General features: G+C 70.2%; 46 protein-coding genes. 26 read left to right on the plus strand and 20 right to left on the minus strand.

What is annotated here, in order from left to right:
* A partial coding sequence (locus GXZ33_RS08770; RefSeq protein ID WP_291340576.1) for an FAD-binding and (Fe-S)-binding domain-containing protein occupies window positions 1-2,661 on the plus strand: 2,661 nt, incomplete at its 5' end.
* Window positions 2,662-2,672: 11 nt separating this feature from the next.
* Here the strand turns inward: GXZ33_RS08770 and GXZ33_RS08775 are convergent.
* Together GXZ33_RS08775 and GXZ33_RS08780 are read right to left on the minus strand one after the other, a co-directional pair.
* Complete coding sequence (locus GXZ33_RS08775) at window positions 2,673-3,389, minus strand: FCD domain-containing protein (protein WP_291340577.1); 717 nt, start codon at window positions 3,387-3,389, stop codon at window positions 2,673-2,675.
* Between the two features lie 10 nt (window positions 3,390-3,399).
* On the minus strand, window positions 3,400-5,067 hold the full coding sequence (locus GXZ33_RS08780) for an L-lactate permease (RefSeq protein WP_291340578.1): 1,668 nt from the start codon (window positions 5,065-5,067) through the stop codon (window positions 3,400-3,402).
* 191 nt (window positions 5,068-5,258) lie between these two features.
* Here GXZ33_RS08780 and GXZ33_RS08785 point away from each other — a divergent pair, with 191 nt between their 5' ends.
* The 3 genes from GXZ33_RS08785 to GXZ33_RS08795 are packed head-to-tail and all read left to right on the plus strand — an operon-like array spanning window position 5,259 to window position 8,013.
* Window positions 5,259-6,023, plus strand: a complete 765-nt coding sequence (locus tag GXZ33_RS08785; RefSeq protein WP_291340580.1) for a (Fe-S)-binding protein — start codon at window positions 5,259-5,261, stop codon at window positions 6,021-6,023.
* A complete protein-coding gene (locus GXZ33_RS08790; RefSeq protein WP_291340583.1) occupies window positions 6,002-7,429 on the plus strand; it encodes a LutB/LldF family L-lactate oxidation iron-sulfur protein in 1,428 nt (475 codons plus the stop codon). The genes GXZ33_RS08785 and GXZ33_RS08790 overlap by 22 nt, the downstream gene beginning before the upstream one ends.
* Entirely contained in the window at window positions 7,426-8,013 is a 588-nt protein-coding gene (locus GXZ33_RS08795) for an LUD domain-containing protein (protein ID WP_291340585.1), read from the plus strand. The genes GXZ33_RS08790 and GXZ33_RS08795 overlap by 4 nt, the downstream gene beginning before the upstream one ends.
* Window positions 8,014-8,019: 6 nt before the next feature.
* Here the strand turns inward: GXZ33_RS08795 and GXZ33_RS08800 are convergent, their stop codons facing one another.
* Entirely contained in the window at window positions 8,020-8,571 is a 552-nt protein-coding gene (locus GXZ33_RS08800) for a DUF4395 domain-containing protein (protein WP_291340587.1), read from the minus strand.
* 130 nt (window positions 8,572-8,701) lie between these two features.
* Here GXZ33_RS08800 and GXZ33_RS08805 point away from each other — a divergent pair, with 130 nt between their 5' ends.
* A complete protein-coding gene (locus GXZ33_RS08805; RefSeq protein ID WP_291340589.1) occupies window positions 8,702-9,259 on the plus strand; it encodes an NAD(P)H-dependent oxidoreductase in 558 nt (185 codons plus the stop codon).
* Here the strand turns inward: GXZ33_RS08805 and GXZ33_RS08810 are convergent.
* Together GXZ33_RS08810 and GXZ33_RS08815 are read right to left on the minus strand one after the other, a co-directional pair.
* Window positions 9,240-10,451 carry a Fic family protein gene (locus GXZ33_RS08810; RefSeq protein WP_291340591.1) on the minus strand — a complete coding sequence of 404 codons (1,212 nt, stop codon included), beginning with the start codon at window positions 10,449-10,451 and terminating at the stop codon, window positions 9,240-9,242. The two genes, GXZ33_RS08805 and GXZ33_RS08810, sit on opposite strands and share 20 nt — an antisense overlap.
* An 89-nt stretch (window positions 10,452-10,540) precedes the next feature.
* The gene (locus GXZ33_RS08815; RefSeq protein ID WP_291340592.1) at window positions 10,541-11,551 is read right to left on the minus strand and encodes a phosphatase domain-containing protein; all 1,011 of its coding nucleotides are present in this window, start codon (window positions 11,549-11,551) and stop codon (window positions 10,541-10,543) included.
* Between the two features lie 48 nt (window positions 11,552-11,599).
* Between GXZ33_RS08815 and GXZ33_RS08820 the strand changes: the two genes are divergently transcribed.
* Window positions 11,600-12,127, plus strand: a complete 528-nt coding sequence (locus GXZ33_RS08820) for a hypothetical protein (protein ID WP_291340593.1) — start codon at window positions 11,600-11,602, stop codon at window positions 12,125-12,127.
* Here the strand turns inward: GXZ33_RS08820 and GXZ33_RS08825 are convergent, their stop codons facing one another.
* Window positions 12,128-12,634, minus strand: a complete 507-nt coding sequence (locus tag GXZ33_RS08825; protein ID WP_291340594.1) for an N-acetyltransferase — start codon at window positions 12,632-12,634, stop codon at window positions 12,128-12,130. It abuts the gene before it with no gap.
* Window positions 12,635-12,652: 18 nt separating this feature from the next.
* The gene (locus GXZ33_RS08830; protein ID WP_291340595.1) at window positions 12,653-13,204 is read right to left on the minus strand and encodes a DNA-3-methyladenine glycosylase; all 552 of its coding nucleotides are present in this window, start codon (window positions 13,202-13,204) and stop codon (window positions 12,653-12,655) included.
* 32 nt (window positions 13,205-13,236) lie between these two features.
* Here GXZ33_RS08830 and GXZ33_RS08835 point away from each other — a divergent pair, with 32 nt between their 5' ends.
* Window positions 13,237-13,818 (plus strand): HAD family phosphatase, encoded by a 582-nt coding sequence (locus GXZ33_RS08835; RefSeq protein ID WP_291340596.1) that lies wholly within the window; start codon window positions 13,237-13,239, stop codon window positions 13,816-13,818.
* Complete coding sequence (locus GXZ33_RS08840) at window positions 13,815-14,336, plus strand: gamma carbonic anhydrase family protein (protein WP_291340597.1); 522 nt, start codon at window positions 13,815-13,817, stop codon at window positions 14,334-14,336. The genes GXZ33_RS08835 and GXZ33_RS08840 overlap by 4 nt, the downstream gene beginning before the upstream one ends.
* A gap of 89 nt (window positions 14,337-14,425) precedes the next feature.
* Here GXZ33_RS08840 and panC read toward each other — a convergent pair whose 3' ends face one another.
* The 4 genes from panC to GXZ33_RS08860 all read right to left on the minus strand — a co-directional run bounded on the left by panC (window position 14,426) and on the right by GXZ33_RS08860 (window position 18,581).
* Window positions 14,426-15,277 (minus strand): pantoate--beta-alanine ligase, encoded by an 852-nt coding sequence (gene panC / locus GXZ33_RS08845; RefSeq protein ID WP_291340598.1) that lies wholly within the window; start codon window positions 15,275-15,277, stop codon window positions 14,426-14,428.
* Complete coding sequence (gene panB / locus GXZ33_RS08850) at window positions 15,274-16,083, minus strand: 3-methyl-2-oxobutanoate hydroxymethyltransferase (protein ID WP_291340600.1); 810 nt, start codon at window positions 16,081-16,083, stop codon at window positions 15,274-15,276. Before panB ends, panC begins: the two co-directional genes overlap by 4 nt.
* Before the next feature lie 84 nt (window positions 16,084-16,167).
* Window positions 16,168-17,244, minus strand: coding sequence for an ROK family protein (locus GXZ33_RS08855; RefSeq protein ID WP_291340602.1), 1,077 nt, complete (start codon window positions 17,242-17,244; stop codon window positions 16,168-16,170).
* A 47-nt stretch (window positions 17,245-17,291) separates the two neighbouring features.
* Entirely contained in the window at window positions 17,292-18,581 is a 1,290-nt protein-coding gene (locus GXZ33_RS08860) for an MFS transporter (protein ID WP_291340604.1), read from the minus strand.
* A gap of 203 nt (window positions 18,582-18,784) precedes the next feature.
* Here GXZ33_RS08860 and GXZ33_RS08865 point away from each other — a divergent pair, with 203 nt between their 5' ends.
* The 3 genes from GXZ33_RS08865 to GXZ33_RS08875 are packed head-to-tail and all read left to right on the plus strand — an operon-like array spanning window position 18,785 to window position 22,512.
* Window positions 18,785-19,825, plus strand: a complete 1,041-nt coding sequence (locus tag GXZ33_RS08865) for an iron ABC transporter substrate-binding protein (RefSeq protein WP_291340607.1) — start codon at window positions 18,785-18,787, stop codon at window positions 19,823-19,825.
* Complete coding sequence (locus tag GXZ33_RS08870) at window positions 19,826-21,430, plus strand: iron ABC transporter permease (RefSeq protein ID WP_291340609.1); 1,605 nt, start codon at window positions 19,826-19,828, stop codon at window positions 21,428-21,430.
* A complete protein-coding gene (locus tag GXZ33_RS08875; protein ID WP_291340611.1) occupies window positions 21,427-22,512 on the plus strand; it encodes an ABC transporter ATP-binding protein in 1,086 nt (361 codons plus the stop codon). Before GXZ33_RS08870 ends, GXZ33_RS08875 begins: the two co-directional genes overlap by 4 nt.
* An 83-nt stretch (window positions 22,513-22,595) precedes the next feature.
* Here the strand turns inward: GXZ33_RS08875 and GXZ33_RS08880 are convergent, their stop codons facing one another.
* The gene (locus GXZ33_RS08880) at window positions 22,596-23,363 is read right to left on the minus strand and encodes an NAD-dependent deacylase (protein WP_291340613.1); all 768 of its coding nucleotides are present in this window, start codon (window positions 23,361-23,363) and stop codon (window positions 22,596-22,598) included.
* A gap of 34 nt (window positions 23,364-23,397) precedes the next feature.
* Between GXZ33_RS08880 and GXZ33_RS08885 the strand changes: the two genes are divergently transcribed.
* From GXZ33_RS08885 to GXZ33_RS08895, 3 genes are read left to right on the plus strand one after another with little or no spacing between them, the layout of a single operon-like run.
* Window positions 23,398-24,372 (plus strand): TIGR00730 family Rossman fold protein, encoded by a 975-nt coding sequence (locus GXZ33_RS08885; RefSeq protein WP_291340615.1) that lies wholly within the window; start codon window positions 23,398-23,400, stop codon window positions 24,370-24,372.
* A 29-nt stretch (window positions 24,373-24,401) separates the two neighbouring features.
* Window positions 24,402-26,057, plus strand: a complete 1,656-nt coding sequence (locus tag GXZ33_RS08890) for a DUF885 domain-containing protein (protein ID WP_291340617.1) — start codon at window positions 24,402-24,404, stop codon at window positions 26,055-26,057.
* 47 nt (window positions 26,058-26,104) lie between these two features.
* On the plus strand, window positions 26,105-26,809 hold the full coding sequence (locus GXZ33_RS08895) for a pirin family protein (RefSeq protein ID WP_291340619.1): 705 nt from the start codon (window positions 26,105-26,107) through the stop codon (window positions 26,807-26,809).
* On the opposite strand, the gene GXZ33_RS08900 is transcribed toward GXZ33_RS08895, so the two are convergent.
* The 3 genes from GXZ33_RS08900 to GXZ33_RS08910 are packed head-to-tail and all read right to left on the minus strand — an operon-like array spanning window position 26,796 to window position 29,933.
* Window positions 26,796-27,809 (minus strand): AbrB family transcriptional regulator, encoded by a 1,014-nt coding sequence (locus GXZ33_RS08900; RefSeq protein WP_291340621.1) that lies wholly within the window; start codon window positions 27,807-27,809, stop codon window positions 26,796-26,798. The genes GXZ33_RS08895 and GXZ33_RS08900 overlap by 14 nt on opposite strands.
* Window positions 27,806-28,846, minus strand: a complete 1,041-nt coding sequence (locus GXZ33_RS08905) for an AbrB family transcriptional regulator (RefSeq protein ID WP_291340624.1) — start codon at window positions 28,844-28,846, stop codon at window positions 27,806-27,808. The genes GXZ33_RS08900 and GXZ33_RS08905 overlap by 4 nt, the downstream gene beginning before the upstream one ends.
* 46 nt (window positions 28,847-28,892) lie before the next feature.
* On the minus strand, window positions 28,893-29,933 hold the full coding sequence (locus GXZ33_RS08910; protein WP_291340625.1) for a hypothetical protein: 1,041 nt from the start codon (window positions 29,931-29,933) through the stop codon (window positions 28,893-28,895).
* Between the two features lie 77 nt (window positions 29,934-30,010).
* Here GXZ33_RS08910 and GXZ33_RS08915 point away from each other — a divergent pair, with 77 nt between their 5' ends.
* A complete protein-coding gene (locus tag GXZ33_RS08915) occupies window positions 30,011-30,775 on the plus strand; it encodes a TSUP family transporter (RefSeq protein ID WP_291340626.1) in 765 nt (254 codons plus the stop codon).
* A gap of 44 nt (window positions 30,776-30,819) precedes the next feature.
* Window positions 30,820-31,065, plus strand: coding sequence for a hypothetical protein (locus GXZ33_RS08920; RefSeq protein WP_291340627.1), 246 nt, complete (start codon window positions 30,820-30,822; stop codon window positions 31,063-31,065).
* An 8-nt stretch (window positions 31,066-31,073) separates the two neighbouring features.
* Here GXZ33_RS08920 and hrpB read toward each other — a convergent pair whose 3' ends face one another.
* Together hrpB and GXZ33_RS08930 are read right to left on the minus strand one after the other, a co-directional pair.
* Window positions 31,074-33,395, minus strand: a complete 2,322-nt coding sequence (gene hrpB, locus GXZ33_RS08925; protein ID WP_291340630.1) for an ATP-dependent helicase HrpB — start codon at window positions 33,393-33,395, stop codon at window positions 31,074-31,076.
* Window positions 33,379-34,389 (minus strand): hypothetical protein, encoded by a 1,011-nt coding sequence (locus tag GXZ33_RS08930; RefSeq protein WP_291340632.1) that lies wholly within the window; start codon window positions 34,387-34,389, stop codon window positions 33,379-33,381. Before GXZ33_RS08930 ends, hrpB begins: the two co-directional genes overlap by 17 nt.
* Window positions 34,390-34,543: 154 nt before the next feature.
* Between GXZ33_RS08930 and GXZ33_RS08935 the strand changes: the two genes are divergently transcribed.
* Genes GXZ33_RS08935 through GXZ33_RS08965 form a run of 7 tightly spaced genes read left to right on the plus strand, consistent with a single transcriptional unit; the run spans window position 34,544 to window position 39,413 of the window.
* Entirely contained in the window at window positions 34,544-35,260 is a 717-nt protein-coding gene (locus tag GXZ33_RS08935) for an SDR family NAD(P)-dependent oxidoreductase (protein WP_291340634.1), read from the plus strand.
* A 31-nt stretch (window positions 35,261-35,291) separates the two neighbouring features.
* Window positions 35,292-35,930, plus strand: coding sequence for a LysE family translocator (locus GXZ33_RS08940; protein WP_291340636.1), 639 nt, complete (start codon window positions 35,292-35,294; stop codon window positions 35,928-35,930).
* A gap of 11 nt (window positions 35,931-35,941) precedes the next feature.
* Window positions 35,942-36,235 (plus strand): RNA-binding S4 domain-containing protein, encoded by a 294-nt coding sequence (locus GXZ33_RS08945; protein WP_291340637.1) that lies wholly within the window; start codon window positions 35,942-35,944, stop codon window positions 36,233-36,235.
* Window positions 36,236-37,054: a VOC family protein gene (locus GXZ33_RS08950; RefSeq protein ID WP_291340638.1), complete on the plus strand. Its 819-nt coding sequence runs from the start codon at window positions 36,236-36,238 to the stop codon at window positions 37,052-37,054.
* A 25-nt stretch (window positions 37,055-37,079) separates the two neighbouring features.
* Window positions 37,080-37,334 (plus strand): MGMT family protein, encoded by a 255-nt coding sequence (locus GXZ33_RS08955; RefSeq protein WP_291340639.1) that lies wholly within the window; start codon window positions 37,080-37,082, stop codon window positions 37,332-37,334.
* Window positions 37,331-38,371, plus strand: a complete 1,041-nt coding sequence (locus GXZ33_RS08960) for an NAD(P)-dependent alcohol dehydrogenase (RefSeq protein WP_291340640.1) — start codon at window positions 37,331-37,333, stop codon at window positions 38,369-38,371. Before GXZ33_RS08955 ends, GXZ33_RS08960 begins: the two co-directional genes overlap by 4 nt.
* 1 nt (window position 38,372) lies before the next feature.
* A complete protein-coding gene (locus GXZ33_RS08965; protein WP_291340642.1) occupies window positions 38,373-39,413 on the plus strand; it encodes a YihY/virulence factor BrkB family protein in 1,041 nt (346 codons plus the stop codon).
* Here the strand turns inward: GXZ33_RS08965 and GXZ33_RS08970 are convergent.
* Window positions 39,398-40,300 carry an alpha/beta hydrolase fold domain-containing protein gene (locus tag GXZ33_RS08970; RefSeq protein ID WP_291340645.1) on the minus strand — a complete coding sequence of 301 codons (903 nt, stop codon included), beginning with the start codon at window positions 40,298-40,300 and terminating at the stop codon, window positions 39,398-39,400. The genes GXZ33_RS08965 and GXZ33_RS08970 overlap by 16 nt on opposite strands.
* A gap of 116 nt (window positions 40,301-40,416) precedes the next feature.
* Here GXZ33_RS08970 and GXZ33_RS08975 point away from each other — a divergent pair, with 116 nt between their 5' ends.
* Window positions 40,417-41,037, plus strand: coding sequence for a hypothetical protein (locus GXZ33_RS08975; protein ID WP_291340647.1), 621 nt, complete (start codon window positions 40,417-40,419; stop codon window positions 41,035-41,037).
* Between the two features lie 55 nt (window positions 41,038-41,092).
* On the opposite strand, the gene GXZ33_RS08980 is transcribed toward GXZ33_RS08975, so the two are convergent.
* Window positions 41,093-43,033 (minus strand): M13-type metalloendopeptidase, encoded by a 1,941-nt coding sequence (locus GXZ33_RS08980; protein WP_291340649.1) that lies wholly within the window; start codon window positions 43,031-43,033, stop codon window positions 41,093-41,095.
* A 42-nt stretch (window positions 43,034-43,075) separates the two neighbouring features.
* Between GXZ33_RS08980 and GXZ33_RS08985 the strand changes: the two genes are divergently transcribed.
* Together GXZ33_RS08985 and GXZ33_RS08990 are read left to right on the plus strand one after the other, a co-directional pair.
* Complete coding sequence (locus tag GXZ33_RS08985; protein WP_291340651.1) at window positions 43,076-43,675, plus strand: hypothetical protein; 600 nt, start codon at window positions 43,076-43,078, stop codon at window positions 43,673-43,675.
* Entirely contained in the window at window positions 43,672-44,532 is an 861-nt protein-coding gene (locus GXZ33_RS08990) for a PrsW family intramembrane metalloprotease (RefSeq protein WP_291340653.1), read from the plus strand. The genes GXZ33_RS08985 and GXZ33_RS08990 overlap by 4 nt, the downstream gene beginning before the upstream one ends.
* A 3-nt stretch (window positions 44,533-44,535) precedes the next feature.
* On the opposite strand, the gene GXZ33_RS08995 is transcribed toward GXZ33_RS08990, so the two are convergent.
* Window positions 44,536-47,097 (minus strand): arabinosyltransferase (locus GXZ33_RS08995; RefSeq protein WP_291340655.1); only part of this gene is annotated, 2,562 nt, incomplete at its 5' end.

Raw genomic sequence — 47,097 nt, forward strand, 5'->3', positions numbered from 1 at the left:
GCGTCGATCTTCCGACGTATCCCGGCGGCGGTCGCGGAGCCTGCGGACATCGAGGAGATCCGCGACGCGATCCGGCAGGCCCAGCTCATGGGCTGGCCGGTCGTGGGGCGCGGCGGTGGTACTTCGGTGGCGGGTAACGCGATCAGCGACGGCCTCATCATCGACACCTCGCGGTACTTCAACCGCATCCTGGCCGTCGACCCGGAGGCGCGCACCGCCACGGTGGAACCGGGCGTGATCTGCGATGAGCTGCGGGCGGCCGTCGAGAAGCACGGCCTGACCTTCGGCCCGGACCCGTCGACGCACTCGCGCGCGACGATCGGCGGCATGATCGCCAACAACGCGTGCGGTTCGCACTCCGTCGCATACGGCACCACCGCGGACAACCTCGTGTCCGTCACGCTGATGCTTGCCGACGGCCGCCTCGTCACCGTCGACGAGCACGGCTGCGACGATCCGGTGATCGACGCCGCCCTGCGGCAGCTCGTGGCTGAGCACCAGACCCTCTTCGACAATGAGCTGGGTCATTTCTCCCGGCAGTCCTCCGGGTACGGCCTGCACCACCTGGCGACGAGTCCGGTGAAGGCGATCGCCGGGTCGGAGGGCACGCTGGGCATCATCACGGAGGCGACCGTCCGGCTCGTGGAGCTGCCGCCGGCGAAGGCGCTGGCGGTGCTGGCCTTCGACACGGTCTTCGACGCGGCGCGGGCGGGTGCGCAGCTGCGCACTCATCCGGGCATCGCGACGGTGGAGGGCATGGGCGGCGACCTCGTCGACGCGCTCGGGACCAACCCTGACCTGCCCGGTGAGGACGCCGGCGGCTGGCTGTTCTGCGAGGTGACCGCCGCGAGCACCGCGGAGGCGGCGGCGGGCGCGGCGGCGATCCGGGAGGGCGTGGCGAAGAGGATCGTCACGGACCCCGCCGAGATGCGTGCGCTGTGGCGGATCCGGGAGGCGGCGGCAGGCATTGTCACGCGGCTCCCCGACGGCGGCGAGGCCTGGCCCAACTGGGAGGACTCCGCCGTCCCACCCGAGAATCTCGCCGACTACCTGCGGGACCTCTATGAACTCATGGACCAGCACGGTCTGCGCGGCATCCCTTTCGGACACTTCGGCGAGGGCTGCGTGCACGTGCGCATCAGTTTCGACTTCGACTCGGAGGAGGGGCGCCGCACCTTCCGCAGGTTCATGCGCGATGCCGCCCGCCTGGTCACCAGCCACGGCGGCAGCCTGTCGGGCGAGCACGGTGACGGTCGAGCGCGTTCCTCGCTGCTGCGGGAGATGTACTCCCCGTCGCTGCGCGACGTGTTCGAGGAGTTCAAGCTCACCTTCGACCCCGACCGCATCTTCAACCCCGGCGTGCTCGTGTGGGCGGAGAGCTTCGCGGAGGGGCTGCGGATGGGGCGGAGTCAGCGCCGGCACGAGATCCGGCCGGTCCACCGCCTGGATTCTGACCGGGGTTCGCTGGTCAACGCGGTCAACCGGTGCGTCGGCGTCGGCTCCTGCCGCTCGATGACGGGTGCGATGTGCCCGTCCTTCCAGCTCACCCACGATGAGGTCCACTCCACACGCGGTCGGGCGCGGCTGCTCTCCGAGGCGCTGCGCGGCGAGACCCTCGACGGCTTCCACTCGGAGGAGGTCCGTGACGCCCTTGACCTGTGCCTGTCCTGCCGGGCCTGCGCGGGTGAGTGCCCCGTCAGCGTCGACATGAGCACGTACAAGGCCGAGTTCCTCCACGAGCACTACCGCGGCCGCCCGCGGCCCCGGGCGCACTACGTGCTGGGGTGGCTGCCGCTGCTCATGCGCACCGTGCGACGTTCGGGTCTCCGCCGTGTCACCGCCCGGAGCCTCCGGCTGCCGGGCATGGCGCGGACGCTGGGACTCGATCCGGGGCGCCCGCTCCTCCGTCTCCGGGAGGGGCGGATCCTGACGGGTCGGTCGGCGGGGAAGCGCGGCACGGTGGTCCTGTGGCCGGACACCTTCTCCGGGATGGACTCGGCGGCGGCGCAGGCAGCGGTCGAGGTGCTGGAGATGCTCGGCTACCGCGTGGAGATCCCCCGCGGCTTCGTCTGCTGCGGCCTGACCTGGCACTCCACGGGGCAGCTGGGGATGGCGAAGCGCGTGCTGCGGCGCACCGCGAAGGTCATGCGGCCCTGGCTCAACCGGGAGCTGCCGGTCATCGGCGTGGAGCCCTCGTGCACGACGATGCTCGCCGACGCCCCCTCCCTCACCGACGACCCCGCCGTCGCCCGGCTCGCCGCCGCGACCGTGTCATGGGCCGAGTTCGTGGCCCCCGCCCTCGCGGAGCTGGAGCTGGACGCCGCAGGCCTGCAGGCGCTGACACAGGTGCACTGCCACGAACGTTCCGTGGGGGACCCCACGCACTCGGCGGCGATCCTGCGGGCGCTGGGCGTGGCGGAGGAGCAGATCGCCACCGGCTGCTGCGGCCTGGCCGGCAACTGGGGCTATGAGCCCGGACATGCGGAGATGTCACTGGAGCTGGGTGAACGGGAGATCTTCCCCCGGGTGCGGGCCCTGGGCCCCGACGCGGAGGTCATCGCCGACGGATTCTCCTGCCGCACCCAGATCGAGCAGGGCACCGGGCGGCGGGCACGGCACCTCGCGGAGGTCGTGCGGGACGTGCTGAGCGCGCAGTCCTGAGCAGGCGGGCCTCAGCTGCCGAGCTGCGAGAACCACGTGATGTGCTCGCGCAGCAGCTCGGCGGCCCGCTCACCCTGGCGCTTCCCGACGGCCGCCAGGATCGCCCGGTGCTGCTCCTGCAGGCGACGGGCGATGGCGGGCCAGTCGGGGTTGTCGGCGACGGTCTCGCTGATGTAGCTGATGGTGGCCTGGCGCAGCGAGGCCATCATCGTCTCCACGACGACGTTGCCCGCGAGCGAGATGAGCAGGATGTGGAACTGGGCGTCGAGGGCGTGGAAGTCCGCGGCCGGGAGGCCGGGGTGGTCCATCTGGTCGAGGACCTCGCCGGCGCTGCGGAGGATGGCGGTGCGTTCCTCGGAGTCGGGGGCGATCCGGGGGTCGGCGGCGTCGTGGGCGGCCTGGGTCTCCAGGAGGAGACGGGTCTGCACGAGGTCGCGGACGGGCAGGGCGCGGGTGGCCACGTGCATGCGCAGGGCCCAGGCCAGGGCGGCGGAGGGCTCGGAGATGACGATGGCACCGGCGTTGGGACCGGAACCGACGCCGGAGCGCACGAGCCCCATGGCGTCGAGGATGCGGGTGGCCTCGCGGACGGAGGCGCGGGAGATGCTGAACTGCTCCGCGAGCGCCCGTTCACCGGGCAGCTTGTCGCCGACGACGATCTCGCCGGAGCGCAGCTGTTCCTCCAGCCAGTCGAGGACGACGGAATAGGCACGCGGAGCTGTGGTCATATCCTCGATACTAGACGGGCAGCATTCCCGCCAGGACGTTCGACTGCAGGTAGACCAGGGTGCACAGCACGAGCAGCAGGCCGACGGACCACCAGACGACGGAGCGGAAGATGGCGGATTCGCGGCCCTCGAGGTTGACGGCGGTGGCGGCGATGGCCAGGGACTGCGGGGAGATCATCTTGCCCACCACGCCACCGGAGGTGTTGGCGGCGGTCATGAGGTGGGGGTCGAGGCCGGTCTCCAGGGCGGCGGTCTTCTGCAGGTTGGCGAACAGGGCGTTGGCGGAGGTGTCGGAGCCGGTGACGGCGGTGCCCAGCCAGCCGAGGACGGGGGAGAGGAAGGCGAAGACGGCGCCGAGTCCGGCGACCCACGTGCCGATGGCGATGGTCTGCCCGGAGAAGTTCATCATGTACGCCAGGGAGAGGACGCTGATGATGGTCAGTGCGGACCAGCGCATGCGGTGGAAGCAGCGGGGGATCTCGAGGGCGGCGTCGGCAAGTGAGAGCCGGAAGCGGCCGCCGTGGTCGAACGCGGCGTAGATGAGGGCGACGAGCAGGCCGGCGATGAGCAGCAGCGTGCCGGGGGAGGAGAGCCACTGGAACCTGTACACCGTGCCGCTCAGCGGCGTGCCGTCGGTGCTGAGCAGACGCCCGTCGAGGCCGGGCCACGGGATCTGCACGTCGGTGGCGGCCAGCAGCGCGGGGACGTTGACGCCCCAGGTCCACAGCTTGGCCACGCCGAACACGGTGACGACCAGCACGTAGGGGAGGACGGCCATCCACACGCGGCCCGGGGTGAGGGACTCGGGTGCCGGGGGCTTCCCGACGCCGAGGCGCTCCCGCACCTCCTCCGCGCCCCGCGGCCGCCAGAAGCGCAGCAGGATCACCGCCGCCGCGAGACCCGCCAGCGCAGCGACGATGTCGGTGAGCTCATAGGAGAAGAACGTGGCGCACCACCACTGGGCGACGGCGAAGGAGGCGCCGATGGCCAGGGCGGCGGGCCAGGCCTCACGCAGGCCGCGGACGCCGTCGATGATGAGCAGCAGGATGAACGGGACGAGCACCGCGAAAAAGGGGGCCTGGTGGCCGACGACCGCGCCGATGACTGCCGGGTCGAGGTCCGTGAGCGTGCCGGCGGTGGTGATGGGGATGGCCACGGCACCGAAGGCGACGGGGGCGGTGTTGGCCAGCAGCACGACGGTGGCCGTCTTGAGCGGGGTGAGGCCGAGCGCCAGGATCATCGTCGCGGTGATGGCGACGGGGGCGCCGAATCCGGCGAGCGCCTCGAGCAGGCCGCCGAAGCAGAAGGCGATGAGGATGGCCTGGATGCGCAGGTCGCCGCCGCCGATGGTGTCGAACATGGTGCGCATGTCCTCGAAGCGGCCGGAGAGCACCGTGACCTGGTAGAACCACAGGGCGAGGACGACGATCCACACGATGGGGAAGAGTCCGAAGACGGCGCCCTGACCGGCGGAGAGCAGCGCCAGGTCCCAGGGCATGCCGAAGCCTGCGACCGCGACGAGGAGCGCCACCGCGAGGGCGGTGAGCCCGGAGACGTGGGCGCGGGCCTTGACGGCCAGCAGCATGACGAAGAACGTGATGAGGGGGAGGGTGCCGACGAGTGCGGACAGGGCGGGGTTGCCGCCGACTGCGTTGGTGAGCGCGGTATAGGTGGTCACGCGGATCTCCTAGAGTGGGGGATGTGGTCGGACCACTGTGGTCAGTCCACGGCAGGTTATATGTCGTGGATCACAACCGTCAAGGGCCGGGTGTGGAAAAATGTGCCTTGCGTCACCCCGGCGGGCCGGTCTAGCATGGTCAGACCACAGTTGGTCAGTCGCCACCTCGTCCCCCTCCACCTGGAGAAAACATGAAAATAGCCCTCTTCGCCACGTGCATGGTCGATGCCATGTTCCCGCGCGTCGCGGTCGCCACCACCCGCATCCTCGAACGTCTCGGCCATGAGGTCATCTTCCCCGAGGACCAGGGCTGCTGCGGCCAGATGCACGTCAACAGCGGCTACCTCGCCGACGCACTGCCGGTCGTCCGCAACCACGTCCGCGCCTTCGCCGACGCCGACATCATCGTCGCCCCCTCCGGCTCCTGCGTCGCCTCCGTCCGCCACCAGCAGCCCATGGTCGCCCGCGCCGGCGGCGACACCGGCCTCGAAACCGAGGCCGTGTCGGTCGGGGAGCGCACCTGGGAACTCTCCCAGCTGCTCAGCGACGTCCTCGGCGTCACCTCCGCGGCCGAACTCGGCTCCTGGTTCCCCCACACCGTCACCTACCACCCCTCCTGCCACGGCTCACGCCTCCTGCGGCTCGGGGACCGGCAGCTCGACCTCATCCGCACCGTCGACGGCATCGACGTCCGCCCGCTTCCCGACGCCGCCGAGTGCTGCGGCTTCGGCGGCACCTTCTCCTTCAAGAACCCCGACGTCTCCGGGGCGATGGCCGAAGCCAAGATCCGCAACATCGCGGGCTCCGGCGCCGACATCTGCACCGGCGGCGACACCGCCTGCCTCCTGCACCTGGGCGGGGCGATGGAGAAGAGGGGCGTCGGCAAGCAGACGCTGCATTTCGCTGAAATTCTCGCCTCGACGAAGGAGGAGCCGTGGGCCGCACCGTCCAACTAGGAATCCCCACCTACGGGCAGGGCAACCTGCACGCCGCGCAGCCGTTCCCGGCGGCCGCGCGGGAACAGATGCGCAACGAGCAGATGCGCGCCAACATCCGCCACGCCACCCACACCATCCGCGACAAGCGCGCCTCCGTGGTGGAGGAGCTGCCCGACTGGGAGGACCTGCGCGCCGCCGGGTCCGCACTCAAGGAGACCGTCATGGCGCGGCTGCCGGAACTGCTCGAGCAGTTCGAGGCCGAGTTCACCGCCCGCGGCGGTGTCGTGCACTGGGCGCGGGACGCGGCGGAGGCGAACGCGATCGTGGAGCGCCTGGTCCGGCAGACCGGGGAGACCGAGATCCTCAAGGTCAAGTCCATGGCCACCCAGGAGATCGGACTCAACGAACACCTGGCCACAGCCGGGATCACCGCGATCGAGACCGACCTGGCGGAGCTCATCGTGCAGCTCGGCGAGGACAAGCCCTCCCACATCCTCGTGCCCGCCATCCACCGCAACCGCCGCGAGATCCGCGACATCTTCGCCGGCCACATGCCCGGACCACTCACCGATGAGCCCCGCGTGCTGGCCGAGGCCGCACGTAAGCACCTCCGCGAGAGGTTCCTCCGCGCCAAGGTGGCCGTCTCCGGCGCGAACTTCGGCGTCGCGTCGACGGGCACGCTGGCCGTCGTCGAGTCCGAGGGCAACGGCCGCATGTGCCTCACGCTGCCGGAGACGCTGATCACGGTGATGGGTATCGAGAAGATCGTGCCCTCCTTCGAGGATCTCGAGGTCTTCCTCCAGCTCCTGCCCCGGTCCTCCACCGGCGAGCGCATGAACCCCTACACCTCCCTGTGGACCGGCGTCCACGAGGGCGACGGACCGCAGAACGTCCATCTCGTGCTCCTGGACAACGGCCGCTCCGCGGTGCTGTCCGACCCGGCGGGACGTTCGGCACTGCACTGCATCCGCTGCTCCGCGTGCCTCAACGTCTGCCCCGTCTACGAGCACGCCGGCGGCCACGCCTACGGCTCCACCTACCCCGGACCCATCGGCGCGATCCTGTCGCCGCAGCTCACGGGCCTGTCCTCGGAGGAGAACGCGTCGCTGCCCTTCGCCTCCACCCTGTGCGGCGCGTGCTACGACGTCTGCCCCGTCAAGATCAACATCCCCGACATCCTCGTCCACCTGCGCGCCCGCGCCGTCGAGGAGGTGGAGAAGCCCGGCCAGATGTCCCTGCTCATGAGAGGCATGTCCTGGGCGATGCGCTCCGGGCGCGTCATGTCCGTGCTCGAGCGCGCGCTGCCGCTGGTGCGCTTCCGCATCCGCTGGCTGCCCGGCCTCGTCGGTGGCTGGACACGCGAACGCGTCATCCCCGCCCCGCCGCAGCAGTCCTTCCGCCACTGGTTCAAGGAGAACCGATGAACGCCAAGTCTGAGATCATGGACCGCCTGCGGGCGTCACTGCAGGATGCGCCTGCGGCGCCCCAGGTCCCACGTGCTTATCGACGCACCTCCGCCCGCGAGCCCGACGAGGTCCGCGACATGCTCATCGACCGCCTGCTGGACTACAGGGCCGCCGTCCACGAGGTCGCCCCGGTGGAGCTGCCGGCGCTGCTGGACCGCCTGATCGAAGGGCCGGTCGTCTTCCCTGACGGCCTGGACCCCACCTGGATCCCGCTGGTCGAGGAGGTGGGCGATCCACTGGGAGCCGCGTGCGTGGTCACCTCCTCGACCGTCTCCTGCGCGGAGACCGGCACCATCTTCCTCACCGGACAACCCGACGAGGGGCGCCGCGAACTCTCCCTCATCCCCGACCACCACATCTGCATCGTGCCTGCCGACTCCGTGGTGGAACTCTTCCCGGAGGCCTGGGAGCGGGTGGGCGCCGCGGGGCTCGACGGCCCGATCACCATGATCTCCGGGCCGTCCGCCACCTCCGACATCGAGCTCGAACGCGTCGAGGGCGTGCACGGTCCGCGGCGGCTGGACGTGGTGATCCTGGGGTAGCCGGGGTCAGCGCACGCGGACCCCGACATCGACCTGCGCGATCTCGGGGCTGACGGTGCCGGTGGCCGTGTAACGGGAGCCCACGTCCGCGCACTCGAGGCACACGTCCTCGGGGATGACACCGATGCGCATGAGCATGCCGAACAGCCGGCAGCCCAGGCAGAACCCGAACACGGACTCGAGGGTGGCGGCGGCCGCGAGGATCACCAGCACCACCGTCGCGGCCGTGTGCCAGCCCGCGAGGGTGAGCAGCAGCGCGGTCGTGCTGCAGGCCAGGCCGATGGCCTGCGCGAATCGCTTCGGGGCGCCGGCGGTGGGCAGGGGCGGACGACGCAGCAGCGGCACGAGGACGTGCACCGAGAGCCGTCCCAGCGGCGAGTAACGCGGGCCGCCTGCCACCCGCAGTGCGAAACCGACGGCCAGGAGGCTGAGCAGCACCAGGTGGATCAGCCCCTCCGTCAGGAGCGTGGCCAGGGTGAGCAGCACGATGAGGCCGGCGGTGACGCGCGCGGCGTATTCGTTGACGGTGTCGGGGAAGGCGAGGAATCGGTGGGCCATGCAGGGGAGTGTAGACCACTGTGGCTACCTGCCAAAGACAGAGCGGTCTACCGGCTCGGCGGGGGGCATGCGGAAATCTGTAGCCTGGGCACCACACCGTCCCCCACACGACACACAGGAGTGAACAACCATGACCCGCATCGCCGTCATCGTCGGCAGCACCCGCCCCAACCGCATGGCCCCGGCCGTCGCACAGTGGGTGCTCGAGAACGCACAGAACCGCGCGGACGCCGAGTACGAGCTCGTCGACATCGCCGACTTCGACCTCCCGCTTCTCGACGAGGCCTATCCCCCCGCCATGGGCCGCTACGAGAAGGAGCACACGAAGAAGTGGGCGGAGAAGATCGCCTCCTTCGACGGCTTCATCTTCGTCACCCCGGAGTACAACCACTCCGTCCCCGGCGCACTGAAGAACGCCGTCGACTATCTCTACGCCGAGTGGAACAACAAGTCGATCGGCTTCGTCTCCTACGGCTCCGCCGGCGGCACCCGCGCCGTCGAGGCCTGGCGCCTCATCGCCGCTGAGCTGCAGATGGCGGACGTCCGTGCCCAGGTGTTCCTCTCCTTCGGCACCGACTTCGCCTCCATGACCGAGTTCGCGCCCACCGAGGGCTCGACCGGTGCCCTCGACTCCGTCTACGAGCAGGTGGAGACCTGGGCGAAGGCGCTCAAGACCCTGCGGAACTAGAGGCGGGAAGCTCCCGGCGGCCGGCGCGCTCGGCGAACTCGTCGAGAAGCTCGAGGATCTCGGGCGCGCGCCAGGCCCGCCGGTTCCGGGCCACCTGCGCGCTGAGGACCACCCCGTCGGCTTCCAGGCGATCCAGGGCCCGCCGGATGTTGGGGGCGCTGATGCCGAGCTCGGTGGTGAGGCCGGGGGCGTCGACAAGCGGCTGCCGGAGGAGAACGTCGAGGATCCGCCAGTCCGACGCATCGCGCCGGGCGCTGACCCGCTCCTCCCAGTCCGCGCGGATCTCAGCCATTTCTGCACCGAGCCAGGTCCCGAGCTCGGTGCCGCGGAGCGCGGCGTCCGCCACCAGGCGCACGATCGGGTCGATGTCACCGGTGCGGTAGCTCGTGAGCGCGGCGAAGTAGGAGTCAGGGCTGCGCAGGATCCCGGCGGAGAGCGGCAGGGTGCCGTTGATGGTGAGACCCCGGTGACGCAGCAGGGTGTGGATGAGTGCCCGCCCGGTACGTCCGTTTCCGTCGACGAAGGGGTGGATCGTCTCGAACTGGGCGTGGGCGATGGCCGCCAGGACCAGGGCCGGTACATCGGTCCGGTGCATCCATGCCTCCAGGTCACTCATGAGGGCAGGCACGTGCCGATGGTGGGGTGCGGTGAACATCGAGCCGACGGGATGGTTGTTGCTGCCGCCGATCCACACCGCCTCCTCCCGGTAGCGCCCCGCGATCTGTGGTTGGCTGCCCTGCAGGAGGAGACGGTGCATGGTGAGGATGCCCTGCTCGCCGGGGACGTCATCACTGGAGATCGCGGCCGACATCTGGGCTGTCGCGGCGACGATGAGGGCGGCGTTCCCCGTGCTGCCGGACCCCTCGACTCCGAGGAGTTCCGCCTCCATGATGCGGCGTGCCGACGACGTCAGCTGCTCGATCCGGGACGAGGCGACGGACTCCCCCCGCAGCAGAAGGGGGGTGAAGGGGAGCAGGGCGGCGGCCTGTGTGGCATCGAAACGGGTGATCGCGATGGTGGCCCGGTCCACGGCGGCGAGCGTGTCCGCGCTGAGCAGCGGTTCCGCGTCCCGGATGTGGGGCACGAGGGCGGAGTCATACTCGGTGGGCTGCCGGGAACGGGCGCGTGCCGACAGTGGTGCCCGGGAGGTCCACGGGAGGGTCTCCATGGAAACATGCGGCCAGGTTGTCATGGGGTGCAGTTTAACGCTTAACCATTCCCCACACTCGATCCGGGTGCGGATCAGGTGTTAAACATTCCCCACCGGTCCCGGGCGTGAAGTTACTCCAGGAAAGGATCCCTGCGGTACTCCGCCAGCAGCTCGTGCCCGTCCGCCCCGACGATGGTGCGCACACCGAAGCGGGCCTCGCGGCGGGCCAGCGCGAGGGGGACCGTGGTGCCGTGGGAGAGGACGTGCTCCTGCGGGCTGAGCTGGCGGATCGCCACGCCGGCGATGCGGTCCGGGTGCTCGAAGACGGCGTGGCCGTAGGTGAGGGGGTCGTGCTGGCCGTCGTCGCCGACGAGGATCCAGCGGATGTCCGGGTACTCGATGATGAGGTTGCGCAGGACGACCTTCTTGTGTTCGACGCCGTTGCGGAACAGGCCGGTCGGGGTGGGGCCCCAGTCGGTGAGCAGCAGCGGCCCCTTCGGGAAGCCGTGCTGCTCCAGGAAGTCCACCAGGGTGCCGTAGGTGTTCCACGCGCCCGTCGACAGGTAGAAGACGGGGGTGTCGGGGTGGTCGCGGAGGAGTTCGGCGTAGAACTGCGCCATGCCCTCCACGGGCTGGCGGCGGTTGGTCTTCTTCACCCAGGAGTTCCAGGCGGCGACCAGCGCGCGGGGCAGCCAGGTGACCAGGACGGTGTCGTCGACGTCGGAGATGAGCCCGTGGCGGGCGGACGGGTCGACGATGTGGACCTCCGCGACGGCCGGCTCTGTGCCCTCCGCCCGGATGGTCACCTCGTGCCAGCCGGGTGCCAGGCCGTGGTCGTGGACGAGGACGTCGATGTAGCCCTGCTCGTTGGAGCTCGACTCGATGGTCCGCTCACCGATCTGCACCGTCACCGGCACTTCGCCGACCTGGTACGTGAAGAACTGCCGCCAGCCGCGCTGCACCTCGGTGGGCGCGGGCTCGGGGTCCTGCATGAGGACCCGGCCGATGACGTGGAGGCGCTCCTCGCTGCCGAAACCGTGGAAACCGGTCACTGCCGGGCGCCAGCCCGCCTTCGCTTTCCGACGCACCCCCGCCTCATTCAGGCGGCCTTCAATCGCCCGCGCGATATCTGAGATACCCATGCGCTGCATGGTACGTGACGGGTGGGCATCTGCGGCTAGCCTGACAGCATGACCGACACCTTCCTCACTGACACGAGTCTCGACCTGCTCCGCGGGCTCATCGGTGCGCAGCTGCGCACCTTCGGCACGGACCTGGAGATCGACGACCGGGTGGGCGCCTTCGGGGCCTGGCTGGACACGGACCGCGGGGTGGTGGAACTGGAGTTCGTGGAGCAGGTCGTCGACTTGCAGGAGGGCGGCGAGCGCGTCGAGTCCGTTCTGGAGGCCCGCGCCGGGGAGGCCGACGGTGACGCCCATGACCTGCCGGGCACGATCACGGGGATCACGCGGATCCAGGACAGGGTGGCGTTGATCGACAAGATCAGCGGTGGGCAGCAGTGGGAGTGGTGGCGTGACTCAGGCATCCGCGTCAGCCTCGACACCGGCGGGGAACTGGTACTGCACTGCCCATCCCCGGTGACCGTCGAGGTCGCGATGCTCACCGGCTCCCCGGTCGTGCTGCCGCCCCCGCCGCGGGACTACCAGGAGGGAGAGAAACGCCGCTACGAGTACGGGCGACGCGAGGTCGCGCTCTAGCTAACCGACGAACGCCCGGTGGTACCACACCGTGCCCGTCGGCAGCGTGCTGTCCGCCAGCGGCAGGGCCCGGAAATACTGCGGGTCCATGCCCGGCAGACGCAGGTCAGGGGCCTCGGTGAAGTGGAAACGCCCCAGGAACGTCGGATCACCGACGGAGACGGCACCGGCGGCACCCATCTCCCGCAGCTCCTCGAGGGCACGCTGCATCAGCAGGGAACCGATGCCCTCACCCTGGCGCTCCGGGGCGACGCTGATCGGACCGACACCGAACCAGTTCGCGGTCCCGTCGGAGATCTCCACTGCGGACGCCGCGATGTGCCCCACCAGGGAGGCACCCTTGACGGCCATGAAGGAGAAGGTGAGGGCGTCGGCGTCGCGCAGCCGCTCCACGATCTCGGCCTCACGCTGACGCGAGTAGGGCTTGTCGACGAACGCACGCGACGTGAGATCCCGGATCGCGGGGATGTCGGCCTCGGCTTCGCGGCGGATGGTGAAGCTGTTCATGACATAAGCATACGACCTTCACATCCCGGTCGGCCTACCCCGCCGCCCCGAGACGGTACGGTCCCCGGGGATCCAGAAACGCAGCGGCGCATCCACGTTCTTCGATATCCCGATCCGCGGCCCCGCCACCCACTCCGGCGCCACCTCCGGAACCTCCAGCGTGACGGGTACGCCGTTGTCCTCCAACGACAGACCCAGCGTCTTCCCCAGATTGCCGGGACCGGAGGCCAGACGCTCGAAGGGGACGTCCCCGCGGCGTCGATAAGCGGTGTCCAACCCGGCCACCACCTCACCCGCACGCATGAGACACCCCTGCCCCACACCCTCCGGCGCACACACGATGTTGCCCGCCATGTGGATGCCGTAGGAGAGATACACGTAAAGACGCCCCGGCGGACCGAACATCGTCGCATTACGCGGGGTCCGGCCACGGTAGGTGTGGGCGGCCGCATCCTCGGCACCCAGATACGCCTCGACCTCCGTGAGCCGCACGGACACCCCGTGGAAGGTGACCACACAGCCCAACAGCTCCGGCGCCACGAGGTCCGCATTTCGGGTGACATCGATCATGCCGCCCCAGTGTATTTACGTAGAGTGGTGGCATGACTGCTGTGCTGTTCGACCTCTTCGGGGTCCTGCTCAGGGAGCGGACCGACACCGGACGACGCCGCGTGGAACGTGCCGTCGGGGGCGACGCGGGCATGTGGCCGATCTACGACGATCTGCGCCCGGCCTACGATTCCGGCGACGTGAGCGACGAGCGCTTCTGGCGCCAGCTCCAGGTCCGCGCCGGACTCGAACCCTTCGACATCTCCGAGGCCGTCGCCGCCGACTGGGAATCCTCCATGGAGGAGGACCCCGACATGGTGTCCCTCGCGCTCTCCCTCATCGACGACCACCTGCGCACCGGCATCCTCTCCAACCTGCCGGCCGGCCTGGCGAAACGGGCCCGCGCCGAACATGAATGGCTGGGACGCTTCGACGCCGTGACCATGTCCTGCGACATCGGCGTCATCAAACCCGACCCACGCGCCTACGCGGTGGCACTCGACGCGATGGGCGTCCCCGCTAAGGGGACGTTCTACTTCGACGCCGACCCGGTCAACGTCGCCGCCGCCGCCGAACTGGGCATGACCGCCGTCCTGTTCACCGGCGTCGATTCCGTGAAGGAGGCTCTCTCATGAGCATGATCATCGAGTTCGAGGGCAAGAAGCCCCGCATCCACCCGACGGCCTGGATCGCACCGAACGCCGTCATCATCGGCGACGTCGAGATCGGACCGGACAGCTCCGTGTTCTACGGCTGCGTCCTGCGCGGCGACGTCAACACCATCCGCATCGGCGCCCGCACCAACATCCAGGACAACTCGGTCCTGCACGTCGACGGCGACGTCCCCTGCATCCTCGGCGACGACGTCACCGTCGGCCACATGGCGTTGGTCCACGGCACGACGGTGGGCGACGGCACGCTCGTCGGCATGAAGTCGGCGCTGCTCTCGCGTTCGGTGATCGGCTCGGGCGCCCTGATCGCCGCGGGGGCCGTGGTGCTCGAGGGCTTCGAGGTGCCGGACCACACGCTGGCCGCCGGCGTACCCGCCAAGATCCGCCGTGAACTTGAGCCCGAACAGTACGAAGGCTTCATCCCCCACGCCGGGCGCTACGTCGACCTGTCGAAGCGGCACGCGGCGCTGGAAAAGGAATAGGGAGTCGTCAGCGGAAAAACTCGTTTTCAGCGGATTGGTTGTGCCGATCCGCTGAAAACGAGTTTTTCCGTTTCAGACTCCCCTGTTGTTCAGGCCTCCGGCGGCAGCAGCCGCACGTTGTCGATGAGGCGGGTGCCACCGACGTGGATCGCGGCGACCGCGAGGGCGCCGGAACCGACCTCGGTGACCGGCAGGAGGGTCGCGGCGTCGACGACCTCGAGGTGGTCGAGCTCGACGCCGGGCGCGGAGCGGAGCGACTCACGGGCACCCTCGACGTCGAGGGGCTCCCCGGCGGCGGCGCGGTCTCGGAGCTGGGAGAGGGTCCGCGGCAGGACGAGCGCCTGCTCCCGGGCCTCGGGGGTGAGGTGCTGGTTGCGGGAGGACTCGGCCAGGCCGTCGGCGCCGCGGATGATCGGCACCGGGCGGATCTGCAGCGGGAAGTTCAGGTCCGTGACCATGCGCTGGATGATCGCCAGCTGCTGGGCGTCCTTCTCGCCGAAGTAGGCGCGGTCCGGCTGGATGAGCTGGAAGAGCTTGGCCACCACGGTGGTCACGCCGTCGAAGTGGCCGGGGCGGGAGGCTCCCTCGAGGCGCTCGCCCATCTTGCCGGAACGCACCCACACCTGCGGCAGGCCGTCGGGGTACATCTCCTCGTCGGTGGGGGCGAAGACGACGTCGACGCCGAGTTTCTCCAGGAAGGCGACGTCGGAGTCGAGGTCGCGCGGGTAGAGGCGGAAGTCGTCGCAGTCGCCGAGGTCGGTGAACTGCAGCGGGTTGACGAAGACGCTGACCACGACGGAGGAGTTCTCCTCGGCGGCCAGGGACACGAGTCGGCCGTGGCCCTCGTGGAGTGCACCCATGGTGGGGACCAGGCCGACGGAGCCCTGGAGGTCGGCGACGGCGGAACGCAGCTGCGCGACTGTGCGCGCGACGACGGTCACTTCTCGTCCCCGAAGGACTCGGATTCGTCGGGGAAGGAGCCGTCCTCGACGTCGGAGCGGTAGGCGCGGGCGGCGTCGAGAAGCATGGTGCCGACCTCTGCGTATCGACGCGCGAAACGCGGCGTATGACCCCGTGTGAGGCCGAAGGCGTCGGTCCACACGAGGACCTGGCCGTCGGTTGCGTTGCCGGCGCCGATGCCGATCGTCGGGATGGTGAGCTCGCGGGTGATCTCCCCGGCGATGCCGGCGGGGACCATCTCGAGGACGACGGCGAAGGCGCCGGCCTCCTGGACGGCGAGGGCGTCGGCACGCAGCTTCTCCCGGGCCTCGCCGCGTCCCTGGACGACGTAGCCGCCGAGGGCGTGCTCGGACTGCGGGGTGTAGCCGATGTGGGCCATGACGGGGATGCCGGCGTCGACGAGCGTGCGGATCGTCGGGGCGATCTCGACGCCGCCCTCGATCTTCACGGCGGCGACGCCGGTCTGCTTCATGAAGCGGGCGGCGGTCTCCAGCGCCTGGGCGGGGGAGACCTCGTAGGAGCCGAAGGGCAGGTCGGTGACGACGAACGCGCGCTCGGTGGCGCGGGCGACGGCGGTCGCCATGGTCATCATCTCCTCGACCGTGATCGACAGGGTCGAGTCCTGGCCGAGGACCACGTTGGCGGCGGAGTCGCCGACGAGGAGCAGGTCGATGCCCGCCTCGTCGAAGATCGCGGCGGTGGGCGCATCGTAGGCGGTGAGACAGGAGATCTTCCGCCCCTCGGCCTTGGCCTGGGCGAAGTGGCGGGTACGCATCCGGGAAACCATGGGCAAGAGTATAGGCCCACCCCGTCCCGCAGAAAGCATGTGTGTGACGGGGCCGTCCCTGGCCGGGCCCTGTCCTACACGGTCCTACACGCCGCGTGCCGCGCCGTAGAGTGCCAGCGGCTCGCGCAGTGTCTGGTCCAGGGCGACGGCGCGGGCGATGGCGCGGACGACCTCCCGGTGGGTGGGGATGAGGCGCAGCTGGAGCTCGGGGAGGCGGGAACGCACGGCCGCGGCGAAGAGTTTGGGGGCGGCCGGGTCGTCGAGGAAGGCGGAGCCGGCGACGACGACGGTGGCGGGGGAGTGCTCCTGGGCCAGGTCGGCGATGAGTTCTCCGAGGCGGCGGGCGCGGTCGTCGAGGACGGGGCGGGCGGCGGGGTCGGCGGCTGCGGCGGTGACGGAGTCCCAGCGGCGGTCGAGGACGGCGGCGGTGGTCAGCTCGCGTGCGGAGACGGGCAGGTCGATCTGGTGGACGCCCTGTTCGTCGGCGACGGCGGCGCCGATGGAGTCGTCGGCGAACAGTGCCATCGTGTCGCTGGTGTCGGTGCCGGTGTGCAGTTCCGCGGACTGGATCTCGGAGCCGAGGATCGCGGGCACCGCCGCGGAGACCACGACGGGCACGGAGAACTGGTAGCGCAGGCGGCCGGCGAAGTCGACGCCGTGCCAGCCGAGGTTGGGGGCGTCGACGACGCCGTCGTCGGTGACGCGGCCGGAGGTGGTCACGCCGACGGAGGCGAGGGGGCGGTCGAGGCCGGCGGTGAGGCGGTTGAGGCCGGCCATGACGTGCTCGATGAAGTCGGATTCGGTGAGTTCGGCGACGGGGGTGGGCACGTCGGCGTCGCGGATGGTGCGTCCGCGGGTGTCGAAGAGTCCGATGTAGGTGGTCGAGGTGCCGACGGCGATGCCTGCGTGCAGTGCCGGGTGGTTGGTCAGTTCGAGCGGGATCGTCGGTCGGCCGCGGCCCTGGGAGCGGGTGAGGTCGGTGCGCTCGTGGACGAGTCCCGCACCGATCAGGGCGCTGATGGCGCGTGTGATGGTGGGCTGGGACAGGCCGGTGGCCTCCACGAGCTCGCTGCGCGTGACGATCTGGTGCAGTCGCACCAGGTGGAGGCATTTCGCCGCCGGAGTGCGCGGACGTGAGAAGACGGTGGCCATGACCGGCATACTACATAAATTCAGACAACGTTGTCTAATTTCGCGGACTGATCGGTCTAGGGTTCCTGCTTGGCGACGTCCCGCGGCCCCGGCTTCAGGTAGTTCGTGAAGCCCGGCACCAGCACCGCGCACGCCAGCGTGCCGACGATGACGAGGACGCCGCCGAGCAGCGTCGTCAAGCCCACGCCGAGTGGTGCGGCCGCCCATCCGTGCAGGACATCCGCCATGCGGGGGCCGCCGACGACCACGACGATGTAGACGCCCTGGATGCGGCCCTGCACGTGGTCGGCGGCGGACTGCTGGAGGATCGCGGTGCGCAGCGCGGCCGAGAACATGTCGGCCGCGCCACCCAGGACGAGCATGAGGATGACCATCCACGCCCACACCGTCACCGCGCCGGGGCTGAGCATGACCGCGCCACCCGCGATGACCACGGCCACGCCCCACGCGATGATGCACACGATGACCGCCAGGCCCTGGCGCACCACCCGCGACACCCAGCCGGAGAGCAGGCCGCCGAGCACCGCGCCCGCCGCCATGGAGGAGTAGAGGAGGGCGAGCATGATGCCGCCGTCGCCGGGTTCGCCGAAGTTGACGGCCGCGATCTCCGGGTAGAGGGCGCGCGGCATGCCGAAGGTCATGGCGATGAGGTCGAGCAGCATCGCCACCATGAGCACCGGCTGGGTGCGCAGGTAGGACAGGCCGTCGACCACGGAGCGGAAGCCCGCCTTCTGCGCCTCCCCGGAGGGTGGCAGGGCAGGCAGCGCCAGCACCGCGCCGAGCGTCGGGATGAGCAGTGCCGCGTCAAGGGCGTAGAGCCAGGAGTAGCCGATGAAGGGGATGAGCGCGCCCGCGACGAGCGGTCCGACGATCGCGCCGAACTGCATGAGCATCATGTTGAGGCTGGACCCGGCGGCGAGGAGCTCCAGCGGCAGAATCGAGCGGAACACGGCGGTGCGGGTGGGCTGGTTGACCGCGAAGAAGGCCTGCTGCAGGGAGAACACGGCCAGCAGCCACCACACGTTGGTGTTGCCCGCCACGGTCAGGCCCCAGAAGGCCAGGGCCGTGGCGATCATGCCCACCGTCGAGACGATGAGCACCTTCCGCTTGTCGAAGCCGTCCGCGATCGACCCGCCGTACAGGCCGAAGATGACCAGCGGCACGAGGCCGAAGAGGCCGGTGAGTCCGACGTAGGCGGAGGAGCCGGTGATGGAGTAGATCTGGGCCGGCACGGCGACGACGGTGAGCTGGGCGCCGATCATGGTGGCGATGTTGGCGACCCAGAGGCGTCGGTAAGCGGGGACCTGGAGTGGGCGGGTGTCCGCCAGGATGCTGCGGAGACTCACGGGGCCACCGGGCAGGGGGCGGGGGTGGCGGAGGGGGCGTCGTTCATGGAGGTGATACTACGATTCGGTGTCGGGTCGGGGGTGACGGGGTGGAAAAGTCCGGAGGGACCCTGGTGTGGCGCTGGCCACTAGGTTAGCCTTACCTACGTTGTTTCAACGACCATCGCATGATCGACATCATCACGACGTATTGAGGGGTACACATGCGCTTCACGAAGCGTTTCGCCGCAGCCGTGGTCGCCGTCTGCGGCGCCGCCGCCGGACTGGTCGCCTGCGGCTCCGGTGACAGCACCGACACCACCGGTGACGAGGGTTCGCTCGTCATCTACTCGGGCCGCGCCGAGGATCTCGTCGCGCCGCTGATCGCGGACTTCACCGAGGACACCGGCATCAACGTGGAGGTCCGCTACGGCTCCACCGCCGAGCAGGCCCAGCTGCTGCTCACCGAGGGCGACGCCTCCCCGGCGCACGTCTTCCTCTCCCAGGAGGCCGGCGCGCTCGGCCTCCTCGAGGACCAGGGCATGCTCACCGAGCTGCCGGCCGAGACCATCGCCCAGGTGGCCGACGGTTTCTCCTCCGGGGACAACCAGTGGGTCGGCATCACCGGCCGCGCCCGCGCTGTCGCCTACGACACGCAGAACGTCACCGAGGAGGAGGCCCCGGCCACCATCGCCGACATGGTCGACCCGAAGTGGAAGGGCCAGATCGGCGTCGCCCCGGGCAACGCCTCCTTCCTGGCCTTCGTCACCGCCATGCGCGTGACCGAGGGCGAGGACGCCACCCGCGAGTGGCTCGAGGCGCTCGCCGCCAACGAGCCGAAGACCTACAAGAAGAACGGTGACATCCTGGAGGCCGTCGACAAGGGCGAGATCCGGGTCGGCCTCATCAACCACTACTACTGGTACGCCGCGGCCGCCGAGCAGGGCACCGACATGCGTGCCCAGCTGAAGTTCGGCGAGGCCGGCGACCTGGCCGGTCTGGTCAACGCCACCGGCGTGGGCATCCTCACCAAGGGGGCGGGCCGCGCCGATGCGCAGGCCTTCGTCGACTACCTCCTCTCTGAGGCGGGCCAGACCTACTTCGCGCAGAAGACCTTCGAGTACCCGCTGGTCAGCGGCGTGGCAGGCCCGGAGGGTGTGCCGCCGCTGGAGTCCCTCTCCGCGCCGGACGTCGATCTGGCGAAGCTGGGCACCGTCGAGGAGAGCGCCGCGCTCGTCGATGAGGCCGGCCTCACCGTCGATTAAATGTCAGCCCCACCTGCTTCATCCGCACCATCCGGTCGTCGCGCATCCGCGCGTCGGCCGTTCGGTCGTTCCCGGGGTCCCCGCGGGCGGGGCGGCGCGCGGCGTCCGCACCCGCTGCTGCTCGTCCTCGCCTTCCTCACCGTCGCGGTGGTGGCCACCCCCCTGGTCTTCCTGCTGGGTGAGGCGCTGGCCGCCCCCGTGGAGCGCATCACCGGGGCGCTGCTGCGTCCGCGCACGTGGCAGCTGATGACGAACACGATGCTGCTCACTCTCGGGGCGACCCTGGGGGCGCTGCTCATCGGCGTGCCGACGGCCTTCCTGCTGGTGCGCACCAACCTCGTCGCCCGCCGCTGGTGGTGGGTGGCGGCGACGCTGCCGCTGGCGATCCCCTCCTATGTCGCCGGTCTGGCGTGGGTGAGTGCCACCCCGCTGCGTGGTTACGTCGGTTCCGTGCTGGTGCTCGTGCTCGTGTCCACGCCGTACGTCACCCTCCCGGTGGCCGCCGCCCTGCGCCGCGCCGACACCAACATCGAGGACGTGGCCCGCACCCTGGGCCTCGGTCCGGTCCGCGCGTTCCTCACCATGACGCTGCCGCAGATCGCCCCCGCCGCCGGCGCCGGTGCGCTGCTCGTCGCGCTGTACACGATCTCCGAGTTCGGCGTGGTCGCCATCATGCGTTACCCGGCGCTCACCCCGGCGGTGCAGACCGCCTTCTCCGGCACCTTCAACCGCGAGCTGGCGATGGTGCTCTCCCTCATGCTGGTGTTCCTCGCGCTGCTGGTGGTCGTCGCGGAGCGTGCTTTACGACGCCCCGTCACCGCCCTCCGCGTCCGCGGCGACGCCCCGCCGTCGGTCAAGCTCTCCCGCACCGGGCACATCCTGGCCTCCACGGCGCTGGGCACCGTGTTCCTGGCGGCCGTCGGCATGCCGATCGCGGTGCTGGTGCAACGGCTGATCATCAGCGTCGCCGGCCGTGAGGTCGAGGTCGCGCGCCTGTTGGCCGCGGCCCGGACGACGGTGCTGCTCGGTTTCGCGGGGGCGGTCGTGGCGACGCTGCTGGCCCTGCCGGTGGGCATCCTCGCCGCCCGGCAGCGCACCCGCCTGGTCGGCGGCCTGGAGACCGCCACCTTCCTGGGCCACGGACTGCCCGGCATCGTGCTCGGCCTGTCGATGGTCTACCTCGCCCTCAAGGTGGCGCCTGCGCTGTACCAGACGATGACGCTGCTGGTCATCGCCTACGGCATCCTCTACGTGCCCAAGGCCGTCGGCTCGGTCCGCACGTCGGTGGCGCAGGTGCCCGAACGTCTCGAGGACGCCGCCCGCACCCTGGGCCGCACCCCGGTGCAGACGTGGTCCGAGGTCACCGGCCGCGTTGCATGGCCGGGCATCGCCGCCGGTGCGATGCTGGTCGCGCTCACCGTGATGAAGGAACTCCCGGCCACATTGATGATGCGCCCGACGGGTGTCGATACCCTGGCCACGAGGCTGTGGCAGCTGACCGACATCGCCGCCTACGGTGGTGCCGCGCCCTACGGCCTCATGCTCATCGCCGTGGCCGCGATCCCGGCCCTGGTGCTGGCCCGTCAACCCGGAGGCTCCTCATGACGAACCACCCCCACCCGCCGGCCCTGTCCGTCCGTGGTCTGCAGGCCGCGTTCCCGGGTCCGGGGCGCACCGAGACGACGGTGCTCCACGGCCTCGATCTCGACGTGCCCGAGGGTGAGCTCCTCGCCGTCCTCGGTCCCAGCGGCTGCGGCAAGACGACGCTGCTGCGCGTGCTGGCGGGCCTGCTGCCGGCGACGGCCGGGCAGGTGGATCTGGCGGGTCGCCGCGTCGTCGACGGCCCGGTGAGCGTCGCCCCCGAGCGGCGCGGCGTGGGGCTGGTGCCGCAGGAGGCGTCCCTGTTCCCGCATCTCGACGTCGCCGCCAACGTCGCCTTCGGCCTCTCCCGCCCCCGCCTGTGGAAGCGCCGTGGGCCCGTGCCGCCGCGGGTGATGGAGCTGCTCGAGATGGTCGGCATCCCGGAGCTCGCGCACCGCATGCCCTCCGAGCTGTCCGGTGGCCAGGCGCAGCGCGTCGCACTGGCCCGGGCACTGGCCCCCGAGCCCGCCCTCGTGCTTCTCGACGAACCCTTCTCCGCCCTCGACGCCGCCCTCCGCGTGCGCCTGCGTACCGACGTCCGCGAGGTGCTGGCAGCCAGCGGCGCCACCGGTCTGCTGGTCACCCACGACCAGGACGAGGCCCTCTCCGTCGCCGACCGCGTCGCCCTGCTTTCCGCGGGGCAGTTGGTCCAGGTGGGCACCCCCTCCGAGGTCTACTCCCGCCCGGCGACGGCGTGGGTGGCGGAGTTCGTCGGCACGTGTTCACTGCTGCGCGGCACCCTCGAGGGCGACACCGTGACCTGCGCCCTCGGCACGGTCGAGGCGACCTGCGCGGAGGGTGTCGGGTCGATCGGCAAGGTGGTCATCCGCCCCGAGCAGCTGCGTCTGTCCGCCAGGCCGGGCATCGGCGTGGGCGCCACGGTCGGCGCGGTCGAGTACGCCGGCCACTCCACCCTGTACCGGATCCGTCTGCACGGCGCGGGGGAGAAGCTGGCGGTCCGCGAGCAGGGGCCGGCGCGTTTCGCCGTCGGCGACGAGGTCACGGTGACCCCCACGGCGGCGCTCCACGTCGTGCCCACGCCCTGAGGCAACCAAAACATGCCGCGAAGCCCCCTTTCCCTGAGGTGGGGAGGGCCTTCGCGGCATGTTTCGGTTGCCGCAGGCAGGTCCTAGGCGTCCAGCGTCAGGCCCATCACCAGCTGCGGCAGGCCCTGCGCTGCGGTGGTGCGCCAGGAGACGTCCGCGATGCGGCTGAGTTCGGTCTCCTCCGGTGAGATCTCCAGGATCTTCGCCCCGAAATGCTTCGCGACGAGCGGCAGCCCCGCCGCCGGGTGCACCACCCCGGACGTGCCCACCACGACCACCAGGTGGGCCGCCGCCATGCGGGCCTCGGCACGACCCCACTCGTCCTGGGGCAGCTGTTCGCCGAACCACACCACGCCGGGGCGCACCAGGTTGCCGCACAGCGGGCACTCCGGCGGGGCCATCCGCGCGACCGGCTCGTCGGGGAACTCCACCTCGCCCTTCCAGGGGCGGGAGCAGATGGTGCAGCGGTAGTCGAAGAGCGAGCCGTGCAGGTGCACGACATCGTCCATGCCGCCGCGTTCGTGCAGGTTGTCGATGTTCTGGGTGGTGACGCCGACGTGGACGTCGGCAAGCAGGGACCAGTCGGCGATCGCCCGGTGACCCGGGTTGGGCTCCGCGCGGCGGCACACGGTGCCCCGCCACAGGTACCACGCCCACATCGGTTCGGGGTCGCGTGCCCACGATTCGACGGAGGCGAAGGCGACCGGATCGACCTTGGTCCACAGGCCCGTCTGGGCGTCGCGGAACGTGTCGAGTCCGGATTCGGCGGACATGCCCGCACCGGTGAAGACCTCCACGCGGGAGGCCTCGCGGGCCAGGGCGAGAGCGGAAGCAAACTGGTCGGTAGCCATGCACCCCACGGTACCGGCGATAGAATCAACGGTCATGGGACTGATTTTCCGCCCGATGACCGTCGACGACCACCCTTCGCGCGCCGCAGCGCTGCGCGACCATCCGGCCCACCCGCTGGACTTCCGTCCCGGGCGCGGTGACGCCGGCTTCGTCGCCCTCGACGGCGGCCGTCCCGTCGGTGTCATCTGGGCCCAGTTCGTCGCCGGTCCGGGCCACGTCGCCGACGACATCCCCGAGATGATGCTCCACGTCGCCGAGGGGTACCGCAACATCGGACTCGGGGCCCGCCTCATCGGGCTGCTCGCCGACCACGGCCGGGAACAGGGCTGGCCCGGGATCAGCCTGTCCGTCGGGGAGGGCAGCATCGCCCGCCGTCTCTACGGGCGCACCGGCTTCGTCGACCGGGCCGCCGCGGGCACGATGCTGCTCAACCTCTCTGACCGGATCACCTCCGTGGCGGTGTACTGCGGTTCCTCCCACGGCGCCCGCCCGGCCTACACCCGCGCGGCGCAGGAGCTGGGCCACGAACTGGCCGCCCGGAACCTCACCCTCGTGTACGGCGGCGGTGCGGTGGGGTTGATGGGGGAGGTGGCGGACGCGGTCGTCGGGAAGCAGGGGTCGGTGACCGGCGTCATCCCGCGCCAGCTGGTGGACCGGGAGCTCGCGCACCCCGGCCTCACCCGCCTGGAGGTTGTCGAGACAATGGCCCAGCGCAAGTCCCGCATGGAGGCCCTCGCCGACGCCTTCATCGCCCTGCCCGGAGGCGCCGGCACCCTCGAGGAGCTCTTCGAGGTGCTCACCATGCAGCAGCTCGGCCACATCCGCGGGCCCGTGGCCCTGTGCAACATCGAGGGGTTCTGGGATCCGCAGATCGCCATGCTGCACCGCGCGGTCGAGGAGGGTTTCCTCCGCCCCAAATACGTGGACTGCCTCGTCGTCGCCGACACCCCCGCCGCCGTGCTCGACGCCTTCGGCTCCTGGCAGGCCCCGGGCCGTAAATGGGACTGAATGCGTCACCCCCGGTACACTGACCTGCTATGAGTGCCGACATCAAGCGTTCGCCTTCGCTTCTCGACGCATCGTGCGAGGGATTCGTCTACGACCTGGCGGCGCTGTCCCCGACCGACGCCACCGCATGGGGCATCCCCGGGTTCGACGGCGAGCTGCAGGATTTCTCCCCCACCTACTGGGAGGCCGTCGCCGACCGCACCCGCGACATGATCGCGGACGTCGACGCCTTCGACGACGGCACCGACGACTCCGACGATGAGGACGACTTCGACGAGGTCGACCACGTCACCGCCGCCGTCCTCCGCGACCGTCTCTGCCTCGACCTCGACCTCCACCACCACGGCGAGGACCTGGCGCAGCTGAACAACATCGCCTCGCCGGTGCAGACGATCCGCGACACCCTGCTCCTCATGCCCACGGACACCCCGGAGCAGATCGACGCCCTGCGTTCCCGCCTGTCCAAGGTGCCGGCCGCGCTGGCCGGTTACCGTGAGTCGCTCGCCGAGGCCGCCTCCCACGGCCACGTCGCCCCCGTCCGCCAGGTCGACGAGGTCTACTCCCAGTGCCAGGACCTCGTCGAGTCGCCCTCCCTCCTCGAGGAGATCGGCCTGCCGAAGGACGCCCCCGAGGTCGAGACCGCCAAGCAGGCCTTCGCCGACATGGCCGACTGGCTCAGCGAGCAGCTGGCCACCCACGCGCCCAAGGAGGACGCCGTCGGCCGTGAGCGTTATCAGCGTTTCTCGCACCTGTTCGTCGGTGATTCCGTCGACCTCGACGAGGCCTACACCTGGGGCCTCGAGCGCCTCCGTGAGATCGACGCCGAGCAGCAGGCCATCGCCCGGAAGCTCTACGACACCGACGACGTCCGCCTGGCCTACCGCAGGCTCAACGACGAGCCCCGCTACACCCTCACCGGCACCGACGCGCTGCTGGAGTGGATGCAGGAGACCGCCGACTCCGCCGTCGCCTCCCTCCACGGCACGGCCTTCGACATCCCCGAGCCGGTGCGCACCATCGAGGCCCGCATCGACCCGGCCGGCACCGGCGGCATCTTCTACACCCCGCCGTCCGATGACTTCGCCCGTCCCGGCCGTATGTGGTGGTCCGTCCCCGCAGGTCAGGAGCGTTTCCACACCTGGCAGGAACTGACCACCGTCTTCCACGAGGGCGTGCCCGGCCACCACCTCCAGATCGGCCAGACCCTCCTCGAGCGGCAGAACCTCAACCTGTGGCGTCGCGTCGCCTGCTGGAACTCCGGCCACGGCGAGGGCTGGGCCCTCTACGCCGAGCAGCTCATGGAGGAGCTCGGCCACCACGAGGATCCGGGCACGCGCATGGGGCTTCTCGACGCCCAGCGTCTCCGCGCCGCCCGCGTCGTCCTCGACATCGGCGTCCACCTGGGCAAGAAGGTCCCGGAGGGGACCGCGGTGTGGGACGCCAGCTACGCCAAGGCCTTCCTGCGCGAGAACACCGCCATGGACGAGGCCAACCTGCGTTTCGAGCTCAACCGCTACCTCGGCTGGCCCGGCCAGGCGCCGTCCTACGCGCTCGGCCAGCGTCTCTGGCAGCAGACGCGGGATGACGCCGTCGCCCAGGGCATGACCGTCCCCGAGTTCCACTCCCGGGCGCTGGCGCTGGGTTCGATCCCGATGTCGATCCTGCGGGAGCAGCTGCTCGATTAGGTCGGGGACTCTTGTGCTCCGGCACCCCGGACGCTAGACTTGGTGACATGACAACATTCGCCATCATTCGTTCCGGGGACCGGGACCACTGGCGCGATTCCGCCATCATCTCCCGGCAGTCCTTCCCCGCCACCGGCAACTTCGACCTCGAGGCCAACGCCTTCGGGCTGCTCATGATGCACAACGACGACATCGTGGCCCCGGGTGAGGGTTTCGACATGCACTTCCACAAGGACGTGGAGATCATCAGCTGGATCGTCGACGGCGCCGTCCACCACCGCGACTCCGGCTCCGATGACATCACCGAGGTCCGTGCCGGCATGGCCCAGTACATCTCCGCCGGCTCCGGCGTGCGCCACTCCGAGATCAACGCCGGCGGCTACACCAGCGGCAGCCACGTCCGGGTGGTCCAGTCCTGGCTGCCCGCCGACGTGAAGGGCACCGTCCCGACGCACGCCACCCACGACTTCTCCGGCCAGACGGGCCTCGTGCCGGTCGCCGGGCCGAACGCCCCGCTGCCGCTCGGCACCGCTGGGGCCTCCCTCCACCTCGTGCGTGTCGACGACACCCCGGTCATCGTCCCCGGCAGCGCCTACGTCCACTTCTTCGTCATCAGCGGGGAGATGACCGTCGCCGGCCACTCCCTGCAGGAGGGGGATGTGCTGCGGGGGAGGGACGTCGAGAAGCTGGAGGTCACCGGCTCCGGCGAGGCACTCGTCTGGGTGATGGACCGGGCGATCAACGCCGGATGAGCCGCGCCAGGTAACCCGCCACGACGAGGAGGGTGAGCAGGCGGATGAGCTGGATCGCCACGACCGCCGGCCCCGCCCCACCCTCCGAGGACAGCGCGAGGACCGTCTCCAGCGCGCCCGGGCTGGTGGCCAGGTAGGCCTCGAAGTAGGTGATGTCCAGCCACCACGCCAGGGGGAACGCGGTGCCCGCGCAGGCGAGGATGACCACGGCGATGAACGTCACCGTGGCCGGCAGCTGACGGGCGAAGACCCGCAGCGCCGGCACCGACAGGGCGCCGCCGCACATCCAGCCGATCGACAGGAAGGCGGCGATGCGGAACGTCTCCGGCGGCAGGAGCGACCACTGCGGCAGCGCCAGCCCGAGGGCGACGGTGATGAGCAGCGGGCCGAGGACGCTCGGCACCGGGATGCGCAGCGGGCGGGCCAGCGTCTCACCGAAGTAGGCGATCGCGGCGATGCCCACCAGCAGGAACCACGGCTGGGCGGGGGCCTCCACCGCCGTGCCCCCGCCGGGATGGTGGAAGAACGCCGTGACCAGCGGCAGGGACATCGAGACGACGAGCAGCCGCAGGTACTGGGCGAGGGCGACGAAACGGTAGTCGGCGTCGAGTTCCCGCGCCAGGACCGGCAGGATCGACGCGCCCCCGGCGAGCATCGACAGGATGCCCGTCTCCCGGGACACCGTGGCCTCCCGCCGCGCCAGGAGCAGCCCGCCCACCACGCCGATGCCGATGGTGACCACCGCGACGAGGAGGCCGGGGATGAGGAGGGAGGTGAGCGTCGCCACGCTGATGCCCACGAGCGGCAGCCCCGCGAGCATGCCGATGACACCGCGGCCGAAACGGTAGAAGGAGTCGTTGACCTCCAGCTCACGGCCCGTGCCCAGCGCCACCGCGCCGGACGCGACGATGCCCGCCAGGATCCACGCGGCGGGGACGTTCCACCAGGAGAACAGCAGCCCCAGGCCTATCGACGCCGGCGCGACGACCGCCCATCTCATCGACGGTCACGCAGCAGGAGACGCAGGATGTGCGGCAGCCACCCCGCGATGAGGAGCACACCCAGCAGACGGATCAGCTGGATCGCCACGACCGCCGGACCGGCCCCGCCCTCCGAGGACAGCGCCAGCGCCGTCTCGATCGCGCCGGGGCTGGTGGCCAGGTACGCCTCGAAGTAGGTGATGTCCACCCAGTGCATGATCGGGATCGCCAGCAGCGCGCAGGCGACGCTGAGGGCGACGATGAAGCTGATCGTGGCGGGCAGCTGACGGCCGAAGAACTTCAGCGCCGGGATGGACAGCGCACCACCGCACATCCAGCCGATCGCCAGGAAGGCGTAGACGCGGAAGAACTCCGGGGGCTGCATGCTCCAGTCCGCGGGGAGGAGGACACCGGCGAGCACCGTGAGCAGCAGCGGGCCGAACACCGCCGGGGAGGGCAGGCGCAGCAGCGCGCCGACCTTGTCTCCGAAGAAGGCCACCAGGGCGATGACGGGGAACATCCACGGGTTGACCGCCGGGCCGGTGGGGCCGCCGCCGGCGTCGGCGGGCATCATGAAGAACGCGCTGACCAGCGGCAGTGTCATCGACACCGCCAGCAGACGCAGGTACTGGCTGAGGGCGACGTAGCGGAAGTCGGCGCCCAGGTCACGGGCCAGGGCGGGCATCACGGAGGAGCCGCCGGCGAGCATCGACAGCACGCCCGTCTCCCGGCTGATGGCCGGTTCCGCCCGGGAGAGCAGCAGCCCGCCGAGGATGCCGAACCCTACCACCACCAACGCGACCACGATGCCGGGCAACGCGTATCCGGCCAGCTCACCGAGGGGGACCCCGGCCAGGGGGATGCCGGCGAGGATGCCGATGGTGCCGCGGCCGCCCTTCTCGAAGGTGGCGTTGAGCGGCAGCTCCTCATGCGTGGACAGTGCGACCGCACCCGCGCCGATGATGCCGGCGAGGATCCACGCGGCGGGCACGTGGAGGTGGCTGAAGATCAGGCCCAGGACGAGTGACGCGACGGCGACGATGAGCCAGCGCGTCATTGTTTTCCGGGAACCCATGTCTCAAGACATTACGGGGACCGTCAAATCAGGGCGCGGTCCATCCGCCGACGTGACCCGGCGAGATGTGCACCCCCTGCCCGGGTTCGAGACCGATCTTCGCGACGTTCGGCTCCCGCAGATCCACCACCGCGTGCCCCACCTTGTACACCCCGTCCCGGGCCAGAGACGGCAGGCCGCGGGCGTCGGGCGCGATGTTGATGTCGGTCTCGATCCGCGCCGGGGAGATCGCGTACACCACGTGGTTGGAGCCCTCCTCGTCCCAGAAGGCCTGGAAGTTGGCCCAGCAGTCGGCGACGATGCCGTCGTCACGCCCCAGATCGCACTGCAGGGTGTGCTCGCTGGTGAGCGGCACGACATAACGGCCCGTGGGCAGTTCCGCGGCGTAGGGGCTGCCGTGGACGTTGCCCGCCGGGGGCAGGCCCGCCTGCGAATCGAGGGGCGGGTTACGGAAGTCGATGACCGGCACCGACCCCCGCAGCGAGTCCGGGGTGGAGGTGGCGACCAGCCTGAGGTGGTCGTCGGTGAGTTCGTAGGACTCCTCGGATGCCCCCGGGGCGGTGTTGTGCCGCCAGGAGACCAGGACGGCGTTGTCGTGGAGCCGCTGAGCGCCGTTCACCCCGGCGTAGAGGGGCGGCTGATAGTTGAACACCAGCTTCTCACCGGTGAACAGCACCATCGTGCCGGCCGGGCGTTCAGCCGGGCCGGAGCCGAGGGTGCCGTCGAGAAGCACCCAGCTCAGGTCGGCGCAGGAGTCGTAGGAGTTCTCCTGCACGCGGAAGGTGAAGTGCTCCGAGGTGCTGGTCACGATGGTTCCGGACCGCAGGTGTGCGCCGAACTCACTGTCGGCGAGGTCCCCGGAGGTGCAGCCGGGGTCGGTCGGGGTGGTGGGCTGGGGGACACGGGGTGAGCTGGTGGGCAGGGCGACGCTGGTCGTGGCCGGGGCGTCCACCGTGCTGTCGGTGACGTCAGGGCCGTCAGTGCTGCCGGAGCCGCCGGTGTTGCAGGCGACGAGCGCGAGCACGGACAGCAGGACCGCCGTGAGCTTCGCTGAATGGTGCGGGGACACGTCGATCAACCTCCTGTGTGAGAATGCCTCTTACCTGTTCAATCGTTTCCCACGGGAACGTGTTACCCGGAGGTGTCATGGACATCGGGCTCGGTGCCTGGGGGATCCTCGTGGCCGGTGCGGCCGCCGCGGGGTGGGTCGACGCCGTCATCGGCGGCGGCGGTCTGGTGCTCATCCCGCTGCTCCTGGCGGTGGTGCCGGGCCTGGCGCCGGCCACGGCCCTGGGCACGAACAAACTGGTCGGCGTCTCCGGCACGACCACGGCGGCATGGACGCTGGTCCGTCGCGTCCGGCCGCGCATCAACCCCTGGTTCGTGGTGCTCGCCCTGGTGTGTTCGGGCGCGGGTGCGCTGTCCGCCTCACTTATCGACGCCACCCTCCTCCGCCCCTTCATCATCATCCTCATGCTCGCCGTGGGTACCTTCGTGGCCCTGCGGCCGGGCTTCGGCGCCTCTGATGCGGCGCCCCCGGTGGGACGGTGGCGGCGCTGGCTGGTGCTCCTCCTCGTCGGGGTCATCGCGTTCTACGACGGCATCTTCGGCCCCGGCACGGGCATGTTCCTCATCATGGCGTTCACGGCGGTGCTCTCCCGGGACTTCCTCCATTCCGCGGCGATGGCGAAGGTGGTGAACACCTCGACCAACCTCGGTGCGCTCCTCGTCTTCGCCGTCGGTGGTCACGTGTGGTGGCAGCTGGGGCTGGTGCTGGCGGTGGCCAACATCGCCGGTGCCCAGCTGGGTGCGCGCACGGTGCTCGGTGGGGGAGCCCGCCTGGTGCGGGCCGCGCTGCTCATCGTCGTGGTCGTGATGAGCTCCTACCTGGCGTGGCAGCAGTTCGGGTAGTTGTTGGCAGAGATTTCCAAGATCACGGACCTAACGTCGGAGACATGAGCCCGACAAAGGTCATTCCTTCCTTCCAGGTCATTGCCCCGGCTGATCTGCTGGGCGATGACGCCGCCGCCCTCGATTTCCTGGCCAGCGAGTTCTTCCTGGCCAAGATCTACGGCAACGACTCCCTGGAGATCGCCGCCCCCGCCGAGCTGCTGCCGATGCTGGCCACCGCCGCCGGTGCTTTCGACGCCGCCGAGATGCCGGAGAACTTCCGCCTGGTGGAGATGACCGCCGAGGAGTGACGGCCCCGTCACATCCGCTTCTTGGTCCGCGCCGTGGCCTGCGCGGACCACGGGTCCTCCGGCCACGGGTGTTTGGGGTAACGTCCGCGCATCTCCGCCCTGACCTGCGCATAAGGCCCTGACCAGAAGCTCGCCAGGTCATCGGTCACGGCCAGGGGCCGCCCGGCGGGGGAGAGCAGGTGGAACAGCACCGGCACACCCGCCAGCTCGGGGGAGCGCTCAAGGCCGAAGCACTCCTGCAGCTTCACGCTCACCACCGGCCGCCCGCTGGAGTAGTCCACGCGGTGCCGGCTGCCGCTGGGTACGAGCAGACGTTCCGGGGCGAGCTCGTCGAGACGCGTCGCCTCCGGCCACGGCAGAAGGCGCTGCAGGGCGGGGTACATGTCCACCCTGCTCATCGACGTCCCCCGCGCCACCCTGTCCAACTCCGGTCCGAGCCACAGCTGGGGGTCGGCCGACTCCACGTCCGGCCACGGATCGCCGAGCTGCTCATGCAGGTAGGCGAGGCGTTCGCGCAGGCCCTGCGCCGCGTCCGAGAAGCGGAACATGCCCGGCCCCTCCCTCGCCACGGTGGCCGCCAGCGCCTCCGCGGCCTCCTCCGGCGGGACCTGCACCGGGGTGGAACTGAGCTCGATGGCACCCAGACGCACGACCCGGCGGCCGCGGACGCGACCGTCGGCGACGGTGGCCACGATTTCCGTGGTCTCCCCGACGACCTCGCGGGCCTGCTCCTCCGTCAGCCGGGCGGCTGCGCGGATCGTGGCACCTGCCCGCCCCTCACGCGAGGTGCCGCCGCTGCGGGTCACCTCGGCGACGGCCAGCCACTCCGCCCCCGTCAGCCCCAGATCGCCCGGCAGCACCGCCCGGGTGCCACTGACCAGCAGATACTCCTCGCCCACGCGCCGGGCCACCCGCCCCGGGAACGCCAGGGCGGTGATCACGCCGGGATCGGACTCACCCGAACCTCCCGACACCAGCCGCTCCAGACGCCGCACCTCCCGCGCCGGGGCCTGCGCCCGGGCCACGTCACCCCGCGGCGAATCGGACAGGACCGCCACCGTGCGGGCCGCCGCCGGACCACACTCCACCAGCGCACGCCCCAGGCGGGGATCCACCGGCAGCGCCGCCAGCCGACGCCCCAGGTCCGTCGCCTCACCCGACTCCGTGACCGCCCCGATGCCCCGCAGCACCGTCTCGGCGGAGTGGAGGGCGGGGGAGGGAGGGGCATCGGCAAGCGGGAGCCCCTCGCCCCGGGGTGTGCCCCACACCGCCATCGTCAGGGCCGCCTGCGTGAGATCCGAGGTGGCGATCTCCGGCGTGATGTGCGGGCGGAACTGCTGGTAGTCCGCCTGCGAATAGGCACGCAGCACCCGGCCCGGACCCTCACGCCCGGCGCGGCCGGCGCGCTGATCCACCGTCGACTGCGCCGCGGAGACCGTGACCAGGCCGGTCATGTCGCGGGTGGCGTCACGACGCGGCACACGCGAGAGCCCCGAATCCACCACGACGCGCACGCCGGGCACCGTCAGCGAGGACTCCGCGATGGAGGTCGCCACGATGACCCGCGCCTGACCGCTGAGCGCCGCGTCCTGTTCCCGGGCGTCCAGCGAACCGTGCAGCGGGACGGCACCGGGGATCCGCGCACACACGTACTCCACCTCGCGCACACCCGGGACGAACACGAGCACGGCGTCGTCGTGACCCTGCGCCAGACCCGCCAGATGGTCGAGGAACTCGCGGGTGTTGCCCGCCCGCCCCGGATGCGGCGCGTAGTCGATGGTCAGGGGATGGGTCACCGCCGGGGTGTCCAGCACGGGGGCGTCCATGAGGGCGGCGAACTTGTCGACGTCCAGGGTCGCGGACATCGCCACCACCGCCAGGTCATCGCGCAGCTCGGCGAGCTCCAGCAGCATGCCCAGCACCAGGTCGGTGTCCAGCTGCCGCTCATGCACCTCATCCACCGCGACCGCCGCCACACCCGCCAGTTCCGGCTCGGACATGAGGCGACGCAGCAGCACACCCGGGGTCATGAACTCCACCAGGCTGCCCGGATGGTGCTCGCCGCGCACCGTGAAGCCCACCCGCTCACCGATCCGCGACCCGTCCAGGTGGGCCAGGCGTCGCGCCGCCGCCCGCACCGCCACCCGCCGCGGCGCCGTGACCAGCACCTTTCCCCCGGTGTGGTTGGCCAGCGCCGGCGGGACGAGGGTGGTCTTGCCCGTGCCGGGCGGGGCCTGCACCACGAGGGTCCGGTCCAGGAGCCCCGGCAGCTGGTCGATCGTGCGGGCGACGGGCAGTCCGGCGCCGATGCGGTCAAGGTCGAAGAGCATGCCCACCATTGTGCCCGGTCCAGGCGGGGGTCTCGGCCGACCACAGGTGATCCGGGTAGGGACGCCCCTGCGCCGCCCCGCCCGTGAGGTGCGCCGCGATGGTGGCCGCCGCCAGACCGGAGGCGAGGTCCGCGGAGCTGAAGCGGATCGGGATGAGACCGTTCCGCAGGTACTCCAGCGTCTGTGCGTACTCCCTGAGGCGGATGGAGTTGTCGCCGGGATCGAGGAGCGAGTACTTCACGTCGCCGTCGAACTCGATGATCAGGCCCAGCTCCGGCCAGAAGAAGTCGACCCGGCCGATCTCCCTCCCGCGCTGATCGCGGATCGTCGCCTGCTGCCACGGCACCGGGGCTCCCAGCTCCCGGAGCAGCACCTTCACCTCGGATTCGCGGGGGCTCTCCGAACTCGCGGTGGCCAGCGCCACCGCCTGCCCCACCTGCGCGGCACCCTGCAGCCTGTGCATCTCCCCGGCCCGGCGCTCCATCTCCTCGTGGGTGAACAGATCTTCCCGGAGACAGTGGTCGAGGACGCGGACGGCATCGGCGAGCGAACTCCAGCGGGCGAGGTCGAGGGCGGTGGCGAGCACCCCGGTCACCCGGACGGTGCCGAACCCGCAGTCCGTGGTCTCGATGTGGTCCCTGTGCCCGGCGCTGAGGTGGCGGTAGTGGACGTGCCGGGTCCTCCGTGTGCGTCCCCCGATCCTGCCCAGCTCCACCCGCCACGTCCCGTGATCGGCAGGGGGCAGGATGGGCAGCTCCCACAGGCGGGCCGCTGTCCGGCCGACCGCGACGGAGGCCGGTGCGCAGCAGGCGAAAGCCGCGATGCGCACCAGGACCTGCTCCTCCGCGTCGAGGTCCCCGTGGCTGATGGTCTCGATGAAATGCCCCGGGGCGATCCTGAGGAACTCGCCGCCCCGTTCCCTCCGGTAGAGACTCTGACGTTCCTGTTCTGTTCTGCCATCGGCACAGATGACAGGCCCCCCGACCTGATTCATGCCCGCAGTATGGCAGGGATCCCCGCCGGAGGAGGGGCGACGGCAACAGACGTGCAACTCAGCTCCTCGACGGTGGATGGTGACCTGGGGAAACGGTGACGCAGCGCGCCGTGAGTTGCACGCCTGTTGCCGGGCTGGCCCTACACTGACCCTCATGAGTGAGAAGAAGATCGCAGTTGTCACCGGCGGCTCCTCCGGAATCGGTGCCGCCGCCGCCGTCACCCTGGCCGGGGAGGGTTACCACGTCGTCGTGGCCGCCCGCCGCCTCGACCGGATCACCGAGGTCGCCGGGAAGATCGGCGGCACCGCCATCCGGCTCGACGTCACGGATGAGGATTCCGTCGCCGCCTTCGCCGGGGAGCTCCAGCAGTTCGGCCGCGTCGACGTGCTGGTCAACAACGCCGGTGGCGCGCACGGGCTGGACACGGTCCGCAACGCCAACTTCGAGGACTGGCAGACCATGTACGACGTCAACGTCCTCGGTGTCGTGCGGGTGACCAAGGCACTGCTGCCGCTCGTGGATGCGGCGGAGGGGCTGATCATCAACATCGGTTCGATGGCCAGCTTCACCCCGTACCCGGGTGGTGCCGGCTACAACGCCGCGAAGTTCGGCCTGCGTGCCCTGACCAGGGCCTTCCGCATGGAGGAGGTGGACAACCCCATCCGCATCACCCAGATCGACCCGGGCCGCACGGAGACGGAGTTCTCGGTCGTGCGCTTCAAGGGAGACGAGGAGAAGGCCGGGGCCGTCTACGCCGACAACCTCAACCTCTCCCCGGAGGACGTGGCGGAGGCGATCCGCTGGGTGGCGTCGCTGCCGAAGCACATCAACATCGACACCCTCAACATGATGACCAGGGACCACGTCTGACCCGTCACCTGAGGGGGGTTAATATTCAGACGTGACTGTCTCCTCCTTCCTCTCCCTGCTGGTCGTCTGGCTCACGGCGAACGTGTCGCCGGGGCCGGACATCGCGCAGGTCATCCGCCTGGGTGTGCACTCGCGGAAGGCGGGGATCTTCGGTGGGCTGGGCATCAACACGGGTGCCGCCATCTGGATCACGGGCTCACTGCTGGGCCTGTCGGCGCTGGTGAACACCCATCCGGGCCTGCTGGCGGTGCTGCAGGTCATCGGCGGCTCCTATCTGCTGTGGATGGGTTTCGGGGCCCTGCGCGCCGGGCTCTCCCCGCAGCGGGAGCAGGCGGTGGAGCAGGAGGCGGTGAGCGGGGAGATCTCCGCGCTCCGCGCCTGGCTGACGGGCACGGCCACGAACCTGTCGAACCCGAAGGCGCTGCTGTTCTTCGGCGCGGTGTTCGCGCAGTTCATCACGCCGGGCATGGGGTGGGAGTGGCACCTGATCATCCTGGTGGTGCTGTTGTCCACGGGTATCGCGTGGTTCACCATCCTGGCGGTGGCGGTGGACACCATCTCGGAGCGGCTGGTGCGTAACGCGCGGATCATCGACGCGGTCACCGGCCTCGTGTTCATGGGACTGGCGCTGTGGATGCTGGTGGGTGGCGTCATGGAACTGGCGGGCTAGACTCAGGCACCATGCACGCCCATGATGTCGCGATCCGCGACGAGACGATCAAGCTCGGCCAGTTCATCAAGCTCGCCAGCCTGGTGGCCACCGGCGGTGAGGCCAAGGACGTCATCGCCAACGGCGAGGTCACGGTCAACGGTGAGGTGGACACCCGCCGCGGCAGGACCCTCCGCCACGGTGACGTCGTGTGTCTCGCCGGCACCTGCGCGCGCGTGACCGCGGCGGGCACGGACGAGGACGACTTCTTCGACGAGGCCACCGCCAATGATGATTTTGACCCGGAGAAGTGGAGAAACCTCTAGATGCCTGCTTTCGAGGCCAGCGGCGGCATGCCGTACTGGATTGACCTGACGACCTCCGACGTGCGTAAGTCCACGCACTTCTACGCGCAGCTCCTCGGCTGGGAGATCGACTCCCGCGATGACTCCGCCTACCGCATCGCCCGCGTCCAGGGCCTGCCGGTCGCCGGGTTCATCCCGCAGCCGGAGGAGGGCGGCGCCTTCCCGGACACGTGGCTCACCTACTTCCTCGCTGACGGCCTGGACACGCAGATCCAGCAGATCGAACGCCTGGGTGGTCGGGTGCTCGCCGCCCCGACGGAGGTCGGCATCGGTCGGATGGCGCTGCTCAGCGACGCCGCCGGCGCCCTCTTCGGCCTCATCGAGCCGGCGGGCGAGGACTACTTCATCGCCGCCGGCGAGCCGGGCACCCCGGTGTGGCACGAGCTGGCGGCCACCACCGGCTTCGACAAGGCCGTCGACTTCTACCACGGCCTGCTCGACTGGGAGCTCGTGGCCCAGGCGACGGGCGAGGACTTCACCTACACCACCGCCGTGGTGGAGGGCGCCCCGTTCGCGGGTCTGTGGAAGGCCGAGGGGCAGTTCCCGCCCCAGGTCCCCAGCTTCTGGCAGTCCTACCTGGGCATCGTCGACCTGGACGACGCCGTCGCCCGCATCCCGGAGCTCGGCGGCGAGATCATCCGCGAGCCCTGGGACTCCGAGTTCGGCCGCCTGTGCATCATCGCGGACCCGACGGGCGCGACCGTCACCCTCGCCGAGGTGGAGGAGTACGTCGAGGAGGAGATCCGCGAGTCGGACCCGCTCCAGGACGTTGAGTTCTAGCGGCCTCACCGACATACAGGAGAGGGTGCTCGCGGTCGTCGGGAAGCTCGTGCCCGGCGAGGTGAGCACCTACGGCGACATCGCCGCCCGGGTGGGCACCGGCCCACGCCAGGTGGGGCGGGTGATGGCCGAGGTCGGGCACCTCACCGCCTGGTGGCGGGTCGTGCGTGCCGACGGCTCCTCGCACGACCCTGCCGCCTCCGTCCCGCACTGGGACGCCGAGGGGATCCCGCACGACGGGCGGGCCGTGCGGTGGGCCGACTACCCTCGGGAATCATGAGTACTGTTCGCGCCTGGGGCACCCCGGGGTTCGCCGAGCCGTTGGAGCCGGTGACCATCACGCGCCGCGAGCTGCGCGAGGACGACGTGTCCATCCGCATCGAGTTCGTCGGCATCTGCCATTCGGACATCCACACCGCGCGCGGCGACTGGGGTGAGCGGGCCTACCCGCTGGTCCCGGGGCATGAGATCGTCGGCATCGTCGACGCCGTCGGCCCCGGCGTGACCCGCCACGCGCCGGGGGACCGCGTCGGCGTGGGCTGCTACGTCGATTCCTGCGGCAGCTGCCACCCGTGCTCGCTGGGGGAGATCTCCTACTGCGAGGAGGGCCCGACGCTCACCTACGGGGGCATCGACCGTCGCGACGGCCAGGTCACCCGGGGCGGATACTCGCAGGCCATCGTCGTGCGGGAGGACTTCGTGGTCCGTATCCCCGAGGTGCTCGATCCGGCGGCGGCCGCGCCGTTGCTGTGCGCCGGCATCACCACCTGGTCGCCGCTGCGCCGCTGGGGTGCGGGCCCGGGCAGGCGGGTCGGCATCATCGGCCTCGGCGGGCTGGGGCACGTCGGCGTGCAGATCGCCGCGGCCCTCGGCGCGGAGGTCACCGTCTTCTCCCACTCGGACGCCAAGAAGGAGGACGCCCTCCGCTTCGGCGCCACCCGCCACGTCTCCACCGCAGACGGCCTGCCGGAGGATCTGCACGACCATTTCGACCTCCTCCTCAACACCGTCTCCGTCGACCTGGACACCGAGGCATACCTCGACATGCTGCGTTTCGACGGCGCCCTCGTCCAGCTCGGCCTCCCGCCCGCCGAGCTGGCGGTGCCCGTGCGTTCGCTGACGCAGAAGCGCCGCTCGGTGAGCGGCTCGCTGGTCGGCGGCATCGACGAGACCCAGGAGATGCTCGACTTCTGCGCCGCCTACGGCATCGCCGCCGAGATCGAGCTCATCGACGCCACCGCCATCAACGAGGCCTACGACCGCACCATCGCCGCGGACGTGCGCTACCGCTTCGTCATCGACGCGGGCACCTTCTGACATGAGCACCGCGTCCGGCCGTCGACCGCGCCTGAGCTCCCGGGGCTGGCGTTACGCCCTCGGTCGCGTCGTGCACGAGTTCTGGCTGGGCGGCGGCCTCGACCTGGCGGCCAAGCTCACCTTCTTCACGGTGCTGTCCTTCGCCCCGACGATCCTGGCGATCTACTCCCTGGCCACACTCGTGCTGGCCAACAACGCGGAGCTGGTGGAGTCGCTCATCGCGGACTTCATCGCCGGGTACGTGCCGGGCGAGTACCAGTCCTCCGTGCGCGGTGTCCTGGAGATGGTCATCGGTTCGCAGCGGGGTGGTGTCGTCGGCGTCATCGTCGGTGTGGCCATCGCCCTGTGGTCGGCCTCGGCGTACGTGCGGGCGTTCTCCCGGACGGCGAACACGGTGTACGGGCAGCCCGAGGGACGGTCCATCCCGCGGCTGTGGGCGACGATGTTCCTGCTGACGTTCGCGCTACTGGTCGGCATCGTCGGCATCCTGGTGTCGGTGATGCTCAATGAGACGGTCGTCAACGCCACCCTCGGTCTCATCGCGGAACCCCTCGGGCTCGGCGGCACGCTCGACTTCCTGCTGGGGGTGTTCCTGCCGGTGTGGCGGTGGGCGAAATGGCCGGTGATCCTCGCGCTGGCGACCGTGCTCATCGCGGTGCTCTACTACTTCACGCCCAACGTCCGGCAGGCGCGCTTCCGCTGGCTCAGCGTCGGGGCCTTCATCGCGCTGCTCGGGTTGGCGCTGGTCAGCGTGGGTTTCTGGCTGTACCTGTCCTACCTGTCCTCCCTGAGTTCCTACGGCGCGATCGGCACGATCCTGGCGTTCATGTTCGCCCTGTGGGGCTACAACATGATGCTGGTGCTCGGCATGAAGGTCGACGTCGAGGTGGAACGCGCCCGCCAGCTCAAGGAGGGCCGGAGGGCGGAGCGGGAGATCGACCTCCCGCCGCGTTCCACCCGGCAGGTCGAACGCACCGAGGCGATGCAGGAACGCCTCGAGGAACGCGGCCGTGACCTGCGGAAACGTTACCTGGCGGACTGAGCGCGCAGGAACTCCGCCACATCAGCCACCCGCTGGCGGGCCACCTCCGGGGTGCTCACGCGGTGCCGGGAGACGTACTCGCGTACCTCGTGCCCCCCGGTCTCCGGGCGCCCCGCGATCTCATCCTGCAGGGCGATCTGCACCAGGCTCGGCGGCCAGGACTCCGCAGTCGGGACCTCCAGACCCGCACGGATCTCCGCGGGCAGGCCGGCGACGGAGTCGAGGTCGGGGAAGGTGAGCACGAGGGCGTCGAAAAGCGAGGCGTTGAGCGCCGCGAGCGCCGCCCCGGAGGAATAACCCCAGCCCGTGATCGACGTGGCGTTGTGGTGCTTCGCCACACCCACCGCCTGCCGGACCCTGTCATTCATCTCCGCGAGCGTGCTCTGCGGGGCGAGCGGGTAGTCGAGGTCGAGGATGACCGTGCCGGAACGCTGTGCCGCGGCCGCGACCTCCGGGCGCCAGGCGATCTCCAGGGCGTTGCCCGAACCGCGCCACCAGCCGCCGGAGTGGAAGGACACGGCCCATGCACCCGTCGGCTCCGAGGGGGTGAACAGGCGGCCGGCGACCTCCGGGACCTCGGACACCTCGATGCCCTCGGCCCAGACGACGCCCGGCATGGAGTGGTCGAGGCCGGAACCGAGCATGAGCATCGCGGCGTGCGTGATGCGGTCGGGGAGACGGGCGATGTAGTTGTCCGCCGGGTCGGGGTCGCCGCTGCCGCCCTTCCACGGCGGGGTGAAGTCGGGGAGCTCGTAGTGGGCGTCGATGTAGGAGTACAGCTGCTCGAGCTGCTCCTCCGCGGGCATCTCCCGCTCGACGCCGCCGACCCGGAACTCGGCCCGGAACTTCTCTTCCTGCAACTGCTCAGGTGTCTTCTCATCACTCATGTCGGCCAGCCTAGTTGCGCCGCAGCATATACGTGGGGGTGGTGATCGGGCTACGCTGGTGACAGATACGCAGATACTCCCGAAAGAACGCTGATCACGCAAGGAGCACACACATCATGAGCGGTGAAGCCCTCATCTACGACGCAGAACTCGATCCCACCAAGGAGGACATCGCGGCCCGTTACGCCGGCATCGTCACCCTGCTGGGCAGCTACCGGCTCGTCGATCCGGACGGCGAGGTCGGCATCGAGGTGCTCATCGGCTCCGACCTCGACGGCCGGGGAGTGCAGCTGCCCCTCACCTACCGTTCCAGCGAGCTGGACGATTCGCACACCCTCATCGAGATGGACCACAGCGTGCTCGGACACCGGTACGTCTCCAACGCCCTCGGTGACCCGGTCGCGGTGACCCAGATCATCCGCACCATCCTCGAGGGCGATGACGGGGCCACCCGTTCCGACGGTGTGCCCGCCGCCCTGGACATCCGCGGTTCCGGCACGCAGGAGAAGGTGGAGATCCTCGACCTCAAGCTCACCGAGGTCACCCGCCAGCGGGCCGTCGGCCACGCGAAGTTCGACGGCCAGACCCGCAACTTCCAGCTACTCATGCCGCACCTGCTGCGCCGCCTCAACCGTGCCGGCGTCGACGCCGACACCGCCCGCCTGCACCTGGTGGGCTGGCTGCCCTCCATGCCGGAGAAGCAGCGCGTGTGCGCGGAGCTGAGCATCCGCGATTAGTCCCCCGACCTGACTGCGTTCCGACCCTCCGGAGAGGGGCGGGCCGCAGTTGTCTCTACCAGATGGTCACGCGCTCCTCCGGGCGGATCCACATGCCGGACTCCTCGGTGATCTCCGGGAAGGCCTCGTAGAACTCGGCGATGTTCGCGGCGATGACGTTGCAGCGGAACTCGGCGGGGGAGTGCGGGTCGATGGCCAGGTACTGCTGTGCCATCTCGGGGCGGATGGCGGTGCGCCAGACCCGCGCCCAGGACAAGAAGAGGCGCTGCAGGCCGTTGAACTCGCGCTCGGCGAGCTGCGGCGAGGCCTGCTCGACCTGGAAGGGCAGGACCGGGGAGGTCCCGAATGTCAGCCCCTTGTCGTCGAGGTAGCGGCGGTACGCGACGACGGCGATGCCCAGGCCGCCGAGGTCGCCGATGTTCTCGCCGAGGGTGAACTCGCCGTTGACGCCCTCGGACTCGATGCCCGCCTGACGCAGCACGGAGGGGATGAGGCCGGTGAACTGGCCGACCAGCTTGTCGGTGAGCTCGGTGAAGGCGGCGCGGTCCTCGTCGGTCCACCAGGACTTGAGGTTGCCGTGGCCGTCGTACTGGGAGCCCTGGTCGTCGAAGCCGTGGCCGATCTCGTGGCCGATGACGGCACCGATGGCGCCGAAGTTCTCGGCGGCGTCCATGTCGGGGGAGTAGAACGGCGGGCGCAGGATCGCGGCCGGGAAGGTGATGTCGTTGACCACCGGGTTGTAGAAGGCGTTGACGGTCTGCGGGGTGGAGAACCACTCGTCGCGGTCCGCCGGCTTACCGATCTTGTTCAGCTCGTAGTCCTGCAGGAACGCCGAGGCCTTCCGCACGTTGTCGAGCAGGTCGCCGCCCGCCGGGGAGAATTCGAGGCCCTCGTAGGAGCGCCACACGTCCGGGTAGCCGATCTTCGCCTTGAACTGGTCGAGCTTCTCCAGCGCGCGGCCCTGCGTCTCGGCGGTCATCCACGGCAGCTGCGAGATGCGCTCGCGGTACGCCTCGACGAGGTAGCCGACGAGCTCGAGCATCTCGTCCTTGGAGGACGCGGGGAAGTGCTTCTCGACGAAGATCCGCCCCACCTCCTGACCCACGAGGGACTCCACCAGACCGACGCCGCGCTTCCAGCGGTCCCGCTGCTGCGTCGCGCCGGAGAGCAGGGTGCCGTAGAACTCGAAGTTCTTGGCCCCGACCTCCTCCGGGAGCACGCCCGCGCGGGAGCGGAGGATGTGCCACGTGGCCCACAGCTGCCAGTCGGCGAGGCGGTCGTCGGTGAGCAGGGAGGCGAGGTGCTCGACGTAGGAGGGCATCATCGACACGAGGCGCTGCCCGGGCAGGCCGGTGCCGGTGAGCAGTCCGCGGATGACCGACGGCAGGGTGTCGAACTCCACCGGGTTGTAGGTCTTCACCGCGTCGCGGGTGGACACGACGTCCCAGTGGCCCGCGGCGATCTCCGTCTCCAGGGCGACGATGCGTTCGGTGGCGATCTCCGGGGTCAGCCCGAACAGGCGCACCGGATCGAGGAAGCCCAGCATGTCGACCACGTGGCGTCGATAAGCGGACACCACGGTGGCGTGCTGCGGCTCGCGGTAGTACGCCTCGTCGGGCAGACCGAGGCCGGACTGGATGAGGTAGGCGACGGCCTCCTCGGAGTCGGAGTCCTTCTCCACCCAGAAGGTCAGCGGCGCGGCGACGCCGAGACGCTCCAGCTCGCCGAGACGGACGGCGAAGGCGGCGGCGTCGGGGGCGCTGAGGAGGTCGAGGTCGGCGTCGAGGGGCGCCATGCCCGCGGCATTGACCCCCTCGACGTCCATGAAGGAACGGAACAGGGTGCCGGCGCGGCCGGTGTCGGACTCGATGATGTCGCGGACGTCGACTTCGGCGTCGTCGCGCAGCTTGTGGAAGGTGCCGTCGACTCCGCGGTCCTCCGGAATCACGTGGGTGGCGAGCCAGGGGCCGTTGACGTATGCGTAGAGGTCGTTCATGCACCCAACTCTAGCGAGCGCACCGGGATTAGTCTGGTGCTCATGAGTTCCTACCGACTCCTTCCTGTCCACGACGGCACATGGTGGCTGGCACTCATCGGGCTCACCGCCGGTGCCATGCTCCTCCCCGCGTTCCTGCTGCCGGTGATCCCGAAGCCGGACACGGGGAGCCCCGTCGTCCTCGGCAGCCACGGCTACGAGTGGTCCATCCCTCTGGACAAGTCGTGCCGCCGCACCGGCGACATCATCAGCCGCGAATGGATGTGCGGCGACGTGCGCATCAAGTCGCAGATCGCGACCGACTCCACCGACCAGGACCGCACCCTGCGGCGCGCGGTCCGCGCCGATGTCCTCGGCCCGCTGCCCACCGGGGACATCGTCCGCGAGGACAGGGCCCGCCTGCTTCTCGACGCCCCCTCCCGCACCCTCGGCCTCTCCCTGGAGGGGGAGGGCGACTCCGACACCCAGACGATGGTGGTCATCCTCTCCGGCCCCGGCCGGGAGATGGCCCTGTACGCGGACACCGTGTGGCAGAAGTTCACCGGTGGGCCGCTCCCGGAGACTGCCGGGCAGTCCATCCGGGAACTGTCCACCCGCGAGCAGCTCCCGCTGGATCCGGCACGGGAGATGATGCCGGTATGAGCCCCAAGTTCCGCTACACCCTCGGCGCCCTCAACATCGTGGGTGTGCCCACCCTGCTGTTCTTCACGTTCATCAACTTCTACTCCTCACCCCTGGGCGGCCTGGTCGGCGTGGGACTCGCCGCGGTCCTGCTCGCCGTGGTGCTGTGGCTGCTCAGCCGTTCCCCGATGTGGCCGGAGCGTTCCGGCGCCGGATGGCGCTGGGTGGTGGCCGGCCTGCTGTGGGGCGCCGGTGTGAGCTTCACGTTCGTCATGGTCGGCGGTGTGCCCATCATCACCATCACCAACCGGCTCGACATGACCCTGTTCGCCGCGTCCTTCGGCGGTGCCTACCCGGAGGAGATCGCCAAGTTCCTCGGCGTGGGCGTCATCCTGTTCAGCTTCCGGGCACTCAACCGCCCCTGGCACGGACTGATGACGGGCGCCGTCATCGGCCTGGGTTTCGAGCTCGCCGAGAACATCATGTACGGCGCCTCCGGTGCGGTCGAGGACCCCAACAGCGACCTCACCGGAGTCCTGGGCATGTGGGGCCTGCGCCTGGTCCTGGGACCCGGCCTGCACGTCATCTTCTCCGCCCTCGCCGGATGGGGGCTGGGCCTGGCCCTGTTCACCGCCGGGCGCAGCCGGGCCTGGCGCGCCGGTGTCGCCGGCGGCTGGCTGTTCGTGGCCTTCAGCCTGCACTTCCTGTGGAACACGATGTGGCCGCAGGAGTGGATGCTGCTGACCAACTACCTGGTGCTGTCCCTCATCATGTACCCGCTGTTCATCTGGGTCTGGGTCCGGGCGCACCGGGCCGCCCGGGCCGACGCATCCTATGCGTGGACCGAGCGGCCTCTGACCTCACTGCCGAGCCCGTAGCGGCTAGCTGCCGGTCGTGATGTTCATCTCCGAGGGCTTCCACCAGCCGGAGCGCTGGATGACCTCGTGATCGATCTCCGCCTCGACCGGCGCCTCGCCGACCGAGTTGGTGCGCAGGCGGTACATCTCGATGGAGCCCCAGTCACGGTGCCAGTCACGGGCCGTGTAGCTGGGCAGCTCGTAGGAGGAGTTGACCGCCTCGGCGGTGCCCATGACGCCGCCGCCGTCGTAGTCCTGGAACGGGGTGAGGGTCGTCTTGCCCGGGTGGTCCGGGGAGATGCGGTACTCGGGGATCTCGGCGACGCCCGCGTAGTGGTCGAAGGTGCGCTGGCAGGGGAACTGCAGCGCGACGGACCAGTCGAGCAGGCCCGGCCGCTCGGAGCCGATGACGTTGTTGAGCGAGTCGAGGGTCGGCACGCGCGGCGGGGTGAAGGCCAGCCACTGCTCCGGGTCGAGGCTCAGGTCGGTGGCGACGATGCGGATGACGTTCGCCTCCTCCGGCAGCGCGTTGATCGGCAGGCGCAGGTTGCGCCACGAGGGCTGCGGGCCGATGTCGAGGAGCTCGACCTCGTCGACGTCGGTGACGCGGCCGTCGGCACCACGGGTGCCGTACTCGAGGAGCAGTTCCTGGCCCTCGTGGAGCACGCCGTTGATGTCGTGGTGCTCGATGCGGCCCGCGGCGGAGACGACGATGAGCGGGGCCTCGTCGCTGTGCTCGGGCAGTTCGTACCAGGAGGTGGTGATGCTGGCCGGGAACTGCTGTCCCTCGGTCCAGGAACCGACCACGGGCACGCGGGTGTAGTCGAGGTTGAAGGGAAGGCGGGCGCGGGAGCCGTTGACGCCGACGTCGGCACGGGTGCCGCCGGTGTTGCCCGTCTCCTGGCCGGTGGCCTCGTCGGAGCCGCCGGAGTTGTCGCTGTCGGCGATGGCACCGACGGAGCTGGTGTCGACCGCGTCCTGGCCGATCGTCGGCGGGAGGTTGTTGGCCCCGAAGCCGCGGTTGTCCTCGGACTCGAGGGACTCACCGAGCTCCACGCCGCCGACGGGGGTGAGGAAGGAGTCGTTGGAGTTCGTCTCGACGAGCGCGTCGTTGGCGAGGCTGCACGTGTCGCCCGTCAGCGAGCGGAGGTTGCCCAGGCCGATGGAGTACGCCGGCGTCTGGGAGACGAAGCCCTTGGCGAAGGACGCCATCGAGAAGACCGTGATCAGCGCACACGCCACGGCGATGGGGGCGGCGGCGAGGCCGGTCCAGCGGCTGCTCCGGGACGCGGCGGCGGCCTCGGAGGCCGCGAGTTCGTCGACGGTGCCGTGCGTCTCCGCCCGGGCGGTGCGGATGCTGCCGAGGAAGGACTGCAGGACACCGACCACGAGGACGGCCAGCGCGATGAAGAGCATGATCGTGGAGGCCTCGACGGCCTTGTACTGGATCGTCTTGTCGAACCACGGGATGCCGAAACTCGAGACGTACCACCAGCCGTTGATGCCGGCCAGGGAGATCGCGAAGATGAACAGCACCGCGCCGATCATCAGCGTCCGGGCGCGTGGTGAGCGCACCGCCAGGGCACTGAGCGCCACCGCCGCCAGCGCCGCGAGGGCACCGGCGATGCCGGCGTACACGCCGAAGTGGTGGGTCCACTTCGTCGGCGTGAACATCATGAAGAACATGGTGCCGAAGATGATGAGCACCAGCCGCAGCGAGGGGTCCTTCGCGGCACCCGGCACCCGGCCGTTACGCAGGATCGCCGCGATGACGATCGCCAGCGCCAGGAACATCATCAGCACCGCGAAACGGCGGGTGAAGGAACCGTCGACGGTCTGCTCCATGAGCGTCTGGTAGCGGACCCACTCCTCGTACCAGTTGAGCGCGGGGCCCTTCGCGGAGCGCACGCGGATCGACTCGAGCACGGAGGCCAGCGTCTGGTCGCCGAACACGGCGAGGAGGATGGCGGTTCCGGAGGCCAGGAAGGGGGCCACCATCGCGGCGACCGCCGTCACGGGGCTTCCACCCAGCAGGGGCAGGCGACGGTAGACGATGCGGATGAGGCTGGACAGGGACGCCAGCAGGGCGGCCACGGCCATGAGGCCGGTCGGGCCGGCGCCGAGGGCGATGGTCGCCAGGATGACGCCGATCGCGGCGGGCAGCAGTCGGGAGGTGGCGATGGCCCGCTCGAAGGAGGCCCAGGTGAGCAGGGCGACCATCGCGATGATCGGCTCCGGGCGGGTGCCGTTGTTGTACGGCAGCCAGAAGGCCAGGAACATCATGGCGGCGGTCCAGTGGGCGACCTGGCGACCGTCGATACGTGCGCCGAGGCGCGGGAGGATCTCCCGGGACAGGACGAACCAGATGATCAGGCCGGAGAGCAGCGCCGGGACACGCATCCACACCGAGGCCGTGGAGACCTGGCTGAACAGGGCGAGCATGTCGTAGAACGGGGAGCCGAAGGGCGACTCCGGCACACCGAACCAGCGGTAGTAGTTCGCCATGTAGTCCGCGTTGCCGGACACCCGCGCCATGGTGAGGATGAAGCCGTCATCCGAGGTGTTGGCGCCGAAGATGTGCCAGAA

Origin of the sequence: Corynebacterium sp. (assembly GCF_012838985.1) — a bacterium.
Taxonomy (GTDB): Bacteria; Actinomycetota; Actinomycetes; order Mycobacteriales; family Mycobacteriaceae; genus Corynebacterium.

Excerpts from the sequence above, each read along its gene's own strand:
- GXZ33_RS08880 (WP_291340613.1), bottom strand. The coding sequence starts at position 23,363 with ATGGCTACCGACCAGTTTGCTTCCGCTCTCGCCCTGGCCCGCGAGGCC.
- GXZ33_RS08805 (WP_291340589.1), top strand. The coding sequence starts at position 8,702 with ATGACCCGCATCGCCGTCATCGTCGGCAGCACCCGCCCCAACCGCATG.
- GXZ33_RS08945 (WP_291340637.1), top strand. The coding sequence starts at position 35,942 with ATGCACGCCCATGATGTCGCGATCCGCGACGAGACGATCAAGCTCGGC.
- GXZ33_RS08800 (WP_291340587.1), bottom strand. The coding sequence starts at position 8,571 with ATGGCCCACCGATTCCTCGCCTTCCCCGACACCGTCAACGAATACGCC.
- GXZ33_RS08840 (WP_291340597.1), top strand. The coding sequence starts at position 13,815 with ATGAGCATGATCATCGAGTTCGAGGGCAAGAAGCCCCGCATCCACCCG.
- GXZ33_RS08870 (WP_291340609.1), top strand. The coding sequence starts at position 19,826 with ATGTCAGCCCCACCTGCTTCATCCGCACCATCCGGTCGTCGCGCATCC.
- GXZ33_RS08795 (WP_291340585.1), top strand. The coding sequence starts at position 7,426 with ATGAACGCCAAGTCTGAGATCATGGACCGCCTGCGGGCGTCACTGCAG.
- GXZ33_RS08825 (WP_291340594.1), bottom strand. The coding sequence starts at position 12,634 with ATGAACAGCTTCACCATCCGCCGCGAAGCCGAGGCCGACATCCCCGCG.
- GXZ33_RS08905 (WP_291340624.1), bottom strand. The coding sequence starts at position 28,846 with ATGACGCGCTGGCTCATCGTCGCCGTCGCGTCACTCGTCCTGGGCCTG.
- panB (WP_291340600.1), bottom strand. The coding sequence starts at position 16,083 with ATGGTTTCCCGGATGCGTACCCGCCACTTCGCCCAGGCCAAGGCCGAG.
- GXZ33_RS08935 (WP_291340634.1), top strand. The coding sequence starts at position 34,544 with ATGAGTGAGAAGAAGATCGCAGTTGTCACCGGCGGCTCCTCCGGAATC.
- GXZ33_RS08865 (WP_291340607.1), top strand. The coding sequence starts at position 18,785 with ATGCGCTTCACGAAGCGTTTCGCCGCAGCCGTGGTCGCCGTCTGCGGC.
- GXZ33_RS08985 (WP_291340651.1), top strand. The coding sequence starts at position 43,076 with ATGAGTTCCTACCGACTCCTTCCTGTCCACGACGGCACATGGTGGCTG.
- GXZ33_RS08960 (WP_291340640.1), top strand. The coding sequence starts at position 37,331 with ATGAGTACTGTTCGCGCCTGGGGCACCCCGGGGTTCGCCGAGCCGTTG.
- hrpB (WP_291340630.1), bottom strand. The coding sequence starts at position 33,395 with ATGCTCTTCGACCTTGACCGCATCGGCGCCGGACTGCCCGTCGCCCGC.
- GXZ33_RS08875 (WP_291340611.1), top strand. The coding sequence starts at position 21,427 with ATGACGAACCACCCCCACCCGCCGGCCCTGTCCGTCCGTGGTCTGCAG.
- GXZ33_RS08915 (WP_291340626.1), top strand. The coding sequence starts at position 30,011 with ATGGACATCGGGCTCGGTGCCTGGGGGATCCTCGTGGCCGGTGCGGCC.
- GXZ33_RS08975 (WP_291340647.1), top strand. The coding sequence starts at position 40,417 with ATGAGCGGTGAAGCCCTCATCTACGACGCAGAACTCGATCCCACCAAG.
- GXZ33_RS08970 (WP_291340645.1), bottom strand. The coding sequence starts at position 40,300 with ATGAGTGATGAGAAGACACCTGAGCAGTTGCAGGAAGAGAAGTTCCGG.
- GXZ33_RS08890 (WP_291340617.1), top strand. The coding sequence starts at position 24,402 with ATGAGTGCCGACATCAAGCGTTCGCCTTCGCTTCTCGACGCATCGTGC.
- GXZ33_RS08810 (WP_291340591.1), bottom strand. The coding sequence starts at position 10,451 with ATGACAACCTGGCCGCATGTTTCCATGGAGACCCTCCCGTGGACCTCC.
- GXZ33_RS08950 (WP_291340638.1), top strand. The coding sequence starts at position 36,236 with ATGCCTGCTTTCGAGGCCAGCGGCGGCATGCCGTACTGGATTGACCTG.
- GXZ33_RS08885 (WP_291340615.1), top strand. The coding sequence starts at position 23,398 with ATGGGACTGATTTTCCGCCCGATGACCGTCGACGACCACCCTTCGCGC.
- GXZ33_RS08855 (WP_291340602.1), bottom strand. The coding sequence starts at position 17,244 with ATGCCGGTCATGGCCACCGTCTTCTCACGTCCGCGCACTCCGGCGGCG.
- GXZ33_RS08775 (WP_291340577.1), bottom strand. The coding sequence starts at position 3,389 with ATGACCACAGCTCCGCGTGCCTATTCCGTCGTCCTCGACTGGCTGGAG.
- GXZ33_RS08815 (WP_291340592.1), bottom strand. The coding sequence starts at position 11,551 with ATGGGTATCTCAGATATCGCGCGGGCGATTGAAGGCCGCCTGAATGAG.
- GXZ33_RS08920 (WP_291340627.1), top strand. The coding sequence starts at position 30,820 with ATGAGCCCGACAAAGGTCATTCCTTCCTTCCAGGTCATTGCCCCGGCT.
- GXZ33_RS08930 (WP_291340632.1), bottom strand. The coding sequence starts at position 34,389 with ATGAATCAGGTCGGGGGGCCTGTCATCTGTGCCGATGGCAGAACAGAA.
- GXZ33_RS08965 (WP_291340642.1), top strand. The coding sequence starts at position 38,373 with ATGAGCACCGCGTCCGGCCGTCGACCGCGCCTGAGCTCCCGGGGCTGG.
- GXZ33_RS08990 (WP_291340653.1), top strand. The coding sequence starts at position 43,672 with ATGAGCCCCAAGTTCCGCTACACCCTCGGCGCCCTCAACATCGTGGGT.
- GXZ33_RS08900 (WP_291340621.1), bottom strand. The coding sequence starts at position 27,809 with ATGAGATGGGCGGTCGTCGCGCCGGCGTCGATAGGCCTGGGGCTGCTG.
- GXZ33_RS08820 (WP_291340593.1), top strand. The coding sequence starts at position 11,600 with ATGACCGACACCTTCCTCACTGACACGAGTCTCGACCTGCTCCGCGGG.
- GXZ33_RS08980 (WP_291340649.1), bottom strand. The coding sequence starts at position 43,033 with ATGAACGACCTCTACGCATACGTCAACGGCCCCTGGCTCGCCACCCAC.
- GXZ33_RS08895 (WP_291340619.1), top strand. The coding sequence starts at position 26,105 with ATGACAACATTCGCCATCATTCGTTCCGGGGACCGGGACCACTGGCGC.
- GXZ33_RS08835 (WP_291340596.1), top strand. The coding sequence starts at position 13,237 with ATGACTGCTGTGCTGTTCGACCTCTTCGGGGTCCTGCTCAGGGAGCGG.
- GXZ33_RS08785 (WP_291340580.1), top strand. The coding sequence starts at position 5,259 with ATGAAAATAGCCCTCTTCGCCACGTGCATGGTCGATGCCATGTTCCCG.
- GXZ33_RS08830 (WP_291340595.1), bottom strand. The coding sequence starts at position 13,204 with ATGATCGATGTCACCCGAAATGCGGACCTCGTGGCGCCGGAGCTGTTG.